Source organism: Parvularcula marina (genome assembly GCF_003399445.1).
Classification (GTDB): domain Bacteria; phylum Pseudomonadota; class Alphaproteobacteria; order Caulobacterales; family Parvularculaceae; genus Parvularcula; species Parvularcula marina.
Genome location: NZ_QUQO01000002.1, coordinates 342,249 through 399,919 on the forward strand (window position 1 = coordinate 342,249; position 57,671 = coordinate 399,919).

General features: G+C 59.4%; 49 protein-coding genes and 2 tRNA genes (2 of these 51 cut by a window edge). 26 read left to right on the plus strand and 25 right to left on the minus strand.

Annotated elements, in window-relative coordinates; genetic code table 11:
• Together DX908_RS15465 and DX908_RS15470 are read right to left on the minus strand one after the other, a co-directional pair.
• A protein-coding gene (locus tag DX908_RS15465) for an SRPBCC family protein (RefSeq protein WP_116393386.1) crosses the window boundary here: on the minus strand, window positions 1-389 show its 5' portion. The gene continues 169 nt to the left of window position 1, outside the view; 389 of the gene's 558 nt are visible here — the first part of the coding sequence; the start codon lies at window positions 387-389; its stop codon lies beyond the left edge, outside the window.
• On the minus strand, window positions 386-712 hold the full coding sequence (locus DX908_RS15470) for an ArsR/SmtB family transcription factor (RefSeq protein WP_116393387.1): 327 nt from the start codon (window positions 710-712) through the stop codon (window positions 386-388). Before DX908_RS15470 ends, DX908_RS15465 begins: the two co-directional genes overlap by 4 nt.
• Before the next feature lie 160 nt (window positions 713-872).
• Here DX908_RS15470 and DX908_RS16905 point away from each other — a divergent pair, with 160 nt between their 5' ends.
• From DX908_RS16905 to DX908_RS15505, 5 genes are all read left to right on the plus strand, one after another.
• Window positions 873-1,352 (plus strand): phage tail protein, encoded by a 480-nt coding sequence (locus DX908_RS16905; RefSeq protein WP_199564778.1) that lies wholly within the window; start codon window positions 873-875, stop codon window positions 1,350-1,352.
• 95 nt (window positions 1,353-1,447) lie between these two features.
• Window positions 1,448-1,870, plus strand: a complete 423-nt coding sequence (ndk, locus tag DX908_RS15480) for a nucleoside-diphosphate kinase (protein ID WP_116393388.1) — start codon at window positions 1,448-1,450, stop codon at window positions 1,868-1,870.
• Between the two features lie 247 nt (window positions 1,871-2,117).
• Entirely contained in the window at window positions 2,118-2,645 is a 528-nt protein-coding gene (locus DX908_RS15485) for a penta-EF hand family protein (protein WP_116393389.1), read from the plus strand.
• 145 nt (window positions 2,646-2,790) lie between these two features.
• A complete protein-coding gene (locus tag DX908_RS15490; protein WP_116393390.1) occupies window positions 2,791-4,650 on the plus strand; it encodes a calcium-binding protein in 1,860 nt (619 codons plus the stop codon).
• Between the two features lie 811 nt (window positions 4,651-5,461).
• Window positions 5,462-6,622, plus strand: coding sequence for a slipin family protein (locus DX908_RS15505; protein WP_116393391.1), 1,161 nt, complete (start codon window positions 5,462-5,464; stop codon window positions 6,620-6,622).
• Between the two features lie 90 nt (window positions 6,623-6,712).
• Here the strand turns inward: DX908_RS15505 and DX908_RS15510 are convergent, their stop codons facing one another.
• From DX908_RS15510 to rlmB, 3 genes are all read right to left on the minus strand, one after another.
• The gene (locus tag DX908_RS15510; protein ID WP_116393392.1) at window positions 6,713-7,210 is read right to left on the minus strand and encodes a hypothetical protein; all 498 of its coding nucleotides are present in this window, start codon (window positions 7,208-7,210) and stop codon (window positions 6,713-6,715) included.
• 32 nt (window positions 7,211-7,242) lie between these two features.
• Window positions 7,243-8,370: a hypothetical protein gene (locus DX908_RS15515; protein ID WP_116393393.1), complete on the minus strand. Its 1,128-nt coding sequence runs from the start codon at window positions 8,368-8,370 to the stop codon at window positions 7,243-7,245.
• A gap of 78 nt (window positions 8,371-8,448) precedes the next feature.
• The gene (gene rlmB, locus DX908_RS15520; RefSeq protein WP_116393394.1) at window positions 8,449-9,198 is read right to left on the minus strand and encodes a 23S rRNA (guanosine(2251)-2'-O)-methyltransferase RlmB; all 750 of its coding nucleotides are present in this window, start codon (window positions 9,196-9,198) and stop codon (window positions 8,449-8,451) included.
• 122 nt (window positions 9,199-9,320) lie between these two features.
• Here rlmB and DX908_RS15525 point away from each other — a divergent pair, with 122 nt between their 5' ends.
• The 3 genes from DX908_RS15525 (at window position 9,321) to DX908_RS16840 (ending at window position 10,198) form a co-directional block, all read left to right on the plus strand.
• The gene (locus tag DX908_RS15525; RefSeq protein ID WP_116393395.1) at window positions 9,321-9,638 is read left to right on the plus strand and encodes a TraR/DksA family transcriptional regulator; all 318 of its coding nucleotides are present in this window, start codon (window positions 9,321-9,323) and stop codon (window positions 9,636-9,638) included.
• A gap of 82 nt (window positions 9,639-9,720) precedes the next feature.
• Window positions 9,721-9,806, plus strand: a tRNA-Tyr gene (locus DX908_RS15530).
• A gap of 152 nt (window positions 9,807-9,958) precedes the next feature.
• Window positions 9,959-10,198, plus strand: a complete 240-nt coding sequence (locus tag DX908_RS16840; protein WP_116393396.1) for a GIY-YIG nuclease family protein — start codon at window positions 9,959-9,961, stop codon at window positions 10,196-10,198.
• Between the two features lie 195 nt (window positions 10,199-10,393).
• Here the strand turns inward: DX908_RS16840 and amaB are convergent, their stop codons facing one another.
• Both amaB and DX908_RS15545 read right to left on the minus strand, forming a co-directional pair.
• A complete protein-coding gene (gene amaB / locus DX908_RS15540; RefSeq protein WP_116393397.1) occupies window positions 10,394-11,899 on the minus strand; it encodes an L-piperidine-6-carboxylate dehydrogenase in 1,506 nt (501 codons plus the stop codon).
• Between the two features lie 55 nt (window positions 11,900-11,954).
• Window positions 11,955-12,725 carry an amino acid kinase family protein gene (locus DX908_RS15545; RefSeq protein ID WP_116393398.1) on the minus strand — a complete coding sequence of 257 codons (771 nt, stop codon included), beginning with the start codon at window positions 12,723-12,725 and terminating at the stop codon, window positions 11,955-11,957.
• Window positions 12,726-13,000: 275 nt separating this feature from the next.
• Between DX908_RS15545 and DX908_RS15550 the strand changes: the two genes are divergently transcribed.
• Window positions 13,001-13,074, plus strand: a tRNA-Gly gene (locus DX908_RS15550).
• A gap of 67 nt (window positions 13,075-13,141) precedes the next feature.
• On the plus strand, window positions 13,142-14,290 hold the full coding sequence (locus DX908_RS15555) for a fumarylacetoacetate hydrolase family protein (RefSeq protein ID WP_116393399.1): 1,149 nt from the start codon (window positions 13,142-13,144) through the stop codon (window positions 14,288-14,290).
• Between the two features lie 15 nt (window positions 14,291-14,305).
• On the opposite strand, the gene DX908_RS15560 is transcribed toward DX908_RS15555, so the two are convergent.
• Window positions 14,306-19,234, minus strand: coding sequence for a calcium-binding protein (locus DX908_RS15560; protein WP_116393400.1), 4,929 nt, complete (start codon window positions 19,232-19,234; stop codon window positions 14,306-14,308).
• Between the two features lie 304 nt (window positions 19,235-19,538).
• Between DX908_RS15560 and DX908_RS15565 the strand changes: the two genes are divergently transcribed.
• Window positions 19,539-20,723 carry a glycosyltransferase family 4 protein gene (locus tag DX908_RS15565; protein ID WP_233508734.1) on the plus strand — a complete coding sequence of 395 codons (1,185 nt, stop codon included), beginning with the start codon at window positions 19,539-19,541 and terminating at the stop codon, window positions 20,721-20,723.
• Window positions 20,724-20,729: 6 nt separating this feature from the next.
• Here the strand turns inward: DX908_RS15565 and DX908_RS15570 are convergent, their stop codons facing one another.
• Complete coding sequence (locus DX908_RS15570) at window positions 20,730-21,710, minus strand: NAD-dependent epimerase/dehydratase family protein (RefSeq protein WP_116393402.1); 981 nt, start codon at window positions 21,708-21,710, stop codon at window positions 20,730-20,732.
• A gap of 176 nt (window positions 21,711-21,886) precedes the next feature.
• Between DX908_RS15570 and DX908_RS15575 the strand changes: the two genes are divergently transcribed.
• The 3 genes from DX908_RS15575 (at window position 21,887) to DX908_RS15585 (ending at window position 26,616) form a co-directional block, all read left to right on the plus strand.
• Window positions 21,887-23,683, plus strand: coding sequence for a M2 family metallopeptidase (locus tag DX908_RS15575; protein WP_116393403.1), 1,797 nt, complete (start codon window positions 21,887-21,889; stop codon window positions 23,681-23,683).
• An 80-nt stretch (window positions 23,684-23,763) separates the two neighbouring features.
• On the plus strand, window positions 23,764-25,212 hold the full coding sequence (locus DX908_RS15580; RefSeq protein WP_158548873.1) for an ArnT family glycosyltransferase: 1,449 nt from the start codon (window positions 23,764-23,766) through the stop codon (window positions 25,210-25,212).
• 72 nt (window positions 25,213-25,284) lie between these two features.
• A complete protein-coding gene (locus tag DX908_RS15585) occupies window positions 25,285-26,616 on the plus strand; it encodes a malic enzyme-like NAD(P)-binding protein (protein ID WP_199564779.1) in 1,332 nt (443 codons plus the stop codon).
• Window positions 26,617-26,634: 18 nt separating this feature from the next.
• Here DX908_RS15585 and DX908_RS15590 read toward each other — a convergent pair whose 3' ends face one another.
• The 7 genes from DX908_RS15590 to DX908_RS15620 form a co-directional block, all read right to left on the minus strand.
• Entirely contained in the window at window positions 26,635-27,654 is a 1,020-nt protein-coding gene (locus DX908_RS15590) for a hypothetical protein (RefSeq protein ID WP_116393405.1), read from the minus strand.
• 6 nt (window positions 27,655-27,660) lie between these two features.
• Entirely contained in the window at window positions 27,661-28,650 is a 990-nt protein-coding gene (cobS, locus tag DX908_RS15595) for a cobaltochelatase subunit CobS (protein ID WP_116393406.1), read from the minus strand.
• Window positions 28,651-28,757: 107 nt separating this feature from the next.
• Entirely contained in the window at window positions 28,758-30,524 is a 1,767-nt protein-coding gene (locus DX908_RS15600; protein WP_116393407.1) for a M28 family metallopeptidase, read from the minus strand.
• 63 nt (window positions 30,525-30,587) lie between these two features.
• Complete coding sequence (locus DX908_RS15605) at window positions 30,588-30,968, minus strand: 6-pyruvoyl trahydropterin synthase family protein (protein WP_116393408.1); 381 nt, start codon at window positions 30,966-30,968, stop codon at window positions 30,588-30,590.
• 85 nt (window positions 30,969-31,053) lie between these two features.
• Window positions 31,054-31,440 (minus strand): dihydroneopterin aldolase, encoded by a 387-nt coding sequence (locus DX908_RS15610; RefSeq protein ID WP_116393409.1) that lies wholly within the window; start codon window positions 31,438-31,440, stop codon window positions 31,054-31,056.
• The gene (locus DX908_RS15615; protein WP_116393410.1) at window positions 31,437-32,186 is read right to left on the minus strand and encodes an SDR family oxidoreductase; all 750 of its coding nucleotides are present in this window, start codon (window positions 32,184-32,186) and stop codon (window positions 31,437-31,439) included. Before DX908_RS15615 ends, DX908_RS15610 begins: the two co-directional genes overlap by 4 nt.
• Entirely contained in the window at window positions 32,183-33,196 is a 1,014-nt protein-coding gene (locus tag DX908_RS15620; protein WP_116393411.1) for a calcium/sodium antiporter, read from the minus strand. The genes DX908_RS15615 and DX908_RS15620 overlap by 4 nt, the downstream gene beginning before the upstream one ends.
• A gap of 354 nt (window positions 33,197-33,550) precedes the next feature.
• Between DX908_RS15620 and DX908_RS15625 the strand changes: the two genes are divergently transcribed.
• The 5 genes from DX908_RS15625 to DX908_RS15645 are packed head-to-tail and all read left to right on the plus strand — an operon-like array spanning window position 33,551 to window position 38,805.
• A complete protein-coding gene (locus DX908_RS15625; protein ID WP_233508743.1) occupies window positions 33,551-34,327 on the plus strand; it encodes an enoyl-CoA hydratase in 777 nt (258 codons plus the stop codon).
• A gap of 23 nt (window positions 34,328-34,350) precedes the next feature.
• Window positions 34,351-36,258 (plus strand): cation:proton antiporter, encoded by a 1,908-nt coding sequence (locus DX908_RS15630; RefSeq protein WP_116393413.1) that lies wholly within the window; start codon window positions 34,351-34,353, stop codon window positions 36,256-36,258.
• Window positions 36,259-36,317: 59 nt separating this feature from the next.
• Entirely contained in the window at window positions 36,318-37,193 is an 876-nt protein-coding gene (locus DX908_RS15635) for a sensor histidine kinase (RefSeq protein WP_116393414.1), read from the plus strand.
• Window positions 37,190-38,485 carry an ATP-binding protein gene (locus DX908_RS15640; RefSeq protein WP_116393415.1) on the plus strand — a complete coding sequence of 432 codons (1,296 nt, stop codon included), beginning with the start codon at window positions 37,190-37,192 and terminating at the stop codon, window positions 38,483-38,485. The genes DX908_RS15635 and DX908_RS15640 overlap by 4 nt, the downstream gene beginning before the upstream one ends.
• Window positions 38,479-38,805, plus strand: a complete 327-nt coding sequence (locus tag DX908_RS15645) for a hypothetical protein (protein ID WP_147303835.1) — start codon at window positions 38,479-38,481, stop codon at window positions 38,803-38,805. Before DX908_RS15640 ends, DX908_RS15645 begins: the two co-directional genes overlap by 7 nt.
• Here the strand turns inward: DX908_RS15645 and DX908_RS15650 are convergent.
• Together DX908_RS15650 and DX908_RS15655 are read right to left on the minus strand one after the other, a co-directional pair.
• Window positions 38,802-39,254, minus strand: coding sequence for a MaoC family dehydratase (locus tag DX908_RS15650; protein WP_116393417.1), 453 nt, complete (start codon window positions 39,252-39,254; stop codon window positions 38,802-38,804). The genes DX908_RS15645 and DX908_RS15650 overlap by 4 nt on opposite strands.
• Window positions 39,255-39,315: 61 nt before the next feature.
• On the minus strand, window positions 39,316-39,744 hold the full coding sequence (locus DX908_RS15655; protein WP_116393418.1) for a helix-turn-helix domain-containing protein: 429 nt from the start codon (window positions 39,742-39,744) through the stop codon (window positions 39,316-39,318).
• A gap of 130 nt (window positions 39,745-39,874) precedes the next feature.
• Here DX908_RS15655 and DX908_RS16195 point away from each other — a divergent pair, with 130 nt between their 5' ends.
• A complete protein-coding gene (locus tag DX908_RS16195; protein WP_147303836.1) occupies window positions 39,875-40,102 on the plus strand; it encodes a hypothetical protein in 228 nt (75 codons plus the stop codon).
• Here DX908_RS16195 and DX908_RS15660 read toward each other — a convergent pair.
• On the minus strand, window positions 40,099-40,596 hold the full coding sequence (locus tag DX908_RS15660) for a DUF302 domain-containing protein (RefSeq protein ID WP_199564780.1): 498 nt from the start codon (window positions 40,594-40,596) through the stop codon (window positions 40,099-40,101). The genes DX908_RS16195 and DX908_RS15660 overlap by 4 nt on opposite strands.
• 27 nt (window positions 40,597-40,623) lie before the next feature.
• Window positions 40,624-41,667, minus strand: coding sequence for a patatin-like phospholipase family protein (locus DX908_RS15665; RefSeq protein WP_116393419.1), 1,044 nt, complete (start codon window positions 41,665-41,667; stop codon window positions 40,624-40,626).
• Between the two features lie 201 nt (window positions 41,668-41,868).
• On the opposite strand from DX908_RS15665, the gene DX908_RS15670 reads away from it, so the two are divergent.
• On the plus strand, window positions 41,869-44,871 hold the full coding sequence (locus tag DX908_RS15670; RefSeq protein ID WP_158548875.1) for a hybrid sensor histidine kinase/response regulator: 3,003 nt from the start codon (window positions 41,869-41,871) through the stop codon (window positions 44,869-44,871).
• Between the two features lie 44 nt (window positions 44,872-44,915).
• Window positions 44,916-45,293: a YbaN family protein gene (locus DX908_RS15675; RefSeq protein ID WP_116393421.1), complete on the plus strand. Its 378-nt coding sequence runs from the start codon at window positions 44,916-44,918 to the stop codon at window positions 45,291-45,293.
• Here DX908_RS15675 and DX908_RS15680 read toward each other — a convergent pair.
• Window positions 45,280-45,735 (minus strand): hypothetical protein, encoded by a 456-nt coding sequence (locus DX908_RS15680; RefSeq protein WP_116393422.1) that lies wholly within the window; start codon window positions 45,733-45,735, stop codon window positions 45,280-45,282. The two genes, DX908_RS15675 and DX908_RS15680, sit on opposite strands and share 14 nt — an antisense overlap.
• 184 nt (window positions 45,736-45,919) lie before the next feature.
• Here DX908_RS15680 and DX908_RS15685 point away from each other — a divergent pair, with 184 nt between their 5' ends.
• Window positions 45,920-47,089 (plus strand): endo-1,4-beta-xylanase, encoded by a 1,170-nt coding sequence (locus DX908_RS15685; RefSeq protein WP_158548876.1) that lies wholly within the window; start codon window positions 45,920-45,922, stop codon window positions 47,087-47,089.
• Here DX908_RS15685 and DX908_RS15690 read toward each other — a convergent pair whose 3' ends face one another.
• Window positions 47,090-49,306, minus strand: a complete 2,217-nt coding sequence (locus DX908_RS15690) for a S9 family peptidase (RefSeq protein ID WP_116393424.1) — start codon at window positions 49,304-49,306, stop codon at window positions 47,090-47,092.
• Window positions 49,307-49,442: 136 nt separating this feature from the next.
• On the opposite strand from DX908_RS15690, the gene DX908_RS15695 reads away from it, so the two are divergent.
• Window positions 49,443-50,450: a sulfotransferase gene (locus tag DX908_RS15695; RefSeq protein WP_116393425.1), complete on the plus strand. Its 1,008-nt coding sequence runs from the start codon at window positions 49,443-49,445 to the stop codon at window positions 50,448-50,450.
• Window positions 50,451-50,483: 33 nt separating this feature from the next.
• On the plus strand, window positions 50,484-50,813 hold the full coding sequence (locus DX908_RS15700; RefSeq protein WP_116393426.1) for a zinc ribbon domain-containing protein YjdM: 330 nt from the start codon (window positions 50,484-50,486) through the stop codon (window positions 50,811-50,813).
• A gap of 176 nt (window positions 50,814-50,989) precedes the next feature.
• On the opposite strand, the gene DX908_RS15705 is transcribed toward DX908_RS15700, so the two are convergent.
• The 3 genes from DX908_RS15705 to DX908_RS15715 all read right to left on the minus strand — a co-directional run bounded on the left by DX908_RS15705 (window position 50,990) and on the right by DX908_RS15715 (window position 57,109).
• On the minus strand, window positions 50,990-53,998 hold the full coding sequence (locus DX908_RS15705) for a helicase-related protein (protein ID WP_116393427.1): 3,009 nt from the start codon (window positions 53,996-53,998) through the stop codon (window positions 50,990-50,992).
• A gap of 218 nt (window positions 53,999-54,216) precedes the next feature.
• Complete coding sequence (locus DX908_RS15710) at window positions 54,217-56,748, minus strand: M56 family metallopeptidase (protein ID WP_116393428.1); 2,532 nt, start codon at window positions 56,746-56,748, stop codon at window positions 54,217-54,219.
• On the minus strand, window positions 56,738-57,109 hold the full coding sequence (locus DX908_RS15715) for a BlaI/MecI/CopY family transcriptional regulator (protein ID WP_116393429.1): 372 nt from the start codon (window positions 57,107-57,109) through the stop codon (window positions 56,738-56,740). Before DX908_RS15715 ends, DX908_RS15710 begins: the two co-directional genes overlap by 11 nt.
• A 430-nt stretch (window positions 57,110-57,539) precedes the next feature.
• Between DX908_RS15715 and DX908_RS15720 the strand changes: the two genes are divergently transcribed.
• On the plus strand, window positions 57,540-57,671 hold the 5' end (the start) of the coding sequence (locus tag DX908_RS15720) for an alpha/beta fold hydrolase (RefSeq protein ID WP_158548877.1). 735 nt of this gene lie beyond the right edge of the window; 132 of the gene's 867 nt are visible here — the first part of the coding sequence; its start codon is at window positions 57,540-57,542; its stop codon lies beyond the right edge, outside the window.

A 57,671-nucleotide genomic window follows, 5' to 3' on the forward strand; every position in this document is an offset into this window, starting at 1 on the left:
AGAATACCGCTGTGTTTAAGGTCGAGCTGTACCCGGCCGTCCTCCATTTCGCTCAGGCGGATGTCGACATATGTCTCACCGCCATTTCGTTCTGGCCAGGTGAAGGCAAGATGATGGGGCGGGTCAAAGGCTTTGACTTTCCCGTCAAAGGCAGTGCCTTCGTCGCCGCAAGAGCCCTCTGGCGCTTCTTCCTTATGCGGTGTGAGATCGTCGTGATTGAAGCGAAACTCGATTGTGTCGCCCGCCGCTGTGCCGGTTTTGCCCGCAGCCAGCCATTTTGCACGTTTGTCTTCTTCGGTGATGAAGGCCCATACCCGCTCAATGGGCCCCGGCAGAATGCGGGTAAAGCAGAGAGCTTTGTCGTCATTGATATGTCCGTAGCCGGTCATTTTCTCTTCTCCTCATCATCTTCGAACAGGGCTTTTTCAAGATCGTTGAGCCGTGCATTCCAGAACACTGCCTGTTCTGCGAACCAGTCAGCGGCTTCTTCCATGGGATCGGGATTCGCGGAGATGAAATGCGCGCGGCCTTCTTTCCGCCTGCGGATCAGGCCGGCACTCTCCAGCACTTTCACGTGTTTCGAGATTGCATTGAAAGAGACGTCGAAGGGAGAGGCGAGTTCGGTGATCCGGCGCTCGCCGCCTTTGAGGTCTTCGAGCATCGCCCGCCGTGTCGGATCGGCGAGGGCGGCAAGGGTTTTGTCGAGGGACATCAGTAATTCTTTCAACTTGGTGGTTGAGTAACATGAGCGACAAATAAACTCAACCAATAAGTTGAGTAATGGCGGCAGGCCTTGGTGACCACGCCCGACACATGGCAATTTCTATGCTCAGCCGGCATTTCGCCGGGCTTCTCATCCACGGGGATAGATCATGAAGAAACTCAAGAGATCCGTAGGCGTTGCACTCGGCCTTCTGGCAGGTGGGGCGGCCATGGCCGGAACCAGCGCCTCCGCACAGGAATGCTACCTTGGCGAGATCGGCATGTTTGCAGGGAATTTCACGCCCCGGAACTGGCTGCCGGCGGATGGCCGCATGATGGATATTTCCCAGAACACCGCGCTCTTCTCGCTTCTGGGTACGATTTATGGCGGCGATGGCCGCACGACATTCGCGCTGCCGGATCTGCGCGGGCGCAGCCCCGTCGGTTATGGGCAGGGGCCGGGCCTGTCAGATCGCCGGGTGGGCAGCAAGGCAGGGGCCGAAGTGGTCACGCCGCCAAGCGCTTCAATTGAGACAGCTCCCGGCAATGATCCGGTCGTTGTCGGCGGCGCGCCGATCATGACGGCGCCCCCAACGCTTGCAATCGGCTATCAGATATGTGTGGCCGGATATTATCCGAGCCGCAATTAGCCCAAGGGAAAAGCGCGGCCTGCCTTGCTCTTGGGGCAGGCCGTTGTTATGCGCCGCGGAAATTTTTGCTCCCTCCAATAAGGAAAGACCGAACCATGGCGCTGCAACGCACCTTCTCCATCATCAAACCCGACGCCACCCGCCGCAATCTGACCGGCAAGATCATTGAAAAGTTCGAAGAGGGCGGCCTGCGCGTCGTAGCTTCCAAGCGCATTCACATGACCGAAGAGCAGGCCAAGCAGTTCTACGCTGTCCATGCCGAGCGTCCTTTCTATATGGACCTCGTCAACTTCATGATTTCCGGCCCGGTCGTCGTTCAGGTTCTCGAAGGCGAAGACGCCATCGCGAAGAACCGTGAGATCATGGGCGCGACCAACCCGGCCGATGCTGCACCGGGCACGATCCGCAAGGAATTCGCTGAGTCGATCGAAGCCAACTCGGTTCATGGCTCTGACGGCCCGGACACAGCCAAGGAAGAGATCGCGTTCTTCTTCTCTGACGACGAAATCGTCGGCTAAGCGCTCTCCGACACATTTTTCATGAATGCGGAAAAGGCGTCTCTTTTGAGGCGCCTTTTTTCGTTCGTTCAAAAATAAATTAGCAGAAACAGTAAGTTAAAATAGGCACAGAACAAAATACATACGGAATCGGGGCTAAGCTGAGGCGCAGATTCCACGAGAAAACCTTAATGCATGTGATCCCTGTCACATTGATGTCCCGGGAAGCGAACTATCTTTTGATCATCGAAGGGAAGGAGCCCTGACCATGAAAAAGTTTGTTCCTGCCGGCCTCGCCGCCACCGCGCTGCTGATTGGTGCCGCAACGACCGCCAGCCCGATGAAAGGCGCGTTCAACCACGCATTCGGTGTGGCCGCGACTTCTGTGACGGCGACCGACATTGAAACTGACGCCAAGGCGCTCTTCGCCAAGGTCGATATTGACCGCTCGGGCACGCTAGACGCCGATGAGTTCGCCGGCCACGCGCTGGTCCTGGCAGAGCTTGCCCGCTTCAACCGCACGGTGACCATCGAAGGCGAGAGCGAGATGCAGATCCGCCTGCCGGACGGCACACCGGAGGAAGTCAGCCACACAGAGCGCGGCTCGATCGATGCCGTTGCCCGCCGGGCTTTCCATCAGTTCGCCGATAATGGCGAGATGAGTGAAGAGGGCTTCACCGCCTATCGTCTCTCGATGATGGACAAGGCCGATACCAATCGTGACGGCACGCTGAAAAGTCACGAGCTTGAACGCTTTGCCTCCGCCATGGCGCGCCCGGCCCAGCCGCGGGGGTAATTCGTCCGTTCCCTTCAAGGGGATGTGATTGAGCAAGGCGTATCGTTGCCCCACGATGCGCCTTTTTCTTGTGCCTATCCGCCTGGACAACTTTTGCTATAGTGTGATCGTTCGCCCGGGACACGGAAGATGAGGTTGGCTCGGCATGTTTACTGGCACTTACGAGGAATTCTTCGAAGCGCTGCGGCAACGTGAGTCGAGCGGCGATTACAGCGTTATCAGTACAGGCGGTTATCTGGGCGCCTATCAGTTCGGAGAGGCAGCTCTTGTTGATCTGGGCTTTGTCTACAATGACGGCTCGCCTTTCGATAATGACTTCAACGGAACATTCACCGGGAAATATGATGTCTTCAGTGTCGAGGATTTCCTCGACAGCCCATCCGCACAGGACCTGGCGGCCGAGGAATGGTTCTCACTCCTCTGGGCACGGATCCGTTTCAACGACCTCGAATTTTATGATCAGCAAACGCTCAATGGCGTGACCCTGACCAAGTCAGGCATGATCGCGGGCGCTCATCTTCTTGGTGTTGGGGGATTGCGGGATTTTATCCTGTCGGGCGGAACCGATGCAGGAGCCGACGGGAACGGTACCAGCATTACAGAATACCTGACCCTGCTTGGTAATTATGAGACGCCGTCATCCTTCCTCAATAATCTTGATAAGGATAATGAGATAGCGGGCGGTACCGGCGAGGATAACCTCAACGGGTTTGCGGGTAATGATGAGCTGAGCGGTGACGCCGGTGATGACATTCTCGATGGCGGGAGCGGTGACGACATACTTCTCCCCGGTGATGGCGATGATCTGGTCCGTGGCGGCGACGGCAATGACGAAATCATGCTCTTCACCATCGGTGCGGATACGATCGAAGGCGGTGACGGTGCAGACAGTGTCACCACGGATGAATTCTTCCTGCCACAGATCTTTATCTCAAACGAAGCCGACCCATCCGAAGAGGTCATTCTGACCTATACGACGCAAGGTGGAAAGATTGAGGCAACTTTCCGTTCGATTGAAAAATTCCTGTTTCGGCATGAGCCCGGTTTTGCAACCGTGCCGACAAGCGCCTTGCTCCTTGGTGGTGACGAGGCAGATATCTGGGATGCGCGCGAATTCGCCGAGCGGAGAATTCTTCTCTATGGCGGCGATGGGGATGATGAAGTCACTGTCAGCCCAAATCAGCTGGGGACGTTCAATGGCGGGGGCGGCCATGATTTCCTTCACATTATTTCCAGCCAGCTTTTTGGCGGGTTACGCGACAACACCAATGATCCTGCGTCCGTCCTCTTTGAGACGTCACTTGGCGGCTTTCTTCAGATTAATGAATTCGAGCGGATACTGATCGATTATACCGGTGCGGCGGCGATGCAATCTCCCGACTATCTTTTGCTGCGCGGCACATCTGGTGATGATGTGATTGATGGATCGTCCGAAATTCTCGGCTTTTCAATGGTGCTCGGTGATGGCGATGATGTGGGGACTGGTGCTGACGGGGATGAAAGTTTCGATGGGGGATTTGGCAACGACACCATTCTGGCCGGCGGCGGCGATGATGTCATCTATGAGCGTGTTGGCGATGTGAATGTCCTCAATGGCGGGGAAGGACAGGATCACCTCGTTCTGGAAGGACAGTATACGGATCTCGGTTTAGATATCACGATAAGCGATGGGTTGGTCATCTGGAGCGATGAATTGCCGCCCATCGCCTTCGAAAACATCGAGACCCTGTCGATCAGCGCAAGTGGTGATACAGGCAGTCATGATGTCCTTAGTGCCATCGGCAGCAGCTTGCGAATTCTCGCAGAGCTTGGCGAGGGCGACGACACTCTCTTGGGCGGGCAAGGAGAAGACCGCTTTTTTGGCGATGATGGGGATGACGTCCTTCACGGCAATGAAGGGGATGATCTGCTCGTTGGCGATGACGGCAATGACGTGATCATTGGCGGCGAGGGGAATGACTATATTATCGGCAGTGACGGGAATGATTATCTCGTCGGTGATTAGGCTCGATTGCGTGCCGATGCATGTCAAAGGTCAGTACAAATAGCATCACGAGATTGTTGCGGATCGGCAACAGCACGAAGTAAAGCCAGATTTTCTTTGTCCGAATTCTGGACAACGGCAGAAAGAGTATCCATCTGCTCTCGCGTTCACTTGTCGTATGGTTGGGGCTCCTGAGACCCCGCCGGTGCAGCCCGTCTCGGACCCTGCGTTCCACGGCAATGAATGCCAAGACCATAGCCAAATCGGAAAAGGCACTCGTCCTGAGGGCGAGAGATTGGGGGTTCGAGTCCTCCTGGTTTTACATGGATAGCTCAAGGGTAGAGCACTAGACTCATAATCTAGGTGTTGCGGGTTCGATCCCCGCTCCAAAATTGGCCTGTCACGCCAACTTCCTGATGGGGAGGCGGGGGCCGTTCCGCCGAAGAGGGCGGCAAAGCGGGAAGACGGCCTTTAGGGCCTGAAATCTGCGGCGCCATTCTCTGAAGCACCTTTCTGCCCGCCCTGTATGGGTGCGGCGGCCATGGCGATGCGCCACAGGCATTCGTCTTCCAGAGATTGGTCATGCGGCCTTTCTGTCTGTGGACGAATAAATGAGGCGAGAAGCGATCGGCCTATGCGCTCATCCGCGCGGCAGACAGGCAAACGGTCCCCGCCAAACCTGTCTCTCTTCTCTCAAGCGGTAAAAATGACACAGTCTCTCCGTGTCGTGAAACTTTCATATGAAATTAGATTGCAATGTAGAAATCATCCGACTACGTGCCCTGTCCCGCCGGGGCATAGGGCTCTGGTTTATTGAGAGGAGGGCTTCACGATGTTGTTTAAAAGCGTTGTGGTTGCCGAAAACCAGCGCGGCCTCCTCATCCGGGATGGCCGCCTTCTGAATGTTCTTGAACCGGGCAGATATCGCTTCTGGGATATCGCCGGACGAATGACATGCGAGCTTTTTGACGCGCGCGGACAATTCACAAGTCCGTGGGCTGATCTGATGGAAAAGCGCCACCCGGAACTGGCAGGCCGGGTGCTCGAGACCGTGCGCGTTCGCGAAGGCGAGGTGGCTGTCGTCAAACTTGACGGCCGTCCGTCGATGGTCGTTCATCCGGGCCAGACAGTTCATTTCTGGAAAGGTCTTGATACGGTCGAGGTGACTCGTATCGACGTCGAGGCCAATCCGATGCTGACAAAGGCGGAACTGACGGCATACGAAAAAGCGGTCATGCCGACCCGGGTTTCCGGCAAAGCGATCGCGACCGTGTCCGTCGGGGCGTCCGAAGTCGGGCTCGTCTTCTTTGACGGCGAGCTGGCCGAGACGCTCGGTCCGGGCCGTTACGGTTTCTGGCAGGTTGGCCGGCATGTCTCGGCACGGACTGTCGATACCCGCTCGGTCCCGCTCGAAGTCACGGCGCAGGAGATCCTGACGAAAGACAGGGTTTCCCTGCGTGTCACCCTCACGGCGTTCGTTCGTGTACGGGAAGCAGCGAAAGCTGTTCTTTCCGTGCCGGACTATAACGCACACGTCTACAAGCTCGTCCAGTTCGCCGTGCGCGAAGCTGTTGGCGGGCGGACCCTCGACGAGGTGCTGAACGACCGTGAGAAAGTTGACGCCGAGATCGGGGCCCATGTGACCCGCGAGCTTGGCGACATCGGGGTCGATATCGCTGAACTCGGCATCAAGGACGTGATCCTGCCGGGGGAAATGCGGGCCCTGATCAACAAAGTGGTCGAAGCGGAAAAAACCGCTCAGGCCAATGTCATCCGGCGCCGAGAAGAAGTGGCGGCCACGCGGTCGCTTCTGAACACGGCAAGGCTGATGGAGGACAACCCGACGCTTCTGCGGCTCAAAGAGCTCGAAGCGCTGGAACGTGTGACCGAGAAAATCGGCCGCATGGATGTTCATACGGGCGGTGATGGCCTTAACGCCATTGTCGACCGGCTGGTCTCGCTTTCCCCGCGGGGAGAGGCGGAGGCCCGCTGACTTCAAAGGCTGTCACCAATCCGCGCGATGCGGGGCGGTGGCAGCCTTTTTTTGTTGGAAGCAATGAAAACCCGCCGCGTGAAAGTCAGCCTAGAGCGACGTGTCGGTCTCGGTATCCTCGACCTCGTCAAGATCATCCATGTCGGCTTCATCCGTTTCCGGAAGGATATCTTCGTGCTCTTCGACGGTGTCGCTGGCGTCGGTCATGCGGGTGAGAGCGCTTTCATCCCCGTCACAATTGAGAAGGCCATTCAGCACATAGCTGCCGACGCGGGAGCCGAGCCCGTCACTGCCGGCAGCGCCATAGGTGTGGAAGATCCGCATGGTATATTCATCATGCCCGCAAAGCTCCTCGGCCCGGCGTTCCCACAGCTCCATCGGCTCAGAGACCGCAACCGACCGTGAGCGGACGGCCGCAACCACGCTCAGCTCATAGGTGCCGTCCGGCCGCTGGGTTTCGAAATAGCCGGTCTTTGGCTGATCGGCGGATTCTCTAGGCCGGTACTGGCTTTCCATGGAGTAACAGCCAGAGAGTAGGACGAAGGTTGAGAGCGCGATGGTCCCTCTGGTGAAAGTCATGTGACGCATACTCAGCCCCCTATCGTTTCAGCGCGCGGCGCTTAGTTCTTTTTCTTCTTGGCTTTGCGAGCCTCTTTATGAAGCTCGTAGAGCCTATCCTCGGCTTCTTCCGTGACGGCCTGTGCATTCCCGAATGTCACCGTGCCGACGTAATTGCCGGGAGTTGAGACGTAGGAACCGGCATTAACAACGCCGCCTGCACGCGTGATGGTGCGGAAATCTTCCAGCTCTTCGACAATGACGTCTTCGTCTTCGATGCTCGGGATCGATGTGTCGTTCATGTCGATGATGATATAGCGGGCGATGAAATCATGTGCCTTGGCAAGCTCCCGGTACAGAAATTCGCCGTCATTCTCGGTCCATTTCTTGGCCGTGAAGATCGAAGCTTCGCCGTTCGACAGTTTGTCGTCCTTGGCGTTCTCAAGATCCCGCGTCAGTTTCTTGAAGGCAACGCCGTCAGTCGGGAGCTGGCCATCTTCATCGCGGTAGGAAGCCTTCACAATCTCGACAAGTTCCGCCTTCATTTCATCCGTCAGAGGAGGAATTTCCTGCTGATCGGAGATGTAGGCGAAGATGTTCTTGTAGAGAGGGCCTTCCTCTTCGCTTTTCGGCACAGAGCCTTCGAATGTGAACGGCGTGACGTATGGGATCTCCTTGTTCTCATAGGAGACATTGGCAATGACTTTCAGCGTCGTTGCATCCTCGGAGAGGATATAATCCGTCGTGACGCTGATGCTGTCATCGATTGGGTCGCTGTGCAGCACTTTCTGGATTGAGCTGACCTCACCGTAATTGACGGTGGTGGTCATTTCATCAGTTTCCTTCGCCTTGACGATAGCGGCGGTCAGCATACGGTCGAGTACTTCGGGTTCGATGACGGTTGCGATTTCATCGGAGATCGCTCTTGCGCGTGAGGCGGGACCTGCATTGGCAATGCCGTCCATGGTCGCACTGACGAGCGCGCCGATGAGCCCGTATTGTGCGCTGGTGGCGGAACTGTCCTGCTGGAACCATCCGGCTTTCACGCCCTGGACGTTCTCGCTGGTGACGACATTCGTCGTTGCAAGCTGTTGAAGATGGTCTTCTGACAGCGGCCGTTTTGCCGGCAGCGGTGTCGTCGAGCATGCAGCCACGAGCAATGCGCCGCTAAGCGCAAGATATTTGGTCATAGGAGAGTCCCCAGTTTAGTGCCCACATTACTTATAGCCGCAAATAGTGCGACCGGCAACTTTCAATTGAGCGGGAAATTAGCCCCGCGTCAGGGCATAAAGACTGATAGAGGCGGCGCTGGCGACATTGAGGCTTTCGACATCAGGCGCGATCGGGATCGACACCAGTGTCTCGCACGTCTCGCGGACGAGTTCGCGCAGGCCCTTACCCTCCGCCCCCAGAACAAGAGCGACCGGATGGTCGCTTTTAAAGTCAGGCAGGGAAGTCGCGCCTTCGCCTGCCAGCCCTGCGGTGTGAAAGCCGAGCTCCTGAAGACGGCTCAGGCTGCGAGCAATGTTCACGACACTGACGAAGGGAACGGTTTCGACTGCGCCGACCGCGGCCTTGGCCAGCGCGCCCGAGAGCGGCGGGGTCCTCCGGTCCTGCGCAATGATGGCTTGTGCGCCAAAGGCGGCGGCGGCACGGAAGATGGCGCCGATATTCTGGGGGTCGGTGACCTGGTCGAGAATGACGACGGGGCCGGGCTTGGCCGGATCGCAAACGTCATCGAGCTTGTAATCGGGCAGGGGAGCAACCTTGACGGCGAGCCCCTGATGAACGGCCCCTGCGGGCAGCGAATCATCGAGCAGTTTCGGGGTCACAGGCTCGATCCCGATCTCAAGCCCGTGATCCTTCAGCCAGTCGAGCGCATTCTTTGTTGCGAGCAGCTTGTGCTGATGACGAGTCCGGTTCGTCAGGACTGCCGCCACGGCATGACGGCCATAGATCCAGACGGGACCATCCCGGTCGGGCTTTGAAGGGGGGCGTTTGGCAGGGGGACGCGGCATCGGGCGCCTTTAGTCGAGAGGCGGGGCGCCTGTCATCCTCGAAACGCGATTTGATTTTGCGCAATCATATCGCTCGCAAGAGTTCCTATATCTGGAAGAGGCCACAGAAACTGGAGCGTCACATGACCGATCTCTCTGCCAGGAAAGCGCAACTCGAAGCCCGTCTCGCTGAGCTTGAGAGCCGGCTCCACAAGATCGATTCCGATCTCGACGCGCCGGTCAGCAAGAACTGGGACGAGGCCGCGATCGAGCGGGAAAATGACGAAGTGCGTGAGGAAATCGGCCATGAGGGGCTGAAAGAGGTGCGCGCGATCCGGGCGGCGCTGACACGCATTGAGGACGGCACTTACGGCGAATGCATTGATTGCGGCGAGGAAATTTCGCCTGAGCGGCTCGAGGCGGTGCCCTATGCCGCGCTCTGCCGGAAATGCGCCGCCTGAACGCTGGGCAAATTCTCTCTTAAAAGCGGTTGCAGCTCTCCCGCCCTTTGATTATACGCGCGGTTCGCTCACTGAGCCCGATGGAGGGGTGGGAGAGTGGTTAAATCCAGCAGACTGTAAATCTGCCCGCTTCGGCGTACGCTGGTTCGAATCCAGCCCCCTCCACCAGCCTTCGCCCTCATCGGGCTACGGCTTGGCAGGCCAGCCAGGAAATGAGTTCCGGCTCGAAGCGTATTATCCATTAGTGTGGGCGAAGGCTGCCACGTCGAAGTCGCTCTGCGACGAAGACGGGCTGGATGAGAAGCGCTAGCTTCTTGCTCATGAAATATGTCTACATCTTGGAAAGCCTGTCTGACCCTGATCGCCATTATGTCGGTCTGACCGACGACCTTCGTGACAGGCTTGAAAAGCATAACAATGGCGTTGTGTCTTCGACCGCTCGGCACAGGCCTTGGCGTATACAAACTTATCTTGCTTTTTCGGATACACAGCGAGCTATCGAGTTTGAGAAATATCTCAAGAGCGGTTCCGGGCGAGCATTCGCGAAGAAACGACTTTAGATTTTTCAATCGCCCTCATCGGGCTTCGGCTTGGCAGACCAGCCCAAAACCGATTTTCAAGCTTTAAGACGAATGTGCCATTGGCGCGGGCGAAGGCTGCCACGTCGAAGTCGCCCCAGCGACGAAGACGGGCTGGATGAACCTTTCCGACTCACAACTCCAGCCTGCCCTGCGGAGATGTACCTTCGCGAAGTCTCAGACCTCAAACGTCACGCCCTGCGCGAGGGGCAGGTCGGCCGAGTAATTGATGGTGTTGGTCGCGCGGCGCATATAGGCCTTCCACGCATCCGAGCCTGACTCGCGGCCACCGCCGGTTTCCTTCTCTCCACCAAAGGCACCGCCAATCTCCGCGCCGGACGTGCCGATGTTCACATTGGCGATTCCGCAATCTGAACCTGCCGCGGAGAGGAACTGCTCCGCCTCCCGCATATTCATGGTAAAGATGGAAGAGGAGAGCCCGGCGCCGACATCGTTCTGCAGCGCGATCGCCTCATCAAGATCGCTATAGCGCATGACATAAAGGATCGGTGCGAAGGTTTCCTCCCGGACGATTCCCTCATGCGCGGGCATTTCGGCAAGGGCGGGCCGGGCATAATAGGCGCCGGATGCGCCCGTCTCGAACCGCTCCCCGCCATGGACCTTGCCGCCCTGGCTGCGCGCGCGTTCAAGCGCATATTGCATATTCTCGAATGAGCCTGCGTCGATCAGCGGGCCGATCAGGGTTTTCTCCTCACGCGGATCTCCGATGGGTACGCTGCTGTAAGCGGCAATCAGCTTCGGCATGAAATCATCATAGAGGCTGTCATGCAGGAAGAGCCGCCGCATCGTCGTGCAACGCTGGCCCGCCGTGCCGGTTGCGGAGAAAAGAACCCCCCGCAAAGTAAGGTCGAGATCGGCTGTCGGGCAGACGATCGCCGCATTGTTCCCTCCAAGCTCCAAAATCGGGCGGGCAAAACGCGCGGCAAGGCGCGGGCCGACTTCACGGCCCATACGGGTCGAGCCGGTCGCAGAAAGGACGGGTACGTCCTTGTGGTCGACGAGCTTCTCGCCAATTTCACGGGCCCCGATGAGAACGGCATGAAGCCCGTCCGGCACGTCACCGAATTTCTTCGCCGCGCGTTCGAAGATCGCATTGCAGGCAAGTGCCGTCAGTGGCGTTTTCTCGGAAGGCTTCCAGACAACCGCATTGCCGCAGACAAGGGCGAGGGCCGCGTTCCAGCTCCACACCGCAACGGGAAAGTTGAAAGCGGAGATGATGCCGACGACACCGGCCGGGTGCCAGCTTTCCATCATTCTGTGCCCGGCGCGTTCGGACGCAATCGTCAGACCGTAAAGCTGGCGCGAGAGGCCAACCGCGAAGTCGCAGATATCGATCATCTCCTGGACTTCACCGAGGCCCTCGGAGGTCACCTTACCGGCTTCCAGGGTCACCAGGCGGCCAAGCTCTGCCTTGCTGGCGCGCAGCTCTTCACCGAGCAGGCGGACGAATTCGCCGCGCCGGGGGGCGGGCACGCTGCGCCATTTCAGGAACGCGTCGCGGGCGCGGGCGACGGCGGCATCCACATCGCCTTGCGTATGAACTTCGGCAATCACTTCGCCCGTAATCGGAGAGGTGACGGAGAGATCGCCGCTGTTGAACTGCGCGGCGGGCACGCCGATTTTCTCAAGCAGTTCTGTTGTTTCGTCCCTGACATCGCGCATTATCTGTTCTCCGTTCCTGGCGGTGCACGGGTTTTACAGATGTGCGCCGCGCCGCCTAGCCCGCTTCGCGGTTCAGCTCCCTCCCGAGGTGAAACCGGTCCGGCGCATTGGCATAAATCCGCGTGCCGGCATGGGCACCCATCGCGGTCACATGGATCGTCAGCGTGCGGGTATCGGCAAAGGAGATCGCCTTGGGTTGGACCAGCACGCCGCCGACTTTATAGGCGGTCAGGGTCGACACTGTCTCATATCGCTGGGCGTCGGCGTGATGATTTGGGTCCTTGTCATATAGACCGTCTACGTCCTTGATGAGATGGCATTCAGGCGCGCCAAGCTCCGAGGCGATAAAGAGCGCCGAGAGGTCACTCCCGCCCCGGCCCAGAAGGACCGGCTCATCAAGTTGGTCGATGCCTGAATATCCCGGAATGATCAGCAGGGGGCATTCCTCGAGCGTTGCCTCAAGGAACCGCCGGTCAAGCGAAAGCGGTGCGGCATCCATCCGGTTGCCCGCCGCCCGCAAGCGGATCTCAGCAGGTGAGAGCGCACGGGCGGTCTCGCTCCGGCCTTCAAGCTCCCGAGCAAGGGCATCGGCGCTGGCAAATTCCCCGGCAGCAATCAGGCCCGCTCGAGCCGGGGATTCTGCTTCCAGACCCTTCTCATTGGCCTCGAAGATCCGCCGGTCGGTTTCTCCGGCAAAGGCCGAGACGACCGCGATGACCGGCGCGCCCGTCATCCGCCAGCGCAGCATTTCCGTTGCGACCGCCGGGAGGTCAGCTTCAGAACGCAGGACAGAACTGCCGAATTTCAGGACATGGATACGGGCCATCGAATACACCTTCCGTAGACATACAAATGCCGAAGACGGCCTGCCTGCGGAAGAAATATGGAGCACAAAGGGAGAAACGGGCGCGAGGGGACTCGCTCAATCTGGCCCGACCCCGCTTTAGCTGTATTTCTTAAAGCGCCCGCAAGCTGAGATCGTCAAATCGGCGCTGAGGCGGCTCAATGGCATGATCATGGGGCATTGTCCAGACGGGATCACGAAGAGGGGTTTTCATCGGCATGAAAGCGGTGCTATTGCCCCGCTTCTGGCCCAGAAGGGCGGGTATAGTTCAACGGTAGAACGGCAGCCTTCCAAGCTGCATATGCCGGTTCGATTCCGGCTACCCGCTCCATCTGCCGGCATTTCTTGTCTCCCCATCACCGCCGTAGCAGAACGGGTTTTTCGCGTGAGGGGATGTCATGAGCGGATTTCAGTTCAGCCCGGCAGTCGATCTGCCCGCCGACTGGCGGCAAGGACTGTTTGCGGGGCGCATTGATCGGGGCGAAGGGCCGACGCCGGTTATCATCAGGGGCGGGCATCTATTCGATGTGGCGGCCATCGCGCCGACAGTTTCTGAGCTGATGGAAATGGATGTATCATCCATCGAGGGCATCGATCTAGGGGAGCTTGAGGGGTTCAGCCTGTCCGCAGAGGAAGGCGCGCCAGTTCGGCTACTCTCTCCCATCGATCTGCAATGCGTGAAGGCAGCAGGGGTGACCTTTGCTGTCTCAACCCTTGAACGGGTGATCGAGGAGCGGGCGAGGGGTGATGCGTCCGGCGCGCTGGCGATCCGGCAGCAGCTTGAAAAGGAGGTTGGGTCTGGGCTTCAGACCGTCGTACCGGGGACTGAAGAAGCCGCCGCCCTCAAATCCGTCCTGATTGAGGCGGGGCTTTGGTCACAATATCTAGAAGTCGCGATCGGTCCTGATGCGGAGATTTTCACCAAGGCACCGGTGCTCTCATCTGTCGGCTGGGGGCAACAGATCGGTGTGCGGTCGGATTCCCATTGGAACAATCCCGAGCCTGAAGTCGTGTTGGCTGCGCGCGCAGACGGCACGCCGGTGGGCGCGATGCTCGGCAATGATGTCAATCTGCGGGATTTTGAAGGGCGCTCGGCGCTGCTCCTCAGCAAGGCCAAGGACAATAACGCATCCTGTTCGCTGGGGCCGTTCATTCGGCTCTTCGATGAGGGCTTCACGCTTGATGATGTGCGGGCGATGGATATCACTTCGCGGATTGAGGGCCCGGAGGGCTTCACTCTCGAAGGCGTCAATTCGATGAGCCAGATCAGTCGAGATCCGACGGACCTCCTCAAACAATGCCTCAGCCAGCATCAGTATCCGGATGGATTTGTGCTGTTCCTCGGGACCATGTTCGCACCGACCGAAGATCGGGGCGCCGCAGGCGAAGGCTTCACCCACAAAATGGGTGACAAAGTCTCGATCTCATCTGCACGGCTTGGCCGACTGATCAATCAGGTGACGACCTCGAAAGAGGCTGCCCCATGGCGTTTCGGGATCAGGGAGCTGATGGCCAATCTGGCGGCCCGCGGGCTTCTGACCCGCTGAGCCGCCGGATCAGGATCAGGCGATATCGACTTCGATGTAAGTCGTATTCTCCGTCGCCGGATTTTCATCGAAACCTTCAAGATCGAAGGGCGGCGAGTCATTCGGGATCGGGAAGATCGTTGCGAAGGGCTCATTGTCGATGAAGGTGAAGGTTTCGTCGAAGGCGAAATCATCATCCGTGGTCGAGGTGGAGTTCGGGAACAGGCTGAAGCTCGGTCCATTGAAGAAGTCCGAGGTGATCCCGGCAGTGAACCGCAACAGCCCGATGAACAATTCGAGGCTGAACCCAAGCTGGGTGAGGTTCGAGAACACCGCGTCCATATCAACGTCGATCGTGAAGTCGATGAGACCGTCCGCATCCCCCATTGTGTCAACGTCAAAGCCTGTCGGGGCCGTGACGGTGATGTCATCACCGACATTATAGCCGGTGATCGTGCTGCCATCCTCAAGCGTGAGGAGAAGCGGCAGATCTTCGATCGTCAGCTCGAAGTCCTGGATCGCGGCCAGTGTCGCGATCAGGTCGATGGCAATCAGGTCAAAGCCATATTCAACCGAGATGAGGTTGAGGTTGACACCGGCCACAGACGTGGTCAGCCCGAAGCTGCCAGACTCGCCGAAGGTGACTGGCGCACCGCCCAGTGCTGCGGAAATGCCTTCCGCGATGATGGCGTCAATATCGATCGACAGGCTGGCAATATCGTCCGTCTTCTGATCCGGATCGAGGTTCCGCAGCGTATCCGGATCAACTGGGACACCAGTCGTGTTGATGACCGGCGCGTTGAAGGACAGCGTTCCGAAACCGGCGAGATCGAATTCGAGTTCGTTCTCGCTGGGGTCGGGGAAGTTGAAGATATTGAAGCCGGGCTCGCCTTGATTGCCCTTGAAGCCATCAATGTCGCCTGTATCGAAATCGAAGATATCGATCTTGGTGCTGCCGACATAGAGGTCGAGCGAGGTATCGAGATCGAAGACGAAGTCGAGGCCGAAGCTGACCTGCGGGCTCATGGTAGAGAAGGTCGCGCCGCCATCAAGCGTATAGGCCGATCCGATGGTGAAAGTGTCACCTGCTTCGACCTGACGCGGCACGGTGAAGACCACCTCGACCGGCAGATTGGCATCGACGCTGCCGGAGTTGAGATAGAAATAAGGCTGAAGGCCCGCTTTCACATCAAGCCCGCCAACGGTCCGGACGCTCGGTACAGAGATCGATGTCGGAACATCGTCGTCCTCACAATCCCCTCCGAAGAAATCGACCACGGCACAGCCAAGATCTTCGAGCGCATCAACAACAGAGCCGATCCCTTCGAGGATCGATTGCAGGACGCCGCCGGCAAATGTCTGACCGCCCAGAATGGTCGTGCTGAGTGAGGTGTACTCATCAATGCCGAGGAAGGGCAGGTCGGGATCGAGGATGATCGCATCCCCTGTGCCGAACTGGCTCTGCCCTTCGGTGACGAAGACGAGATCGTCGGTGAAGTCTATATCGGCATCGTCAGCACCAACCACCGTGACCGTAATGGTCTTGGCTTCGCTGGTATCAGTCGGCGTGCCGCTATCGTCGATGGCGACATACTGGAAGGTCATGTCGCGGGTCTCACCGGCTTCGAGGAACTGGAACTGGTTGTTCCCGGACGGATCGGTGATCAGGTTAAAGGTGAATGTGCCGTCGCCATTATTGACGACCTCACCATATTGATGCCCGAACTCATCCATCGGCAGGCCGAGGATCTGATAGCTGAGGATATCGGTGGCATCGACGTCGCTGGCATTGAACATGCCGGTGACATTGAGCGCATCCTCGCTGACGGAGACCATGACATCTTGTGCGATCGGTTCGTCATTCGTCCCGAAGATGGTGATCGAGACATCGGTCGTGGCGGCGCCGCCATTCCCATCATCAATGGTGACCGTATAAACCTCGGTGATGGTCTCACCATCGGCGAGGAACTGCACCAGATCGTCATCGAGGGCATAATCCCAACGGACCCAGCCGCCGTCACCCAGACCCGTCGTATCCATGACGAGCGACGAGACTAGCCCGCCTAGTTGGCCGCCAGGATTGGTCGTCGATTTGAAGACGGCCGAGGTCGTGTGCGTATCGGAAAGGTCAACATCACCGAAACCGATATTGCCGGTATCTGTGAGTGTGACCCCGCCATCTTCTTCGATGACAGAGCCATCATCCGTGCTCTCAATGGTCACGAGATCATTGACGCCATTGATGACAATCTTGAGCGTCTTCTCGACGCTCGAGACAAGACCATCCGTAGACGTATAGACAAAGGTGATCATGTCCATCTCGCCGACGGCGAGGAAGTCGAACGCATCCTTCTGATCGAAGCTCCAGGTGCCGTCCGGATTAACGGTCAGCATCGCGTCTTCATTGGGAAGGACCGAAGCGCCATCATAAAGATAGACGCCCGGATTCTCGACCGTCAGGGTCTCGCCAAAGACGGAGATATCATTGTCGAAGAGATCCCCAGTGACGATGATATTCTCGTCAGTGGTCGCATCATCGTCTTCAGGACGGATCTTGAAGCTGTTGGGTACCTCAAAGTCCGGCTCGGGAGCCACAAAGCTGCCCGGATCCATGGTCGGCCGCACAAACTGGAGGAAGACTTTCTCAAGATCATCAACCGTGAGGTCTTCATATTTGTCGACGCCGAAGGTGATGAGCTCCTCATCAGTCTGCCAGAAGCCCTGGAAGCTGAAGGGCGAGCCGGTATTCGGGTTGAGGGTCTGTACCTCACCCAGCTCAAAGACTGTGTTCTGACTGACATCGCGGATCCAGACAAAACTGCCATTGGCGAACTGGATGGCTAGGTCATTATCCGTGAAGGTCAACCCGCCTTCTTCGTAGAGCTCCACTGGTGTGTAATCCAGGACATCAACGGAGAAGTAGTTGATATAATCATCCAGCACCGCAAACAGCTTGTTGGTGATATTGCCGGTCAGCGCATCACTGCCATCCGTGTACGTGACGTTGAAGCAGATCTGGTCGGACTGGTTGCCGTCAAAATCCATGATGAAGGTCTGGAAGAGACCATTCGCGTCGATGGAATCGACTGTGACATTCCCCATGCCGTCCGTGGACGTGGTCACGACGATGTCGATGATGAAATCATCGGCCCCTTCTTCGCCATAGAGGTAGTTCTGCCCCTGACGTCCGGCGAGCGTATCGTCATGCTCACCGCCGAAGAGCAGGTCGAAGCCCGTGGTGACGGTATTCCCGCCAAGGATGAAGTCGTCATCCTCTTCGCCATCGAGGGTGTAATCCCCGGTGCCAGAGCCAATCAGCGTGTCATTGCCTGTACCGCCAAGCACGGTGTCGCCGCCGATGGCGATGTCATCTTCCGTCCCGAACACGCCATCCATGCCGACGTCATAGACATAGTCCGTGCCCGCATTGCCAGCGTCGATGATGTCATCTCCCGCGCCGCCATCAACGACGTCGTCACCATTGCCGGCCTGGATCACATCATCACCGTCACCGCCCGAGATCGTGTCGTTCCCGGCGTCGCCGTCGATCGTGTCATGGCCGAGGCCACCTGCAATATTGTCCGCGCCGGCCTCACCATCGAGGCAGTCATCATCTGCGCCGCCATCGATCGTGTCATCGCCCGCGCCGCCAAGAATGGTGTCATCACCTTCATTACCAGCGAGGAGGTCGACTGCATTACCCCCATCAATGGCGTCGGCCCCGAGGCCGCCCGCGACCGTGTCCGCGCCTTCTCCGCCGAACAGCGTGTCATTGCCATCACCGCCGGTGATGTCGTCATTGTCATCGCCGCCATCGATATAGTCGTCGCCATTGACGCCTTCGAGAACGTCCGCGCCGCCTTCGCCGAAGATGACGTCATTGCCGTCATCACCGAAGAAGCCGCTTTCGACATCAAAGGCATCCGAGCCGGAGATCGAGTCATCGCCAGCGCCGCCGAGCATGGTGTCATTGCCCTGACCGCCGCGAATGTCGTCATCGCCGCCTTCGCCCTCGATGAAATCATCATCATCATTACCCGACAGGCTGTCATTGCCCGCGCCACCGAAGATCTTGTCGTCACCGGCGCTGCCATCGACATCGTCATCGCCTTCATTGCCGAAAAGGACATCCTCGTCCTTGCCGCCGTCGATGTCGTCATCGTCAAGACCGCCAAGGATCGTGTCCTGACCATCGCCACCTTGAAGATTGTCTTCACCGGCCTGACCGAAGATCAGGTCATCGCCTTCATTCCCGGTGATGTCGTCGCCCTGACCGATCTCATCGCCGCCGACGAGGGTGTCGTCGTCCTTTTGTCCCTTAATCGTATCAACGCCTGCACCGCCAAAGACGAGGTCATTGGCATTGCCGCCATAGATCGTGTCCGAGCCATCCTGACCGAGGAGCGTGTCATCTGCATTGTTGCCCGAAAGAATATCTGCGCCGGACCCGCCAAACAGCAGGTCGATCCCGCCGCCGCCTTTCAGCGTGTCGTCACCATCCGCGCCATCGATCGTGTCGCGGTTAAAGCCGCCGTCGATATTGTCGTCACCGCCCGCACCCAGCAACAGGTCATGGTGATCGCCGCCGAAGATGACGTCATCGCCGCTGTCGCCGCAGATCGTGTCATTGCCGCCCTGACCATCGATCGTGTCGTCATTGCCCTGACCACGGATGATGTCATTGCCGCCGCCGCCATAGATGAGGTCGGCGCCTTCCACGCTTGATTCATCGAGAGGGCCGTCATCACCGGAGAGAATATCATCGCCTCCCTGGCCCTTGATCGTATCGGCGCCGCCGCCCCCGAAAATGGTGTCCTTGCCTTTGCCGCCTTGGCCGAAATCCTGTCCTTCAAGAAGGTAGATCAGATCGTGCCCGCCGCGACCGTCCACATTATCGTCACCGCTGAGGTCTTCCCCAAGACCCGGAAATGTTTCGGACGTGTCGTCGCCAATAATATTCGCCATGATATGTACCTCTCCCTTGGTTAACGCAGGTTAAGGTGAGCGGCATTGAGCGTACCCCCACGAATGGGGGGGATATCATCCGAGTTTACCATTTCCGGGGCCGAAAGCGCCTTCATATCGCTGCCACTGGCAGGGATTTGGCTGTATCTCATCGAATACTGTGTGGATAACCGTCGACCTTCATTAGAAGAATAAGGCACTCTGTTTCCATTGAGCGTCAAAATAGCTGCGCGCTGCCTGCATTGACGGTCCACAGAAGCGCTGTATGTGCGCTCAAGACCTCAAAGGCCTGATCTCACAACCCATGCGCATCATCGCTGCGAATCGCTTCTACCGGCCCGACCATTCTGCAACGAGCCAGATCCTGACTGATCTGGCCGAGGCGCTGGTCCGGGACGGCCATGAGGTCACGGTCATCACCAGCCGGCTAGGCTATGAGGATGCCGCGGCTGATCTGCCCAAACGCGAGACGCTCGACGGGGTCGAGGTGATCCGGGTCTGGAGTACAAAGCTCGGCCGGGCAGGGGTCTTTGGCCGGATGCTCGATTACCTGACCTATTACCTCTCGGCCTTCCTTGCCCTGATCAATGTCGTGAGGCGAGGCGATGTCCTGATCGCCAAGACTGACCCACCGATGATTTCCGTTGCGGCGGGCCTTGTCTCGAAGATGAAAGGCGCGCGGCTCGTCAATTGGTGTCAGGACCTTTTTCCGGAAGTCGCAGGCGCGCTCGGCATGTCATGGGCCAATGGCCCGCTCGGAAAATCGATGGTCTGGCTGCGCAACCGGTCACTCAAGGGTGCGGCGCTGAATGTCGTTCTCAATGAGAATATGAAAGAGCATCTGATCGCCGAAGGCATGCCAGAGACGAATATCTCGGTCCTATCCAACTGGTGCGATGCGCGAATCCGTCCCGTTCCCGAGACGGAGAATGAGCTGCGCCGCGAATGGGGGCTCGAGGATAAGACGGTCATTGCTTATTCGGGCAATCTTGGCCGCGCACATCTGCCGCCACAGATCGCAGAGTTGATACAGCGCACACGGCATATTGAGGGATTGGCGTGGCTGTTCATCGGTGGCGGCAAGGGTGCCGATGAGGTCCGACGGGCGGCGGCCTCAGAAGAAGGCGGCACGGTCCTTTTCAAACCCTATCAGCCGCTGGAGCGGTTATCGGAAAGCCTGTCTGTTGCTGATATTCATCTGATCAGCCTTGCGCCTGAATGCGAGGGGCTGATCATGCCGTCAAAATATTATGGCGTCCTCGCCGTGGACCGGCCGGTCCTGTTCCTTGGCAGCCCGGATGGCGCAATTGCCCGGGACTTACGCGAACATGGGCATGGTGTGGCGATCGATCATGAGGCGCCCGAAAGCTGGCGCCCGGCGGTCGAAGAGCTGCTGGCCAGCCATAAAGACCGCCGGGGGCTGATTGATCCTGCCTGGGGTCATGCGGGGCTGGGCGAATGGCGCGCGGCGCTGAAGGAACTTGGCTGACCCTGCCTATTCGACAGGGTAGGGACCATCCTCGAAGGTTTCTTCGTGATAACCTTTCACGCCGACTTCTGCTGCCAGTTGGCTTAGCGGAGAGCCGCCTTTCGCAACGCGGGCGAGCACGGCGGCAAAATCATGTTTCGGCGTCCAGCCCAGCTCTTTTTGTGCAAGCGAGCTGTCATAGACCCGGTCGATCCCGGCGGGCGCGGTCCAGCCAAGGGCGTCATAGACGGGCCGGTAATCCGCATATCTGCCGATCACCGCCGGGGCATTCTCCCGCAGCTCGCTCGTATCCTGCGGGCTGAACGGCGTCGGGGCACTGATGATATAGCGTCCGAATCCGATCTGCGGCGCTTTTTCCGCTGCCAAAAGATGCGCGCTGACGACATCCTCAATATCGACACGGCGATGGAGGAACTCATTCGCCTGCGCATTCGGTGTGCTGAACAGCGCGCGGGCGGCGGGGTCATCCTGCTCTTCCGGGAAGAACCTCGATGTCCTCAGGATGAGGCAATCGAGCCCGTCCTTCTTGTGAGCAAGCCAGCAGAGATCTTCGGCAGCAAGTTTGGTTGCGCCATATATGTTCTTTGTCACCGGGCGGACCTCTTCGGTAATCCACGCGGCGGGCGCACCGGGAGGCGGTGTGAGGGCCGCGCCGAAAGCGCTGGTCGTGCTGGTGAAGACAAAGGCGCCGACTCCTTCGCTAATCGCCGCCTCAAGCAGATTATTCGTGCCCGTCACATTCGTGTCGATGAAATCCTGACGACTGTGGGTCGCAACATGCGGCTTGTGCAGGGTCGCGGTGTGAAGGACGGCATTGATGCCCCGCATCAGTTCGCGGACTAGGCCGGGGTCCGTGATGCTGCCGACATGGTCGGTGAAGGGACCGGGCTTGATGTCGATGGAGACCGCCTCGGCCCCATTCCCGCGAAGACTGCGCATCAGGGCCTCGCCCAGATGTCCCGAACTGCCCGTGACCAGATATCGCATGATGGCGCTCCCGCTTTGCGCCGGCGGCTCGCCAGCCGACCCGGATAGGGAATTAGGGCCCTCCGGGAAACCCCTTTCATACAGTTTGCGCTCTCATTTCGGGGGTGCGTCTGCGGCCTTCTCAGAGAGGGCCGGGCGCGCTAGGCTTTACCGAGAAACAACAAAAAGGGAACACCATGACACGCACCCTTGCGGCGACACTCCTTCTCTCGACTGCGCTCTGCCTGCCAGCAGCGGCAGCCGCCAAGCCTTCCGCGCGGGAGGCAAAGGCCTTCATCGCCGAGGTTGAAGAAAATTATGAGCAGCTCTGGGAAGAGGCGGCGCGCATCGCCTGGCTCAAGGCGACCTATATCAATTTCGATTCCAACTGGCTTGAAGCGAAAATCAATGCCGAGCTGACCGAGATCGCGGTCGAATATGCAAACCGGGCGAAAGATTTCGATGATACCCGAGTTTCCGATGATGTGCGGCGTAAGCTGAATATCCTGAAGCAGAGCATTACGCTGCCGGCACCGACACGTGATGGCGCGGCCTCTGAACTCGCTGCTATCACCTCGCGCCTCGACAGTGCCTACTCAACCGGCAAGATCGATTTTGAGGATGAAGTCGTTCCCCAGAACCAGACTGAAATCCTGATGCGCCAGCTTCGTGACCCAGCCAAGCTCGAAGAGGTCTGGACGAAATGGCGCGGCAACTCGGTTCAGATGAAACAGGACTATGTCGACATGGTCGAAATCGCCAATGCCGGAGCGAAAGAGCTTGGCTATGACGATCTGGGCCAGATGTGGCGGTCCAATTACGACATGGATCCCGACGCCTTCGCCGAAGAAACCGACCGGCTGTGGGGACAGGTTGAGCCGCTCTACACAAATCTTCAGTGTCATGTGAAATACAGGCTGAACGAGGAATATGGCGACGAGGTCGTTCCTCTCGACCAGCCGATCCGCGCGGATCTTCTCGGCAATATGTGGGCACAGAGCTGGGGATCTATCTATGATCTCGTCGCACCGCCAACGGGGGACAGCGAGAGCATCAATCTCGACGAGATCCTCGTGGCCGCGGATTACACCCCGCTGAAAATCACGCAGACAGCCGAGTCCTTCTTCACTTCGCTTGGTTTCGATCCGCTGCCGGATACGTTCTATGAGCGTTCGCAGATCACCAAGCCGGAAGGCCGGGAAGTTGTCTGTCACGCCTCGGCCTGGAACCTCGACAATGTCGATGATATCCGGATCAAGATGTGTACGGAGGTCAATGCAGATGACTTCCGCACCATGCACCACGAGCTGGGGCACAATTTCTACCAGCGTGCCTATAACAAGCAGCCTATGCTGTTCCGGGGAGACCCCAATGATGGTTTCCATGAAGCGATTGGTGACATGATCACGCTGTCGATTACGCCGGAATATCTCCAGCAGATCGGTCTCGTCGACGAGGTTCCGTCCGCGGATGGCGATCTTGCGCTCCTAATGAATGAAGCGCTCGAGGGGGTGGCATTCCTGCCCTTTGGTCTTCTCGTTGATAAATGGCGCTGGCAGGTCTTCTCCGGCGAGCTGACGCCTGAGACCTATAATGATGGCTGGTGGGCCCTGCGCGAGCAGTACCAAGGCATCCGTCCGCCTAATGAGCGTCCGGCTGACGCGTTCGATCCGGGTGCGAAATACCATATCCCGGGCAACACGCCCTATATGCGCTACTTCCTTGCCCGCGTCCTGCAGTACCAGTTCTACAAGGCCGCTTGTGACCAGATCGGCTGGGAAGGGCCGCTTCACCGCTGCTCCTTCTATGGTGCTGAAGAGGTTGGCGAGAAATTCAACGCCATGCTCGAAAAAGGAAATTCGCAGCCATGGCAGGACAGCCTGGAACTCTTCACCGGCACGCGGGAAATGGATGCGTCCGCGCTCGTCGAGTATTACCGTCCGCTGATGGAATGGCTGGAAGCGGAGAATGAAGGCCGTCAGTGCGGCTGGTAACCAACGCCTGATTGACACATGACGAGAGCCCGGTATCCGGACAGGATGCCGGGCCTTTTTCTATCCCGCCGGAGCCGATGATGAACGCTGCTGCCCCGAAATCCCGCCCCTCACGGGCTGCGATCCTGATCGGTGTGACGCTCGGGATCGTCATTCTGGTCAACTTGATCTCCCGGCAATGGCTGGGCGTTATCGTCAATGATCAGGCCGAGCAGGTCGTCTACTCACAGGACTGGCGGCTCGTTTATGATGAGCAGATGCCGGTCTATCAGTGGATGACCAATATCCTCCTGCGGCTGACAGATTACTGGGTGCTGACACAGGATCTCGTCAAATATATCTGGCTGATCCTGACGGCGGTCTGCCTCTACCGGCTCGGCCAGCGCATGTCGGGCGCGGCGACGGGTGGGGCGCTGGCGGTGCTTTTCGCCTTCCTCCTGCCGACCGTGAATGAAGATCTGCTGCGGGAGTATTCGCACTCCGCCGCCCTCATCGCCTTTACCGTCATGAGCATGCTCTATTTCGTCAAAGAGGGGCGAGAGCGGCCCCGGTTTGAGACGTGGGCGCCGGGCCTTGCGCTCATCTGGGCACTCGGCATCTACGCCAAGCACTCGATGATGATCTTCATTGCAGCGGAGATTGCCGCCTTTGCCTGGCTCTTCCGGCCACGCTGGCCAGAACTCCGCTCACTGATCACCACGGCGGGCGCGGCCCTACTTGCGGCATTGCCAATCTATCTCATCATCGCCTTTCACCAGACGGTCGTGGCCGAAGGGGTTGAGGAGTTTATGGGGGAGGGGTCTCCCATGGCCCGGTTCCGCGGGCTCACCGATTTTGCCGGATCCTTGCCAGCCGAAGGCGCGCTTCTCTTCCTCGCCTGCGGCATCGGCTATCTTTTCGCACGGGGTAAAGCGGGAACCACGGTCGATCAGAATACGCGGCTGATTTTTTGGATGAATGTCGCGACGGTTCTGCTCTTCGTGCTCGGAGTCGTCATCTCCAACGCGTCGGTGTTCCGTGACCGCTGGTTGTCTCCGGCGCTGATCCTCTTTGCGCCGGTTGCTGCCCGCTGGTTCATTTTCGGGTTGAAGGCCCGCACCGCGCGGATCCTCGCGGTTTCTCTGTCTGTCGTCCTCCTCATCATCGGGTTCGAGCGGGCAGCCGAACCCCTGCTCAATCGGGGGTCGGGTAAGATTGATACAGAGAATCTGCCCCTCCGGGCGATTGCACGCGCGGTCGGAGAGGTGCGGGACCCGGGCGAGATCGTCGTTGCGGCTAACCAGTCGGTCGCCGGCACGATCAAGATGATGCGTCCCGACCTCATCGTCTATTCGCCCTGGACCATCGAGAACCTTGCCGAAGACGCCGATGACATCCTTCTGGTGACGACACAGAAACCCTCGATCAAGCCGTTGAATTTCCCTGATGAAAGCTGGTCATGTGAGACGCCGCATGAATTCTATTTGCCATATCATCTGGTGACCGAGGGGACGTTCCGGTTCGAGCTCTCTCATTGCCGAAAGGGATAATTCGCCCGTTTCCAAATTCCTCGTCCCGTTCTAGGCTGAGCGTCTGGGGATTGGTGCTTGAGGGGTATGGGCATGTTTTCGAAATGGTTTGGCGGCAAGGGCCGGCAAAGGCGCGAAGAAGAAGACTATTTCGCGCGGTTCACGGCGGAACTCGCCAAGCGTGGGCCGGATGTACCCAAGACAAGCGGCCCTGACATTTACGAGCAGTCGCGGATCTATCACCGGGCCGAACCGGCCGGGAAGATGGCCGCCGTCACGACCAAGCCGCTCGCAACCCAGCATGACCTTTCGCTTGCCTACAGCCCCGGCGTGGCGGGTCCCTGCCTCGACATCCAGAAAAATCCGGCTGCGGCCTATGAGATGACCAACAAGTCGAACACGGTCGCGGTCATCTCCAACGGTACGGCGGTTCTGGGCTTGGGCAATATCGGCGCCATGGCGTCAAAGCCGGTGATGGAAGGCAAGGCCGCGCTCTTCAAGGCCTTCGCAGGCGTCGATGCCGTCGACATCTGCATTGATGAGAAAGACCCCAAAAAGCTCGCCGACATTATCTCGACGCTGGGGCCGAGCTTTGGCGGCATCAATCTCGAAGATATCAAGGCACCGGACTGTTTCATCGTTGAAGAAATCTGCCGTGAGCGGATGGATATTCCTGTCTTCCATGATGACCAGCACGGTACAGCAACCGTGATCTATGCAGGGCTGATCAATGCGCTGGAGTTGACCGGACGGACGCTTGAAAGCCTCAAGCTCGTCGTCAATGGCGCAGGCGCAGCGGCGATTGCGACGCTCGATCTTCTGACCTCACAAGGTCTGCCCAAGGACAATATCACCCTGTTTGACAGTCAGGGATGTGTGACCACTTCCCGCAAGGGGCTGGAGGCACGGCGCGCTGTCTATGCAAAGGAAGGCAAGGGGCCAAAATCTCTCGCCAAAGCGCTTGAAGGCGCGGACATGTTCCTCGGCGTCTCGAAAGCTGCCGCGCTCAATCCGCTTTGGATTGCGCATATGAACAAGGCGCCGATCATCTTTGCGCTGGCCAATCCTGAGCCCGAAGTCTGGCCCGCCCATGCGCTGGAAGTGGCCTCCGATGCCATCGTTGCAACGGGGCGCTCAGATTTTGCCAATCAGGTGAACAACGTCCTTTGTTTCCCATTCCTCTTCCGCGGGGCGCTTGATGCGCGGGCGCATTCGATCACCCCAGCGATGCAGCGGGCGGCCGCGCTCGCCATTGCCGAGCTTGCGCGCTCAAAGCCGGGCAAGGAAACGACCGATGCCTATCCGAATGACGATTTCGTCTTTGGACAGAATTATATCCTGCCCAAGCCCTTCGATGCCCGTCTGGGCGAGGTCGTGCCTGCTGCCGTGGCGCAGGGCGCAAAAGAGGACGGTGTTGCGGGGTAGGGAAAACCCTGACGCGGCTCAGAGGATCGAGAAAATCTCGGACAGCGGCGTGCCGGAGAAATCGACCGTCCAGCGCTGTTCGCCTTTCGTCAGATCAATACAGGCGATCCGGGTCGGTAGCGGCGTGAGGTCTGCGGGGCCGGCAAGCCCGAGACCCTGTTTGACCTGATCTTTCACCCAGCGGACATTCTCTTCAATCCGTGTGCGTCGTAGGCGGGAGAAGCCGACGACGATTTCGGTGGCAGAGATAAAATAGAGCCCCCGGCACCAGCCGAGCGGGCGGCCTGCGCCGATAATGGCATTCAGATCGTAAACCTCGGGCGCTTCCGGAAGTGACCGTTTAATGATGGCGAGTTGGCCATTCGTTGTCGTGAACCAGTGACGGCCAAGCGGGCCGATCTCCCCGTCATGAGGATTGCCGACCGGAATGGTCATGCGCCGCGACGGATCACCCAGATTGATGGCGTCGCGCTGGTGAAAGCGGGTGAGCCAAAGCTCTCCCTCGACCTCGCAGATATAGTTCGGGTGCGATTTATGCGGCTTGGTCGTCGGCACCTGCCGGTAATCCGTGCCTTTCTCGAAATACTCCCAGGGCGAGCTTTCGGGCAGGGCAGACCATTCCTCCAGGATCTCACCGTCCCAGTTCATCCGGACGGCCATGTCGAGACCGGTAATCACGACCAGCAGTGTATCATCAGCCGATGCGCTGACATGGTGGACGTCATTAAACCATGGATGGGTGACCCGCCGCAGGACCTCTTTCGTCTGCGGATCGAAATCGAGGATTTCCGTCACTGTACAGAGGAGGAAGCGATCGCCGATCCGGCTGCTCGATTTAAAGACGACCGGTGTTGTTGTGCCGGTATAGGGCGCGGCATCTTCAATCTCGTATCGCCAGAATTCGCGAGAGGTTGTTTCCCCCTCCGGGCTGACAGTCACTTCATAGATCAGGCCCGCCACGCCGGTTTCCCATTCGGGAACGCCGATGGAAGGGCGTCTTTCTCCGCCCACGACATAGAGGGTGCGTGGGCTGGTCATAACCGATCAAGCCACCTCGATCAGGGAGGCGGCTTCGGGCAGGTCCTCGCCGAAGGCGCGCTGGTAGAACTCGGCGACCAGTGGCCGTTCGAGCTCATCGCACTTATTGAGGAAGGTCACGCGGAAGGCGTAGCCGACATCCTGGAAGATCTCGGCATTCTGTCCCCAGTTGATCACCGTCCGCGGAGACATAACGGTCGAGATATCGCCATTCATCAGCGCGTTGCGCGTCATGTCGGCGACTCGCACCATGGCATCGACAGTCTTCTTGCCTTCATCGTTCTGATAAGAGGGCAGCTTGCCGAGCACGATCTCGGTTTCCTCATCGTGTTCGAGATAGTTCAGGGTCGTGACGATGGACCAGCGGTCCATCTGGCCCTGGTTGATCTGCTGGGTGCCGTGATAGAGCCCGGTCGTATCCCCAAGGCCAATCGTGTTGGTCGTCGCAAACAGGCGGAACCATGGGTTCGGTGTCAGCACACGGTTCTGGTCGAGCAGGGTCAGGCGCCCCTCGGCCTCCAGAATCCGCTGGATCACGAACATCACATCCGGACGACCCGCATCATACTCATCAAAGACCAGCGCGACCGGGTTCTGGAACGCCCATGGCAGGATGCCTTCCTTGAATTCGGTCACCTGCATCCCGTCTTTGAGGACGATGGCGTCCTTGCCGATCAGGTCAATCCGGCTGACATGGCTGTCGAGATTGATCCGTACACAAGGCCAGTTCAGGCGGGCCGCGACCTGTTCGATATGGGTCGACTTGCCGGTGCCGTGATAGCCCTGAATCATGACGCGGCGATTATGCATGAAGCCCGCGAGGATCGAAAGCGTCGTCTGCGGATCAAACCGGTAAGTTTCATCGACCGGCGGGACGTACGGATTGGGCTTGGAGAAGGCAGGCACCTTCATGTCGACGGGCACGCCGAACACTTTTTTTGCGTCAACCGTCGTGTCGGGTGCGGCAGGCATTTGCGTGTCGGGCAGTTCGGTCATGACCCCAGGTCCTTAGATAGTCCAGACAGAACGGGCCGGGGCCTGTAAACGGCCACCAGCCCGGTGGTTATAAGATGGGGCGAGCGATCAGGCGCGCCCGGCAGGGATTACTCCCCGGCCATCATTTCGTCGCGCAGGGCTTTGAATTCATCGCCCTCATACCAGTTCGGCCAGGCCTCGCCATAGGCCAGCTCCGCCCCGACATCGCGCATGATGGAGAAGGTCTCGGCAAGGCCGTCCATCCGCCAGCTTTCGTCATATTCGTCCGCAGGCTTATGATACCGGACTTCGGTATATTCCTCATCGAAAGCCTTACCGGCTTCGACACCGCCATCGACAAGGTCCTGACCTTTGTCAGCATACAGCATCGGTACGCCTTTTTTGGACAGGCTGAAATGGTCGGAGCGGTAGAAATAGCCAGCCGACGGGTTTTGGTCAGGGACCAGCACCTTGCCATAGCCTTCGGCAACCGATGAAAGCACATCTTCGAGTTCGGATTTGCCGAGGCCCACCACAATCAGGTCATTGGCGGGACCGGTCGGCATGACAGCATCCATGTTGATGCCGCCGACAATCTTGTTGAGCGGCACAAACGGGTTCTCGCCGAAATAGGCGGAGCCGAGGAGCCCTGATTCCTCTGCCGTGACGGCAAGGAACAGGATCGAACGCTCGGGCTGGACTTCGGCATTCACAAAGCTCTCGGCGATAGCGAGGAGGCCTGCCGTACCCGTTGCATTGTCAACGGCGCCATTGTTGATGGTGTCTGCACCACCGCCGCCACCGATCGCGGCAAAGGTCTTGCCCAGGTGATCCCAGTGAGCGGTGTAGATGATATATTCGTCAGGATTTTCCGTACCCGGCAGGACACCGGCGATATTTGCCGATTCGTTCCGGTTAATGACGTTCTTGATCTTGCCTGAGGCGGTGATGCCTTCAAGCGCGGTCGGCGTAAAGTTCCCCGACAGGGCAGACTGCTTGGCATCGGCATAGGTCGTACCAGCGGCTTCGAAGAGTTCCTCGGCCACTTCATGCGTGATCCAGCCTTCGAGCTTCACGCGGCTCGCGCCATTGTCCGAGCGCTCGATGTCGAGCTGCGGGCCGGACCAGGAGCCTTCGACCACGCCCCAGCCATAAGCGGCAGGCGCGGTTTCATGCACAACGATCGCGGCAGCGGCGCCCTGACGGGCGGCTTCTTCGTATTTGTAGGTCCAGCGGCCGTAATAGGTCATCGCCTTGCCGTTGAACTCTTCGCCTTCAAGATAGAAGCCGGGGTCATTGACGAGGATGATCACCGTCTTGCCGGTCACATCGAGGCCTTCGTAATCGTTCCAGCCATATTCGGGCGCGTTCACGCCGAAGCCGACAAAGACGACATCCGAGCCTTCAAAGGAGATGTCTTCCTGGACCTGCTTGGACCAGAAAACGACTTCGTCACCAAAATCGAGCGTCTCGGTTTCACCACCCAGCGCGAAAGAGAAGGATGATTGGTCCGGGATCGCCGTCATCTCAACAAGGCCGACGGCCTGTTCGTAAGAGCCCTTGTTGCCCGGCTCGAGCCCGAGGCCCTGCATCTGGTCGATGAGATATTCGCGCGTCATGCGGCCGCCTTTGGAGGCCGGCGCACGGCCCTCGAACTCGTCAGAGGCGAGGGTCGAGATCCAGCCGCGCAGGCTGTCCTCGGAGATCGGCGGGAATTCAGGCAGCGGCGTGCCAGTCAGCTCGTAATCGGGCGTTTTTGCTGGGATATCCACCAACACCGTTTCTTCAGCGGCAGGCGTCTCTGTCTCGACGGCGGCGGTGTCTTCGGCCTTGTCATTGCCGCCACAGGCAGCAAGAGCGAGGGCGCCAATGCCCATCATCAGCATCTGTTTCATCTCGTCTCTCCTTGGAAAGTCTTAATTCTTCGCGGCCCGGTCTATCCGAAGCCGGGTAGGGGCTCAACGCCCCGGGACGGGGCAAAATTTCACACGTTCCTTAAGGGACGGGCGCGCGACCTCGACAGCGTAGAGGTCGGTGATGCTCTGGGACAGCACGGCGTGGATATAGCGCGCGATATTCTCGAGCGTCGGGCGCTCAAGCCCTTCAATTGTATTGAGAAAACGGTGATCGAGCCTGGCGTGGACCCGCGCGCATTCTTCTTTTAGCGCCGCAAAGTCCATGACCCAGCCCGTCTCACCGACATCTTCGGCGGCCAAGGTGACGGTCACCTCAAAGCTGTGGCCATGGATATGGCCGTAAGGGTGGTCAGGCTTGTCTTCGACATTGGCGCCCAGCTCATGGGCAGCCTCAAAGTGAAAAGTGTAGGATTGTTCGAACATCGCGGCGCTCTAGCGCGTTTTTTGTAAATGTGTAGGCGGTTTCGCGGCCCAAACAGGGTGAATGCGCATTTTGCGGCTCTGATGCTTACCCTTTCAGGGCTTCAGGCTCGATATCTGTCATGTGACAGCCGATCCCGGCGCAATCGGCAAAGGCGCTTAGCTTGCGGGTCTCAACGATGACCCCGGCAATGGTGTCCCGCGCGCGCAGCCGCTCGATCAGCGCCTCGCAATAGGATTCCTGCAGGCCGAAATGGCGTTCCTCGCACAGCTCCAGCGCGTCATCGCGAAGGTGGTTATAGTCGACCACATCCTCGATGCCGTCGCCCTCGCCAAGGCGACTGACGATGGCGATGATATCGATACGGACGGGTTGCGGGCTGACTTCATCGGGATTGACCCCGAGGCGCATGTCGATGCGCAGATTGTCCGCGAAGATCGCGTAATAGCCTTTTGCGAGAAGCGGCACTCTCATTTGCCTTCTCCCTTGAATGAAATGTCCCGGTGCGTCGGGATCAGATGCTCGCCATTATCGGCCAGGATCGTCTGGCCGGTGATCGCCCGGCAGGAAAGACAGAAGGCGACTGTGCGGGCGATATCTTCCGGGTCGAGACGGCGGCCCAGCGGATTGGCGCTGGCGGCCTTCTTCTCGAATGCGGCCTCGCTCTCTCCGGGTGAGGGCAGGGTATAGCCGGGGGCAACACCGCAGACGCGGATATGGGGCGCAAAATCCTGCGCCATCAGATGGGTGGCGGTCTGGAGCGCAGATTTCGACAGCGTGTAGCTGTAATGGTCCGGGTAAAGATTGGAGAGCTTCTGGTCGAGGATATTGACGATGACCGGATCGCCCGCTCTGTCCACCTGTTCGGCAAAAGCGCGGGCAAGGAGCACCGGCGCAAGCGTATTGGTCCGCAAATGCGCCATCAGCGAGGCTTCGCTGACATCGCCTGCGCGGTCATGCTCGAAGATCGAGGCATTATTGATGAGCGCCGAGAGGGGGCCACCGGCAGCTTTTACGGCCTTGCCGATCAGCCCACTGACCGCCTCCGCATCGGCAAGGTCGGCGCCGACAGCGACTGTGCCCAGCTCATCAGCCAGCGCGCGGGCTTCATCGCCTGAATGGTTATAATGGATGACCGGCTGCCAGCCTTGCGCCTTCAGATGGCGTGCGATCACCGCGCCGAGGCGCTTCGCGCTGCCGGTGACAAGGACGCGCTTCAAGCGGGCAGCACGGGTTCGGCCTTCGCCCCGATCAGGACGATATAGGCAAGATAAGCGATGACGAAGATCGCGCCGACCGGCCGGCTGATCCGGCCCTTGCTGAAGATCAGGGCCGAGACGATGATCGCCGCGGCGATCATCATTGGCAAATCATAGAGCTTGAGGGCTTCTGACTGGGCAAAGCCTGTCGTGCCGGTCACGCCCATGGCGCCGCCGACAAACAGGATGTTGAAGATGTTCGAGCCGACAATATTGCCGCAGGCGACATCCGCCTCATTCTTGCGGGCAGCGGCCCAGACAGTCGCAAGCTCGGGCAGGGAGGTGCCGAAGGCCACGATGGTGAGGCCGATCAGCTCGTCCCGGACACCAAGTGCTGAGGCAAGGTCCGCCCCTGAATTGACGAGCAGCGTGGCGCCGACCGGCAGCAGGACGAGGCCCGTAATCAGGAAGAACAAAGTCTTGGGGATCGGCATGCCCGAGGCATCATCCTCGGCGCCAAGGTCGCCCATGACTTCTGATTCGATCAGCTCTTTTTCGGGGCTGCCGGGCCGCATCGCGGCATAGGCGACATATCCGACATAAATGAGAATGCCGCCGAGCAGGACGAGACCCATCTGCGTGTCGAGGCTTTCATGGACATAGACGATATACGCAAAGAGCGCGGTTGCCACGAGCATCACGGCGGTGTGACGCTTGAGCCCCGGGAAATGGAACGCAATCGGCGCGATCATCGCCGGCAGGCCGAGGACGAGCAGGATATTGGCGATGTTGGAGCCGACAATATTGCCAACAGCGATGCCGTTATTGCCAGCAAGGACAGCCTGGATCGAGACGACGAGCTCTGGCGCCGAGGTGCCGAAGGCAACGATCGTCAGGCCGATCAGGAGGCTGGGGATACCGAGATGAGCCGCGAGGCTGACGGCGCCGCGCACCAGCCAGTCACCGCCGACAAGCAGCAGAACGATGCCAACGATAACCAGCCCAATATCCAGTCCAACATCAGCAAGCATCAATTCGGCCCCTTAATTACGCACATTCAGGCCAGCCCGGCCCATCACTCTCCCTCTGGCAGGGAGATAAAGCCTTGAGGGTCAGTCCCAGCGGCCTTTTTCGATGATGTTGAGTGCGACGAAGGAGAGCACGAAAGCAAAAATCATGATGAGGGCGGGGCTAAGAAGGAACATATGGGGTCGGTCCTCATTTCCGTAAATGACGTGAATTGGTGTCTTCTCGATGCCCTCTAGCGGGCACCGTATGGTTTCGCCAGTGGGCACCGTCAGGAGACTCACTCCTGACCTTGTACGCGAAGATAGGTCAGCGTATGCGCCGCGGCCAGTGCAAAGGCCCGAGTGGCAGGAGCTTTTATCATGTTTGAGACCATTGAGACGCGCAATGAAGGCAATGTGACGCTGATTACGCTCTCCCGTCCGGACGCCCTGAATGCGCTCAATGCCCAGCTGATGGGCGAACTGACGCAGGCCGTGAAGCAGGCGGAAGAAGACACCGCCATCGGCGCGATCGTCATCACCGGTTCGGAGAAAGCCTTCGCCGCTGGCGCCGACATCAAGGAAATGGCCGATCTCGAATTCTCGCAAGTCTTCAATGAGGACAAAGTCAGCGCGGCGATGGATGAGATCACCCGCTGCCGCAAGCCGATCATCGCGGCTGTTGCTGGCTATGCGCTCGGTGGCGGCTGTGAGCTTGCCATGATGTGTGACTTCATCATTGCGGCGGACACGGCAAAATTCGGCCAGCCGGAAATCACTATCGGCGTCATCCCCGGCATTGGCGGTACCCAGCGCCTGACCCGCTTCATTGGCAAATCAAAGGCAATGGAGATGTGCCTGACCGGCCGGATGATGGGCGCTGAAGAAGCCGAACGCGCAGGGCTCGTCTCACGCATCGTTCCGGCAGCGGAGCTTGTGAGCAATGCCCTCGAAGTGGCGCAGCGAATCGCCGAGTTCTCTCGCCCGGTTGTGATGATGGCCAAGGAATGCGTGAACCGCGCCTATGAGACGACACTCACCGAAGGTGTCCTCTTTGAGCGCCGGGTCTTTAACTCGGTCTTCGCGCTTGAAGATCAGAAGGAAGGCATGACGGCCTTCGTCGAAAAGCGTAAAGCCGCCTTCAAAAACCGCTAACCCAGTTAGGCCGGATACCGCCCATGCATGATACGGTCCTCGTCGTTACCCTGATCGGGATTCTCGGAATCGGGGCCCAATGGATCGCGTGGCGCACAAATATGCCCGCCATCGTATTGATGGCGATTGCCGGGCTGATCGTCGGGCCGTTCCTTGGCATCCTCAAGCCGGAGGAGACCTTCGGCGAATTCTACCGGCCGATCATTTCTCTCGCCGTCGCCGTGATCCTCTTTGAGGGCGGACTACAGCTCAAGTTCAGTGAACTGAGAGGATTGAGCCGGGGGATCGGTCAGCTCTTGCTGATCGGTGGGCCGCTCGTCTGGATCTTTGGTTCGATCGCTGGGTATTACGTCGCGGGGCTCGATTGGCCGACCGCGATCCTCTTTGCCGGGATCATGATCGTGACCGGACCGACGGTGATCATTCCGCTCCTGCGGCAGGCCAAGCTCTCGACCCGTCCTTCGGCCATCCTCAAATGGGAGGGGATCGTCAATGATCCCGTCGGCGCACTCGCGGCCGTCATCACCTTTGAATATGTCATCACCCGGAATATGGCCTCGCTCACGAGCTTTGAGGTCTTTGGCAGCCTGATCTTCGGCTCGATCCTGTGCGTTGCATGGGGGATTATCGTCGGGCGCGGGCTCGCCGAGGCGTTTCGCCGCGGCTGGGTACCAGAATATCTTAAGGCGCCGATCCTGCTGACCGCCGTTCTCCTCGCCTTTTCGGTTTCCAACCTGCTGCAGGAAGAGGGCGGCCTGATCGCCGTCACGGTCATGGGCATTACCATGGCCAACTCAAAGCTCCCCTCGATCAACCAGATCCGGCATTTCAAGGAGACGATTGCGATCCTCTTCGTCGCCGGGGTTTTTGTTCTGCTCACTGCCAATCTGACGCTTGAGACGCTAGCGATGATCGATTTGCGGATCATGGGCTTTGTGGCTGTCATGCTCTTCGTTGTGCGCCCTGCCGCCGTCATGCTTTCAACCATGAGGACCGAACTTTCCTTGCAGGAGCGGCTGCTTGTCAGCTGGATCGCGCCGCGCGGGATCGTGGCGGTTGCGGTTTCTGGTCTCTTCGCAGCGTCAATGACGCCAGAGAACGGGTTCGAGAATGGTCACCTGATGGTGCCGCTCGCCTTTGCGATGGTGTTCGCGACCGTCATCCTGCACGGCTTCACGATCACGCCCTTGGGCAAGTTTCTTGGCCTTGCCTCTGATGCCCCGCCGGGCGTCCTGATCGTCGGCGCTTCACCCTGGGCCGTGGCGCTTGCCAAAAGAATCAAGGAGCTTGGCTGTCCGGTTCTGATCACCGACCCCAGCTTCCGGCGCCTGCGCGAAGCTCGGCAGAAAGGGATCGACACCTTCTATGGCGAGATCCTCTCTGAGGTGACCGAGCACCACATCGAATTTGTCCGCTATGGCTATCTGCTCGCACTGTCGGGGAATGAGGCGCACAACGCGCTGGTCTGTACCGATCTTGCGCCGGAGATGTCGCGTAATTCGACCTATCAGCTCTCCGCCAAGGGCCGCGATGACAGCCGCCAGTCAGTGTCTTACGCGCTGCAAGGCCGGTCGTTCCTGTCGGAGAAGACGGGTCTCGAGGACCTCTTGCGCCGTCACTGGGCTGGCTGGGCATTCCAGTTCACGCGGCTGTCGGAGGAGTTCACTCCGGCCAAATACCGCGAGCGCCTGCCTGAAGAAGCGATGATCGTCATGGTCGAGCGCAAGGGCGGTCTTGTCTTCCAGACCAGCGAAGCCCCCATCGAGCTTCAGGTCGGGGACCGCGTCCTCGCTTATGTCCCGCCCGAAACTGGCCCGCTGCAAAAGCCTTCCAAAAAGAAGGACGAAAAGGCCGCCGGAGAGGGCACGTCTGAAGACGTCAAGGAAATCGAGCGCCGCAAGAGCGAAGCGATCGACAAACTCAAGTCTTAACTCCTGATTAATCAACCTCGCCGATAGATTAATGGCGTATGTGATTAGGGGTGGCAGCCATGACGGCGGTTCGGGCGGCACGTTCTCGCCGCCATAAGAACGATTTGCTGAACGTTTATGCGGAGCGTCTTGGTGACGCCATCCGGCGCCATCACTCGGGCGTGGCTTTGCGTGCAGCCAAGGTTGAGACAGAGCTCGCCTATCGGGCGCGCGGCGCATTCCTCGCTTCGATGAACCACGAGCTTCGGACACCGCTCAATGCGATCACCGGATTCGCCGGGATTTTGCGGCAGGCGGAGGAAATGCAGATCACACCTGAGCAGAAGAACGAATATATCGACTATATTCTGCAGTCGGCCGACTTGCTGCTCTCGCATATCAACACGATCCTCGAAATTGCCGATGCCGAAAGCGGCGGCACCAAGCTCTCCCGCCGGGCTGTCGACATCCTCGATGTTCTGACCCAGACGATGGAAGCGCTGGAGGAAGATGACGCGATCGACGTCACCTTCACCCGTGATTTCGGTGGCGAGCTGCCCCCCGTCGATGTTGATCCGGACAAAGTCGCCATCGCCTTCCGCCATCTGGTTGAATTCCTGAACTCGGATGAACCGGTCTCGATCAAGGTCAGCACACGGCGCGGGCTTGCGGGTGAGAGCGCCAATTATGTCTATATCGCCTTTGATGCGACCGGTACGGAAGTTGACGCCAAGATGATCGATGAGTCCTTGCGCGTATTCGAGCAGGTTCATGAGGGGCTTTACCGCCAGTTCGATCCGCGGCGGCTCGGCCTGCCGATTGCGAAAAGCTATATCGAACTAAACAAGGGTAAGTTCAGCATCAAGACCAAACCGGATGACGGCGTTCTGATCCGCTTCTCCCTGCCGGTCGCGAGCGAAGAGCATAAGCGCGCGTTTGAAAGGCTGGCTTCATGAGTGCGGTCAGCCGTCATGCCACCGTCAGGCTCGGACGGGTCGTTGCCAATACGGGGCGCGACGTCCTTGTCCTCATCGATTCCCATGCGGAAGAACGCCCCACCTTGCGGATGGGCGATGTCGTTCTTGCCGCAGGGCGGAATGAGCCGGCGGTCGGTGTAATATCAGGGATCAACGCGCCAGCTCCGGGCCTTGAGGGCGATGGCGAGGATCTCTGGGTCATTCAGGTCGAACTGACCGGTAGTCTCAAATCCGACGGCGATGTGCCGGTCTATAGCCGCGGCGTGCCCGCATCCCCTGCGCTTGGCTCCGTCGTGCATCTGGCGACCACCCCTGACCTCAAACTGCTTCATCGCAATGCGGATGAAACAGCGCTGCCCATCGGGGATGTACAGGGGATCAATGGCGTCAAGGCTACGGTCGATCCGGATATGCTGCTGGATGGCGGCTTTGCGATCATGGGGGCGTCTGGCACTGGCAAGAGTGCGTCGCTTGCCTGTATCGTCCGGGCGCTTCTGCGTGCGCGATTCCCGATCCATGCGCTCCTGATCGATCCTTACAATGAATTCGGCACATCCTTTGGCAAAGCTGCCAGTGTCATTGAGCCGCGACCGGGCCTCTTTCCGCACTGGCTCCTGACTTATGATGAGCTGGTCTGGGTCCTCTCGATGAGCGGGGATGATCTGGACCGGGATGAACGGGCATTGCTTGATCAGGCCATCCCGTCAGCTCGCCGAAATTTTCTCCAGCGGCATGGTCAGATCATGGGCTCCGAAGGGGTCTCTATTGATGCGCCGATCCCTTACCGCGTGACGGATCTTCTGACCTTTATCGAGAAGGCGGCTGAGGATCTGGGGCATTCGCTCGCAGTTAGAAGCCGCCTGCGCGGGCGCCTGATGACGGCGATCGCCGACCCGCGCCTGTCGATCATTTTCGGGACCGCGGCGACCACGGACAATCTTTCGACACTGTTGTGTGATCTCTTCCGTCTCGACCGTTCGCCGCCGCTGGCCGTGCTCCAGCTTGGTCGACTGACCGCAGGGCTTGATAAGCTCATCGTCTCTGTCGTCTGCCGGCTAGCGGCAGCGCTCGCCGAATGGTCGGGCATTTCGCGGCACACGCTCGTTCTCATGGACAATGCCGAGCGCTATGCGCCCGCGGAGGTACAGGACGAGGCGTCGAGATTTGCGCGCGATGCGATCCGTGTGCTGGGCGGACGGCCAAGGAAGCTGGGCACGGCACTGGGCCTGACGGCGTCTAGTCCGCGCAAAATATTGACAGGGACGTGTTGATCCGTTGTGGGACGATGTTCCTGCACCGTATGCCGTCAACGCTCGATGGCGATGCAGTGGAGGAAATTCTCTCTGAACCTGCGCCTGCCTGCATCGACTCGCTGGGCGCCCTGCAACAGCGCGAAGCCATGACGGTCGGGCGTGGGATTTCCTTTGCGGGCCGCGTGATGATGAGCGAGCTGCCGGCGGTTGCGATACCCGGATCCCGGCCGATGCCGACGCTCGGCGAGGATATCGAAACGGAAATCGCCGAGACCATTAATCGCTGGCGCCGGTTCGGGGCAGGGGAAGCGCCGCCGTCTGCGGATAACGCCGCTTAGGCAGGCTTGGCCTTCATCAGGGCGGCGCGTTCACAGCTCGCAACCAGCGTGCCGTCCTGTTTGAACATCTCATGCAGGAAAGTGACGATCCCCTGACCGGGGCGTGATTTTGAGGCGCGCGTGCCGATGACGGTCGTCCGGGCCCGGACAGTGTCCCCCTGAAACAGTGGCGCGGGGAATTTTACCGCTTCCATCCCGAGATTGGCGACAGTTGTGTTGAGCGTCGTGTCATTGACGCTCATCCCGATCATCAGCCCCAGTGTGAAAAGGCTATTCATCAGCGGCTGGCCGAATTCGGTTGCTGCGGCGGCATGACGATCAATATGGAGCGGCTGGGGGTTCATGGTCATGAGCGAGAACTGCATGTTGTCGCTTTCGGTGACCGTGCGGGTCCATTCATGGTCAAAGACCTGACCGTCGCTAAATTCCTCAAACCAGAGCCCCGGCATGGCATCCTCGCCTTATTGTTCTTGAAACTGGCGGCAGAGGTGCCCGGTCTGGGCTGCTTTTTCAAGCGCCTGTTTCAGGCGACTTGTCAGCGATCTGCTCGGCAAGGGTCACAAGGGCGGCGAGCCCTTCACCGCTCAGCCCGCTCATGACTTCGTAGAGCCGCTTGCGGAGCACCTCATCATGCGCTTGCTGCTCGGCGACGGCGATACGGGTCAGAAGATCCGTGGGCGTAGTGTTAAGGGCATTGGCGAGGGTGAACAGCCGGGAGGCGGGGATTCTGTTCGTTCCCGCCTCATATTTCTGGATCTGCTGGAAACTCAAGCCACAGCGTCCGGCGAGCGTCTGCTGCGAAAGCCCGAGGCTTCTGCGCCGCGCTCTCAGCGAATTGCCGATCATGACATCGAGCGCATGGGGTCGTCGGGCCTCGTGTGGGTCCTTGAACTCCAACGGATCGGACGCTCCTGGTACTCCCGAAGCGGATGCTGTCATGATTTTTCTCCCGAACTGATGCATCTTATGCGTGATATTAGTTGAAATGACAACTTATGTTTGCGTCTTTGGGGGAGATTTAGGAGAAAGGGCCAGCTGAGTATCTGAGTTGAGAACGAGTCCTGAAGGAATGACCTCCACAACACCGATAAGACGAGCGATCCTCCAGACACTGGAAGAACTTGGCATGGATGATGTCGTTCTCGGTCTTCTGTTGATGATGCGTGAGCGGAGGGTCGCCAAGGCTATGGAGCGATTTGCCAATACGCATCCTTCCATCCAGATACTGCTTCTGGCGTGTCAGCCAGATCCAGCAGACATCATGAAGGCTGCGGCCAATACAAACATTCCCGACTAGGGCGCGGTTGCTTCGTTCGCAATCGTTTCGAGTGTCTGCTCCATCCGCTTGAAGATGCTTTCCTTTGAGGTGAGGTCATATTCCCGCTCAAGGAAATCCGTACCCGTCAGTGCCAGCATGACCTTGCCGTCTTGTTCATATACCAGCGCCCTCATTGGTAATTCGATTCCCATCAAGGGTTCTGCCTGCATCAGGGGTGTGCCCCCTTTCGGGTTGCCGAAGATCACAAGCGTCGAGGGCGGCAGTTCCTGATCAATGCTTTGGGCGCCGGCCCGGTGATCGATCAGTGAAAAGACAGTCAGATCACGCCGGTCGAGTGACTGCAGAAGGCGCTCAAGCGTCACCGAATGGGACTGGGCGCTTTCGTAAACCCGAAAGCGGTCCTGAATCAGCACCGGTGCAGAGACTGTTTCACTGGCTTCCGCTTCGGCAACCGGTGCTTTGCCGCACCCCGCCAGCACAAGCGCGCTGAGCGCGCAAATCATGAGCCGCATTTTAACTCTCCCTTGTCAGGGGCAATATCATTCATCGTCAGATTTGGAAATGTCGGGAGCCAAACCGGCAACTGCAAGGATTTCCTGCTTTTGGGCTTGCGCGGTCTCATAGCCGATGCGCTCGAATTCCTCGTGATGGTCGAACGCCGCCGCTGACGCGCAGCTCAGATCCGGGGTTAGGCGGACATCTGCGACATCGATATAGGCGCGGGCCTGCGCCAGCTGCCCTTGGATGATGTCGATAGTCGCGGCCGCTGTCTCGAAGAGCTGCGGCTGTGCCTGAGACTTCGCGCGGGCCAGCGCCATGCGGCGGACAAGGTCGCGCTTGGCGCCGCCGAATGCTTTGGCGAGTGGCGCGAAGGGGCCTGTCAGACCTTCATCGGGGTCAGGGGCGGGGATAACAGCGGTCGTGTTGGGGCGGTTAAATCGGCTGAGTGCCAGTGTCACGGTGTTGAGGTCGACAGAGATCACGCGCTCTGCACCAAGCGCACGAGCAAGGTTCACGGGCACGGGGTTCGACGCGCCGCCATCGATCAGCCAGTGCTCGGTATAGCCGACCTGATAGCGGGCGGCCTGCAGGATCATCGGCACAGAAGAGGAGGCCCGGCAGGCATTGAGCGCCGAGCCGCGGTCGAGCCAAACCTCATGCCCGGTCGCGAGGTCAGTGGCTACAGCGGCAAAGGGTTTGGGCAGCTCCTCAATCGGCTTGTCGTGTTCGGCAAAGCGGGTGAACGCCTTGTCGGGATTCACCACCCCGCCGCGGCTGAGGCTGATCCCGAATGTTGCCATGGCATCAATGGCGCTCAACGACCGGGCCCAGTCGAGGAAGGGATCCCAGATATCAAGAAGCCGTGCTGCGCCGATCAGCGCCCCGACCGAACAGCCGGCATAAACATCGACCTCGACCCCCCATTCATCGAGGGCGCGAAGCACTCCAACATGAGCCCAACCGCGGGCTGCGCCGGAGCCCAGCGCCAGCCCCAGACGGGGGCGCTCGCTTGTTTTTGGGGACGAATCAGGACGATGCATAAGAGTTTGGTCCATTGCGGGTGTGAAAAACGCATTAACCATTTCAGGTAAGAATTCGGATACGATTTCACAGTGACCGGATCCGCCGGTCAAAGTTGCGGGAAGGTGGTCCCGTTAAGCGTTACGATCGGTTCGGTCGAAAGGGTGTTCATGGCTCTCACACTGTTTCGCAAAAAAACTCCAACGACACCTGAAGTCCTTGATGTGTCGCGGGTTTTGAAGACACCGGCAAGTCGGTCAGAGATGAAAGACGCAGAGAACAGCGACGAGGTCAACGTGCCTGACACGGAAAATGCCCAGCGTGCGGAGCGGGCAATGGCGGCCGCTGCGCGGGTGGCTGAAGAGCTGAGCCTCAAAGATGATTCGCTCGGCACCTCGCTCGATCCGGAAACCATGGACGAAGAAACGCTTCGCCCACGCCCGACAGGGCCCCGTCAGGTGCCGTGGCAAAAAAGAGTTGAAGCGGCGCTGCTCGAAGATGGTCCCGCTGAGCCTGTGGTTGAAAAAGAAATTCCGGCTGAACCTGTCGCAGCTGCTGAGCCCGATGACTTGCTGGTTGTCGAGCATGATACCGTCCCCGTGATGGACGCGATGGAAGAGCCCAGAGCAGAAAAACAGGTCGCTGAGGAACTGGCGAAGGAACTCGCCGACGTCTCGGCTGCGGCCCCGATAGTCGCAGCGCCAGCCGCGGTTTCAGAGCCGAAGCCGGAAAAACTGCCGCGCGTGAACGCGCCGCTGCTTGAACGGATGACGCCGTTTGCGCTCTGGGTTTCGGTCAGCCTGTTCCTCTCCAGCATCATCTATGCGGTCTTTGTCGGCGGGGTCAGCCTTGGCGTCGTCGGACTCTTTGCCGGCGGGATTTTCATCTTCGCGACGATCCTCCTGATTGCCTCTCTGACCGGCGCTTACTCACCGCTATTGCTTGCTGGGCTGCTCCTGCGCCGCCCAACCGCGCCCAAGGCCGAGGCCCAGTCGCTTGCCGGCCGCGATGTGCTGGCGGCGCTCGGGCTTGCCGAAAACCTTCTGGATGCGGATGTTGATGCGCGCCTTGTGACCAGTCGTGACGGCGTCGTTGTCTACGCCAATGAGCAATATATGAAGATTGCCCGGCTGGCAGGTGTCGTCGGCGTCACCGGCCTGCCGCCGAGGATCGACCGGCTCTTCAGCCAGTCTTCAGGTGAAAGCTCCAAGATGTTCCGTCTCGCCCGCGCCGCGCGCTCCGGGCTCGAGGCGGATGAGATCATTACCCAGACAATGGGCCTTCAGGACGACGGCTCTCCGCAGAAGCGGCGCTACGAGATTTCCGTGCGGCCTATGGCCGACAAGGGCAAGCATGTCGCCTGGCGCTTGCGCGAAATGCCGGTCGAGACGGCAAAAGACACCTTCCGCAAGGCCTATGAGGCCTATCCTCGTCCGGTTCTGGCGCTGGAGCGATCGGGCAATATCGCCTGGCTGAACGAGGCCGCAAAGGAACTGCTCGGTGTCGGGACCATTCGTGACGTCTCTTTCTCAGATATCATTCTTGGCGAGTCCAAGGACGTGGTCGAAGGCCTTTGGGAAGACGCGCCTGAGGAATTCGAAGGCCGCGTCCGCGCCAAATCCTCTGACACCGGCAATGTCAGTGTCATCTTTACTGCCTTTACCCGCGCCGGGGTTGGCGAGGGCTTTGTCTGTGTCGAGATGATGCCGAAGACGGCCCTGACCGCTGACAAGCAAGGCGTTGATGCGGCTGCCGACCTGACCGATGCGCCGATCGGGGTGGCGATTGTCGAGGGCGATGTGACCAGCGATGCGCGGCTCGGCACGGTCAACCGTCTGATCGCTGACAGCCTAGGCGCAAACCCCGGCATGCGCCTTGCTGATGTCCTGCCGCCTGATTCCATGCGTGATCTGCTCGCCGCGATGCGGGCGAAAAGCGCGACCAAGGCCCTGACCCGGCCCGTCGATGTGTTGGTGGGTGAGGGCGCTGACGGCCAGCATCTGCGGCTTCTCGCCCGGCCGATCAAACGCCGCCGCGGCGCCTATGGCCCGCGCCAGATGGTGCTTTATGCGATCGACGTCTCCTTCCAGAAGCGGATGGAAGAAGACTATGCGCATGACAAACGCCTCAAAGCGATCGGCAAGATTGCGGGCAGCGTTGCGCATGACTTCAACAACTTCCTGCAGGCGATGATGGGCGCGACGGAATTCCTGATGCGCCGTCACCCGGCCGGCGATCCTTCGTACCCGGACCTTGTCTCGATCCGCGAGAATGCCCAACGCGCGCGGAATCTGACTTCGAACCTGCTCGCCTTCTCACGCAAGCAGACGCTCCAGCCCGAAGTCGTCTCGGTGACTGAGCTGCTGTCCGACTTCACGCCATTCGTGCAGCGTTATGTGACTGAAAAGGTGAAGGTCGAGGTCGACCATGGCCGTCAGGTTGGCTGTGTGAAGGCCGACCGCTCGCAGCTTGAGCTGGCGATCATGAACCTTGCGGTCAATGCGCGCGACGCGATGGACAAGGGCGGCACGCTGACGGTGCGTTCACGCCGCGTCCCGGCCGCGGAAATCGAGAGCTATGGCTATCAGGTGCTTGAGAATATTGATCACGTCCTGATCGAGATGGAAGATACAGGGCCCGGTGTTCCGGCGGATATCGCCGACAAGATCTTCGAGCCGTTCTTCACGACCAAGGGCGAAGGCAAGGGGACGGGGCTTGGCCTCTCCACCGTGCACGGCATTGTCGGCCAGCTTGGCGGGCGTATCTTCCTGCATAACCGGCCAGGCGAGGGCGCAACCTTCCGTATCTTCATGCCGGCGCTCTCAGAAGAAGAAGCGACTGCCGCCAAGCCGAAGGCCCGCAAGGATGACGGTGCAGTTCAGGTCGATGATCTGACCGGTAAGGGCCGCATCCTGATCGTCGAGGACGAGGACAGTGTAAGGAACATTGTCGTTCGCGCGCTCGGCATGTGCGGCTATGAGATTGTCGAAGCCTGTGACGGGGATGAGGCGCTGGAGATCATCGAGGACACCGATGAACCCTTCGATGTCGTCCTCTCAGACATCATGATGCCTGAGATGGACGGGCCGACCCTGATCCAGGAAGCGGGCGACAAGCTCGGCAAGGCCAAGGTCATTTTCATGTCCGGCTATGCCGAGACCGCGATGCGCGACAAGCTCGAAGAGATTCAGGACGCAGGCTATCTGCAAAAGCCATTCACGCTTAAAAAGGTCGCTGCAGTCGTCAAGGAAGCGATGGCTGAGTAGGGCAGGAATGCAGGTGCTTCTGCTGTCTACGGAGTGATCAGCAGATGACACCGAAACGTGCCCTGTGGTTGCTTCTGGGTATGGTCGCAGTCGGGCTCGGTGCAGTGGGCGTGGTCCTGCCGCTCTTACCGACAACGCCGTTTCTGTTATTTGCAGCGTTCGCCTTTGCCCGTTCATCTGAGCGCTGGCATCAATGGCTGGTGCACCATCAGATTTTTGGCTCGCTGATTGAGGACTGGAACCGCTACGGGGCGATCAGCCGAAGCGCGAAAACAGTCTCTGTGCTCTCCATGTTGGCTGTTGTGTTGATATCAGTGGCCCTGAAAGTCCCGGCACTTGTTCTCGCTGTTCAGGCAATGGTGCTGATGATGGTCGCGATTTTTGTGCTCTCGCGACCATCACCGCCTTCTATGGATGACTGATTTGTGGTGTGCTGAAGGTCCGGTTAAAGAGGAGCTTCAGGGTCAGGCTCGCGGCTATGCCAGTTACGCCGAGTGTCAGTGCAAAGCCCGGGTCTTTGCTGCCCATCGATGCCAGGATCAGATAGGTGATGGCGCCCACCACAGCCGGAGCAAGAAGTGCTGTCCACCAGCCGACTCGGCCATCCCCAAATGCTGCGACGAATCCGGCGATTAGGCCGGTCGCAATGGCCTGCAGGCCACCTGTGAAATAGGTGAACAGCAGGCTGAAGAAGACCATCCCCAAGTAAAGGCCTAAGGCTTCAATTGGATTTTGCGCTGATATCATTTCAGGGATCAGCAGGATAGTGAGCAACAGCCATGCGCCGACGGGCGGTCCCAGCCCGGCATAAATGGCGAATGCCCTCCAATGGAACGATACGTGACGGTCCAGAGTGCCAGCCATTTTCCTTCTCCCACACTGACTACTCTCAACAAATGGTCATGTTCGGGTCCGCAACAATCCCGCCATATCGCGGCATATTGACATGATAGCGCTAACAGATTTCCTGTGTTAGCGTGCCTGACGGAGAGGCGCCGCGCCCGGTGACGGGATGACAGGTGCCCCCATGCGTACAGGGAGGAATATCATGCCCCAATGGTCTCGGCGGGAAATGCTGGCGCTGTCGTCCGGCGCGTTGCTGACGGCGTGTAGTGGCGGAGGCGGTTCGTCCTCTTCCGTCAGTGTGCCGCCACCACCGCCTCCACCCCCGCCACCAGCGGGGTCCCCGAGCCTTGCGGAATTGTCGGCCGGGAAGGGGATGCGGTTCGGCACGGCGATCAATACCGGCACCGGTTCGACCTTCAACGATAACAATTATCTCAATCTCGTCCGTGAGGAATGCAATGTCGCGGTCGCGGAGAACGATCTCAAATGGCAGGCCATCCGTCCGTCACCAGACATGTTTACTTTCACGGGCGGTGATGCGCTGGTCAATTTCGCGCAAACAGAAAATATCGGTTTCCGTGGCCACACGCTGCTGTGGGAAGATGAAACACGCTATCCCTCATGGTTCGACACTTATGATTTCGGCGCCGACCCCGCCATGGAAGCAGAACGTCTCTTAACGGAGCACATCAGCACGGTCGGGGCCCGCTATCAGGGGCAGATCGACAGCTGGGATGTCGTCAATGAGGCGGTCAATCCAGGCAATGGCGCCTACAGATCATCGCCGTTCTCTCGCAATCTGGGGAGCATGGAGGCTGTGCTCGACATCGCGTTCCAGACGGCGCGGGACACGCTGCCCAATACCCAGCTGGTCTATAATGATTTCATGAGCTGGGGGACGGGGAATGCCCATCGCGATGGGGTGCTGACCCTGCTTGAGGGCATGATTACCCGAGGGGCGCCGATCGATGCGCTCGGTGTGCAGAGCCATATCTTCGCGGGCACTGGTAATTTCGGTGGGATAGACGAGGCTGCCTGGCGGTCATTTCTCAATGACGTGACCTCGCTGGGGCTCGATCTTGTGATCACTGAATTCGACATCAATGACCAGAACCTGCCGGCGGATATCGCGACGCGCGATGGTCTGATTGCGGATTATACGACCGCTTATCTGGGCCTGATGCTCGAATACTCCCAGCTTCGCGATGTGCTTTGCTGGGGGCTCGTCCACCGCTATTCATGGATGCAGAATTTCCAACCGCGCAGTGACGGGCTGCAGAAGCGCTCGACACCGTTTGATGACAGCTACCAGCCGACGCCAATGTATGACGCCATCGCCGCCGCTTTTGAGGCGACGACGGCGCGCAGTTGATTACTCGCCTGGTTTCAGGCGGGCATCAAGGAAATCAAGGGTCGTCCGGTCACGGTGGATCTTGTTTTCTTTGTCCCGGAAGCCATGCTTCTCGCCCGGATAGGTCATGAGTTTGAAATCCGTGTCCTGCTGTTGCAGGGCAGCCATGACGTCAATCGCGTTCTGGAAGATGACATTGTCATCGGCCATGCCGTGAATGAGGAGGAGGGCATCATCCTTGATCCCTTCCGCATAGGTTATGACGGAGGACGCGTCATAGGCCTCTGCCACTTCGCGAGGATCACCCATATAGCGCTCCGTATAGGCCGTGTCATAGGTGCGCCAGTCACTGACCGGGGCGCCGGATGCGCCAGCCTTGTAAAGGTCTGGGCGCTGGCCAAGCATCATCAGGGTCATATAGCCGCCATAGGACCAGCCCTGAACGCCGATCCGGCTGCCATCGACAAAATCTTGCGAGGTCAGCCATGCGGTGCCCGCTGCCTGATCGATGACCTCTGGCTGGCCCATCTTGTGATAGATGACATCCTCGAACGCTTTGCCGCGGTTAAACGCGCCGCGATTGTCGAGCATGAAAACAACATAGCCCTTGTCAGCAAGAAGCTGGGCATAGGCGTTGCCCCAGACATTCCGTACCCGCTGAACCCCCGGTCCGCCATAGACGAGCTGCATGGCAGGAGCAGGGTGGGCGGCGGTCGCCGTGGCGGGTTTCAGGATCTGATAATCCATCATCTGGCCATCTTCGGCTTCGATCTGCCCGAATTCCCATTGGAGATGGCTATCAAGATAAGGCGTATAGGGATGGCTGTTATTGAGCGCATTCTCGAGAAGCCAGTAACGACGGGTGCCGTCCGCGCCCATGACGGCGGCCTGGGGCGGCTGGTTCTGTGACGAGAAGCGGTGGATATAGGCCTCGCAGCCCTCGCCAAAGCTCGCTGAATGCCAGCCAAGCTCAGTCGTCACCTGTTCGATCTCGCTGCCATCGAGCGTCGTGCGATAGATATGGCGCACGGCTGCGGTCTCCATCCAGCCAGAGAAATAGATCTCGCCATCTTCCTCGTCGAGGCAGGAGAGGCCGGTCACTGGCCACTCGCCTTTGGTCAGCTGGACAGGGTTCTTTCCGTCTGCGTCATAACGATAGATATGGTTGAACCCGTCCCGCTCGGAGAGCCACAGGAAACCACCATCATCAAGGCTGCGGAAAGTGCTCGCGCGCAAATTCACCCATGTGTCGGAGGTCTCGGAGAAAACAAGCTCGGTCTTGCCGGTCTTCGGATCGGCTTTGAGGACGTCGAGTGTCTTCTGGTCGCGGCTAAGCCGGAAGACATAAGGGCTGCCTTCATGCCAGCGGACGGTTGCGACATAGATGTCTTCATTCTCGCCAAGGTCGATCCATTTGGGCTTCTTGCCTTTGGGCGTCGTGATGCCGAGCTTGATCTTGACGTTGTCGGTCCCGGCAAAGGGATAGCGCTGGGAGATGGTCTTTGACCCCTCCGGCGTGAAATCGAGGCGCTCGACGATATCGACCGGTGACTCATCGATCTGGGCAAAGACGATCATCTCATCATCGCCCGACCACCAATAGCCGGTATTCCGTCCTAGCTCTTCCTGTGCGACGAACTCGGAGACGCCATTGCGGATCGTCCCGCCTGCGCCTTTGGTGACCTGACGTTCCCTGCCACTTGCCAGCTCATAGACGAAGACTTCATCATTGCGGACATAGGAGACGAAATTGCCGTCAGGGGAGACCTTGGGGTCGGTTTCGAAATCATCCGGCGTGTCGGTCACGCGGATCGCCGCGCCCTCGGCAAGGTCATAGAGGAACACATCGCCGCCCAGCGGGAAGAGGATGCGTTTGCCGTCATCATCCCACTGATAGGAGACGATGCCGCTGTCATAGATCCGCTGGCGCTCGCGACGGTTCTTCTCCTCTTCGGAGAGCTCGACATCAGCTGGCACAAGGTCATCGGAGCGGACCAGCACGCGCGATTCGCCGGTTTCCACGTCATAGGCCCAGAGATCGAGGGTCCGCGCATCGTCCTCGCGGCCCCGCAGCATCGTGATCATCCTGCCGTCCGGTGAGAAATTCACCCCCCGCAAGGATGGCCCCGACAGCCCAGCTTCATCATGCAGGGCCTCAATGGTGAGGTCCTTGGCAGAGGCGCCTGCTGTGAGGGCAGCGGCAGAGACGGCAAGGCCGAGGGCAATCAATCGGGTCATTCTTAGTCCTCCTGAGGGGATTTTTGCGCTGTTCTAGCGGTTTTCCGCCCTCTGGCCATGCCGCTGTTAACCAGGCCTTCTTTTGGTCAAGCTAGTGTGCTTGTTCATTCAGTGGCTTGAAGAGCGTTAACGCGACATGTTGATGATCATTGGCAGTGGCCGGTCGGGAACGACCTGGCTCGGGAAGCTGTTCGACAGCCACCCTGATACTGTTTACCTACATGAGCCCGATGCGGTGAAGCGTCGGCACGACCTGCCGAAATTCCCCTGCGAGGGGGAGGTCGAATATTACGCCGAGGCCGCCGCTGACTATCTCGAAGAGCTGAAATTCACCCGCACCCCGGGCGTCATCGGCGTGCCGCCTTTCTTCCCGAAGAATTATCGCGGACTGCTGGGTGGGGCCCTGCACAAGACCGCGCGGGTAACGAGCAAGGCGCTCCGCAAGGCGGCGGGCAGGAACTGGGCGGGCCTGCCGGTGCCGATCGCGCCGCGTCGCGGGGCAAAGGGGCTATACGTTCTTAAATCGGTCAGCGCGGTCTGCCGCGCGCCGCTCTGGGCGGCGGCCGATCCCAATCTCAAGATCATCCACCTGATCCGCCATGTCGGCGGGCGCATCGCCTCGCTGGAGCGCGGCATGTCGGCGGGGCTGATGAACCCTGATCCGCAGATCGATGAGCTCTTTGAGCTGCCCGAATCCGAACTTTATCCCTTCACCAAGAAGGATATCCTGTCGCGGCGCTTCATGGACCGGATTGCCTATTCATGGATGGTGCAGAACGACAAGGCCGCCGCCGATATGGCGGGTAATGACCGTTACGTGCCGCTGCTCTACGAGGATCTATGCCGGGCGCCGGCCGACAAGATGGCGCGGCTCTTTGCCTATACGGGGCTGGAGACCAGCGTGCAGACCATGCTGTTCCTCAAACAGCTCCAGCGCCAGTCAGCGCAGGACAATGCTCGCTATCACAGCGTCCTCAAATCGCCACTGGGCTCGATTGACCGCTGGCGGCGTGAGCTGTCGCTCGATGAGCAGGACACGATCATGGATATCGTCCGCCATGCCCGCACCGAACCTGTCCGCAAGGCGCTGGGGCTTGAGCCGCCAAAGGCCGAGGCGGGTGCATTCCAGAGCCAGCTGCGCTAGCGGCGGGGGTCAGCGCCCGGAGCGATGTGACGCATGCCTCAAATCCCTGCCTGCCCTGAATGCGGCTCGACCTATGCCTATGAGGATGGCGAGCTCTTCATCTGCCCCGAATGCGCCCATGAATGGTCAGCCAGCGGGGAAAGCGACGGGCCGGTCTTCAAGGATGCGAATGGCAATTCGCTGGAAGACGGCGATACCGTCACCGTGATCAAGGATCTCAAGATCAAGGGCACGTCTCAGGTCGTGAAAGTCGGTACACGGGTGAAAAACATCCGCCTCGTCGAGGGTGATCACGACATTGATTGCAAGATCGACGGCATCGGCGCGATGAAGCTGAAATCGGAATTTGTGAAAAAGGGCTGAGGGGTCAGGCCCTCGCTGATCTTTGCCATTATCGTCCCCTCGCCACGGAAACGGGGGAGGGACAGGGTGAGGGTTTTTATGGTCAGTACACTGCCTGAAAAAACTCTCACCCGGTATCGCCTGCGGCGATGCCGACCTCTCCCTTATCCAAGGGAGAGGTGAGCCCGGGAGGGGTCTTAGTTCTTGTCTTTGAGTGCTGCCAGCACCGCGAAGGGAGAGTCGGGATCCGCCTCTTTCTTCTTGCGGTTGGGGCCAGCAGTGAAGGTGCGGGGGCCACGGTCCTGCGGCTTGCCGCGTTTGGGGCCGCCCTTGCCTTTGCGCGGGCCTTTTTCTCCGCCTTCGGCCTTTTTGCCCTGCGGCTTGCCCCGGCGGCGCTCCTGTTTCGGCCGCGGTGGGGTCCAGCGCCAGACAGTGACCTCGACGGTTTCCATCTCAACGGGCTCGGCGGGAGTCGCTTCCGCTTCCGGTGCCGCCACTTCAGCAGGCACTTCCGCATCCGTCACGGCGGTCGCGACAGCAGGCGTCTCGGCGATCTCTTCGGCTGGTTTATCCTGTTCATCCGTTGACGGAGCAGGCGCATCCGTCGCAGCGGGCTCTTCGCTCACAGCTTCAGCAACAGCCGGTGCTTCGGCGATAGACCCCTCGTCGCCCTCAGTTGGTGTTTCCGCCGCTTGAGGAGCTTCAGCGGGCACCTCCGCCGCAGGCTTCTCTTCGCTGCGCGGTTTGAGGCCAGCCGTGACCTTCGGCACGTCTTTTGTGATCGTGGCTTTCTTGAAGCCGAGCGATTGCAGAATGCTTTCGAAATCCTCGCCGGAACAGCCGACAAGGCTCATCATTTTCGCATTGGCTTCAAAGCCTTCACGGCCAGCCGCTTCGCGTGCCGTGCGGACCTCACCGGCGAGCCGCTCGAGCATGTCGATACGGACCGCGCGGGTGCCCGAGGGGCGATAGCCACTGGCAAAATAGAACGCAGCCGGAATATCCTTGTCATTGATGACAGAGGTCGAACCCGCAGGTGGCACCTGGAAGGCATCCGGGTCCTTGCCTTCCCACAGTGCCCAGAGAAGGGCGAGGAAATGGGCGGGCGCGGGCTTCAGCAGCCCCGGCATGTGGATCGTATATTCACCGAACCGCACACCGAGTTTTCTCAGCTTGCCGCGCTCGGGTTGTTCCAGTGCCTTGATCTCGTCCGAAATCTGATTGCGCGAGATCGCGCCGAAATTCTCGATCAGGCGGAAGGCAACGCCACGCGCGGTCGGCGCCAGCGCCTCGGGGTTTTCGGAAACCTCATTGACGGCCTTCTGCAGAGAGACAAGCGGGCTGATCAGATTCTCGACACGGTCGGCGATGAATTCGCGCACACGCTCTTCGATCGCCGGCAGGGATTGCGGTGGGAGATGCTCGGTCGCGACCAGCTTGAATTCAGGACGTAAGGGCTGCGGCCCCTTGGTGAGCTGCGCGACAGCCGATTGCCGCCACCAGATCGTCCCGCCTTCGCGCAAGGAGAATTCATGGAACCCGGCAGAGGCGAGCGCTGCGGCACGTGCCGCCAGCTCAGGCCGCAGGGCTTTGAGCGCCGCAAACCGCACGGCTTTCGCGTGCGGGCCCTTGGCGCGCGGGTCGAGGATGAATTGGAAGCCGAGCAACCGTCCGACAAATTCGCCTTCCACGATGACTTCTCCGTCCTGAGTGACGCCCGCAAGGAGTGGGGCGTCATCTTTCAATTTCTTCAACAGGACCGACGTGCGCCGGTCAATGAATCGCTGCGTGAGTTTTTCATGCAGCTTGTCCGAAAGCGCGTCTTCCAGCTGGCGCGCTTCCGCTTGCCACCGCCTTGCATTTTCCAGCCATCCCTGACGGTGAGAGAGATAGGTCCAGGTCCGCACATGCGCGATCCGGTTGGAGAGGGTGTCGACGTCCCCATCGAGCCGGTCAAGCCGTTCCAGCTGCGTCATGGTAAAGGCGGAGGGGATTTCCCCGCTTTCGAGTAGCTTGTGGTAGATTTCGCCCAGCATCTGCGCGTGCTGGTCGGGGGTGACTTTTCGGAAATCCGGCACCTGACAGACTTCCCAGAGGAGTTTAAGGGCCGCCCCGCCCTTGGCCATGTCCCGAATGTCGTGCCGTTTGGTCAGGCGGCGAAGTGCCTCCTCGTCATCATCCATCCGCGCCCGGACAAGCTCTCGCCGGGGCGGTTTTTGCTCAAGCGAGCGGAGGAGGGAGGGTAGAGAGCGGAAATCAAGATGCGGGCTGCGCCATTGCAGTGCCTCGACGGCATCAAACCGGTGCATGTCAACCTGATTGACGAGTTCCTCGCTGAAACCGGGGCAGTCGGCAGTCGTCCCCCAGCTGCCGTCCCTGACATGCCGGCCCGCCCGCCCTGCGATCTGGGCAACTTCCGCCGGGTACAGAAGGCGTGAATTCCGACCATCGAATTTCGCGCCGGCGGCAAAGGCGACATGGTCGATATCCATGTTCAGCCCCATGCCGATGGCGTCGGTCGCCACTAGATAATCGACTTCCCCTTCATTATAGAGGGCGGCCTGCGCATTGCGGGTCCTCGGAGAAAGGGCGCCCATGACGATGGCGGCCCCGCCGCGCTGGCGGCGGATCAGCTCGGCAATGGAATAGACATTCTCTGCACTGAAGGCGACGATGGCTGTCCGTCGCGGCAGGCGGGTCGCCTTTTTGTGCCCGATAAAGTCGAGCTGGGAGAACCGCTCACGGCTGACGAAATCGATATCATCGATCAGGCGGGTGAGGATCGGCCGCATCGTGTCCGAGCCGAGAAACAGCGTCTCATGTAGCCCGCGCGCATGAAGGAGGCGCTCGGTGAAGATCCGGCCGCGCTCAGGGTCAGCAGCAAGCTGGATCTCGTCAATCGCAAGGAAGCTGACCTGCCGCTCGAGCGGCATCGCTTCGACCGTGCAGATCCAGTAGCGGGCATTGTTCGGGATGATCTTCTCTTCGCCCGTGACCAGCGCGACGGCCTGCTCGCCCTTGCGCTCGACCATCTTCTCATAGACCTCACGCGCCAAGAGACGCAGCGGCAGGCCGATCATACCGCTCGCATGCGCGCTCATGCGGTCGAGCGCATAATGGGTCTTGCCGGTATTGGTCGGGCCGAGCACCGCCGTGATCGGTTTCTGGATCACGAGATTGCTGGGCAGTGGCGGGGTGGGGGGCATTTTTTCCCTAACTGAGGGGCGCGGCGCTCACATGTAGGCGGCAGCGTGCCTTCACGCAAATCGGAGGCCGGATCCATCGCGGAGAAGCGATGACTTCTCAGGCTGAGAGGAGATCGGCTTCAACGCAAAAAAGGGCAGTGCGTGTTGGCGCGCACTGCCCTGGGGATGGAAGGGGTGGGGTTCACACCCTTTCCGTTGGGATGGAAGTCTTGGGGGGCTTACCCATCCCAATCGAAACTGAAGGCGAAGGATGAGCCCTTGCGAGCTTCCTTGAATCGCTTCTTCTCGTCCGTGCTCAGATCATTCCGCTTGTCGATGAAGCTTGCGAGCTCTTTCGACTTAAGCGCGGTCGACGACGGGTTGAAGCAGAGCAGCTTATGCGTGACGCCATTCTTCGAGCTGCTCATGATCATCGGCTTTTCGGACTTTTTCTGGTGGCCTTCGCACTGATCAGCAAGCTTGCGGATCTGAAGCGTATTGGCACGGACTTTCTCATCAAAGTCTTCGCCAAGGGCTGCCTGAACCTGACCGTCGATATCCGCATCAGCGATGATCTTTTCGACGCGCCGAGAATAGGCTTCCATATCCTTCTCGAAGGTCGGCAGGACGATGGTCGTTGATTCTGGCAGCTTGATGACCTTGCCGTCAGCTGTCTTGACCTCGACCACGACGACTTCCGGCGGCGTCGGAGGTTCCGGGAGTTCGGGAATTTCCGGGGCGAAATTCTGAATAGCGGCCATGCGGTCTTCAAGGCCGACCATCGGGTCGGTCAGAAGAACAAAGCCTTCACCCGAATTGATGCTGACATCGATATCGCCGTCGGTCATCGTGAAAACGCTGTGCCCGTCATTATTATCGGCGATGATGGTCGTGTGACCGCTATTGCCGATATGGATTTCATGACGGACTTCCTCGGCGATGTTGCGGGCTTCCTCTGCCAGCTCGTTGCGTAGCTCCGACATTTCGATGCGCAGCTCGGCGGCCCATTCACGGGCATCTGCTGCCCGCTCGCGCTCATTTTCGGCAAGTTCGCGAGCCATCTCGCGGGCCTCATTGCGCAGCTCGCGGGCACGTTCCTCGGTCTCCCGGCGGCGTTCATCAAGCTCGCGGCGGCGTTCGTCATTGCGCATCTGCGCTTCACGTTGGCGCTCACGGGCTTCGGCGAGGCGCTCGCGCTCAGCTTCTGCCTGCTCGTGGGCACGTTCACGCTGCTCTGCTGCGCGTTCGCGCTGTTCTTCTGCGGCGCGGCGCTGTTCTTCGATGGCACGCTGACGATTATCATCCCGCGCGCGGCTGAGTTCCGCGAAGCGGAGTTCAGTATCCCCCCCTGAGCGGGCAGCGATCAGGCGAGCCTGAACGGAGGCCACACGGTCACGGACGATTTCGGCGCGTTCGGCATTCTCACCAGTCCGGCGGTTGGTGCGAGATGTATCTTCCTCATCGTCATTCCCGTCGAGCACGCTGTCGAGTTCTTCAGGATCAGGCGCTTCTTCCTGCACAGCATAGCTTGCCGTGCTGACCAGGCCGAGAATGGCAATCCCTGTGACCACGACGGCACCGCCGCGCAGGGTTTTGCGTATATTCATCAGCTTGAGGCGTTCTTTGAGGCCATGATCGAGCGTCAGGGCCGGCACCGGTCCGCAATCGGAGGGTTTGCGCACGGCTTTCAGAAGGGTCTGGGCATAGTCATGCCGGTGACCATCAAGCGAGCGCAGCACGGTCGCATCGCAGGCCGCTTCCTGATCGGAACGGAAGGCGGCAACCGCGCGGGCCGCGAACGGGTTGAACCATTGCGTTGAGCGCACTGCCGTCATGGCAAGGATCGCAAAGAGGTCACCACGGCGGACATGAAGAAGCTCATGAGCCAACGCATAGCGGCGTTCCTGCGGGCCAAAGCGGAAGGCAAAGTCTTCAGGCACGACAACGATCGGGCGGAACAGGCCGCAGACGAGCGGGCCATTATGCTCCGGGCAAAGACGGACGCTGATCGGCTGCTTGACGCCAAGCTCACGGGCAAGGGCCTTTGTCTCAGCGGCGGTTTGCGGATCGGCCGGGATCGTGTGCTGCCAGATGCGGTCAGCAAACACGAATTGGCGGACTACCATGCGCAGCGCGAGGCCCAGCGTGATGAGCACCCAGATCACCGCGAGGGATTGCCAGAACGGACCGGCAAAACCTGAGAAGTCGAGCTTTGGCATGGCAAAGCGCGATTGCGGCACGTCGCTGGTGAACATCGGCCCGGTATTCGAGCGAACCGACGGCTTCTCATTGAACTGGATATATTGGGGCGCTGGTTCATGGACCGGCGCGGGGACCGCATCGATCGGCTTGAGAACCGGATTGGGGCTCGCGCTCGGCCCGGCAGAGATGCTCCGCATGGCAACCGAAGTGGTCGCAGTCCGGATCGCGGTCGGCGTGCTTGTGAGTACAGGTGAGACAGAAGCAGTCGTGGTCGGCTTGGACGTAACGGAGACCGGCTCAGACACGATGCTCGGCTCGAAAGTCGGCAGTGGCGCAGTGAACGCAACAAAGGCGGTTTCCGCCGTGCGGATGATTTCCGGCGTTGGCGCAATCGGGATCGGCGGCATGGCAAGCCGGACGAGCGGCAGAAGCCAGAGGGCATAAGCCGCGCGCGGGCCAAACCGGCGCGCAACGGTGCCTCGAACTGCAAGGATGAACAGGATCAGCAGGCCGACCGCTAGGCTGGCCTCGAACATCTGTGTGACGGCAGAGGCAAGATCAACGATCATCTTTCAGCTCCCCGATCAACGCTTCGAGTTCTGCGATGTCATCAGCCGTCAGACCCTCTTTCTCGGCGAGATGCGCGACCAGTGGCGCAGCGCGGCCGCCGAACAGCTTGTCGACGAACTGGCGCGCGGCCTTGGTACGGTAATCCCCCTGCTCCAGGAGAGGCGTATATAGGTAGCGGCGGCCCTCGCTTTCAGTGGCGAGCGCGCCTTTTTCCACAAGCCGGGACAAAAGGGTTTTAACGGTGCGGTCGCTCCAGCCCGTATCGGGGGCGAGCTGTTCGGCCACATCGGCCGCCGTCTGGGGCGCATGGGCCCACAGCACCTTCATCACTTCAAGTTCGGAAGGGGAAATTTGGATCATGTGAGGGACTCCACCCGGTTCATTGTCCCTCCTGTCATGGACTACGGTTGTAGTCAACTCGGGCAGATGCCCGTTAAACATGAAAAAATGGGCAGATAGACGTGAAAAGGGAAAAAGTGGCTCCCGCCCGCCTGATGAGGGGCAGGCGGACGGGAGCCGGGGGCACCTGGACCACCCCGAATTTGTCAGCCTCTCCCACTGACGTTTTCGGGTACGAACGCCGGTCCGGCGCGCGCGGTGCTTCGGAAGAGCCCGGATGAGGATGGCGAGAACGCCGCCATCCATCGTCCCTGAAGAGCCCCCCAGACAATTCCGAGAGCCCCTCCTGAGTAGACGACGGGCGGGGAGGCAGATGTGTCGCGCGTCACAGGTGCTGACGCTTTTCTTATCCCGCTTGCCGAAAGACGTGAGGGAGGAGAGGATCGTCCCCATGCAAGTCCTGACCCCGCCACCCGAAGCCCTCGAGATCGCCCCCGATCGCCATGTCATGGTGCAGAGCTGCGAGGCCGGAAACCGTCCGCCTGCGGCGCTTTATGATGCGGGTGCCTTTGGTATTTATGCG

Bases quoted from the DNA above. Each gene is read 5' to 3' on its own strand.
- DX908_RS15470 (WP_116393387.1), bottom strand. From the start codon at position 712: ATGTCCCTCGACAAAACCCTTGCCGCCCTCGCCGATCCGACACGGCGG.
- DX908_RS16905 (WP_199564778.1), top strand. From the start codon at position 873: ATGAAGAAACTCAAGAGATCCGTAGGCGTTGCACTCGGCCTTCTGGCA.
- ndk (WP_116393388.1), top strand. From the start codon at position 1,448: ATGGCGCTGCAACGCACCTTCTCCATCATCAAACCCGACGCCACCCGC.
- DX908_RS15485 (WP_116393389.1), top strand. From the start codon at position 2,118: ATGAAAAAGTTTGTTCCTGCCGGCCTCGCCGCCACCGCGCTGCTGATT.
- DX908_RS15490 (WP_116393390.1), top strand. From the start codon at position 2,791: ATGTTTACTGGCACTTACGAGGAATTCTTCGAAGCGCTGCGGCAACGT.
- DX908_RS15505 (WP_116393391.1), top strand. From the start codon at position 5,462: ATGTTGTTTAAAAGCGTTGTGGTTGCCGAAAACCAGCGCGGCCTCCTC.
- DX908_RS15510 (WP_116393392.1), bottom strand. From the start codon at position 7,210: ATGCGTCACATGACTTTCACCAGAGGGACCATCGCGCTCTCAACCTTC.
- DX908_RS15515 (WP_116393393.1), bottom strand. From the start codon at position 8,370: ATGACCAAATATCTTGCGCTTAGCGGCGCATTGCTCGTGGCTGCATGC.
- rlmB (WP_116393394.1), bottom strand. From the start codon at position 9,198: ATGCCGCGTCCCCCTGCCAAACGCCCCCCTTCAAAGCCCGACCGGGAT.
- DX908_RS15525 (WP_116393395.1), top strand. From the start codon at position 9,321: ATGACCGATCTCTCTGCCAGGAAAGCGCAACTCGAAGCCCGTCTCGCT.
- DX908_RS16840 (WP_116393396.1), top strand. From the start codon at position 9,959: ATGAAATATGTCTACATCTTGGAAAGCCTGTCTGACCCTGATCGCCAT.
- amaB (WP_116393397.1), bottom strand. From the start codon at position 11,899: ATGCGCGATGTCAGGGACGAAACAACAGAACTGCTTGAGAAAATCGGC.
- DX908_RS15545 (WP_116393398.1), bottom strand. From the start codon at position 12,725: ATGGCCCGTATCCATGTCCTGAAATTCGGCAGTTCTGTCCTGCGTTCT.
- DX908_RS15555 (WP_116393399.1), top strand. From the start codon at position 13,142: ATGAGCGGATTTCAGTTCAGCCCGGCAGTCGATCTGCCCGCCGACTGG.
- DX908_RS15560 (WP_116393400.1), bottom strand. From the start codon at position 19,234: ATGGCGAATATTATTGGCGACGACACGTCCGAAACATTTCCGGGTCTT.
- DX908_RS15565 (WP_233508734.1), top strand. From the start codon at position 19,539: ATGCGCATCATCGCTGCGAATCGCTTCTACCGGCCCGACCATTCTGCA.
- DX908_RS15570 (WP_116393402.1), bottom strand. From the start codon at position 21,710: ATGCGATATCTGGTCACGGGCAGTTCGGGACATCTGGGCGAGGCCCTG.
- DX908_RS15575 (WP_116393403.1), top strand. From the start codon at position 21,887: ATGACACGCACCCTTGCGGCGACACTCCTTCTCTCGACTGCGCTCTGC.
- DX908_RS15580 (WP_158548873.1), top strand. From the start codon at position 23,764: ATGAACGCTGCTGCCCCGAAATCCCGCCCCTCACGGGCTGCGATCCTG.
- DX908_RS15585 (WP_199564779.1), top strand. From the start codon at position 25,285: ATGTTTTCGAAATGGTTTGGCGGCAAGGGCCGGCAAAGGCGCGAAGAA.
- DX908_RS15590 (WP_116393405.1), bottom strand. From the start codon at position 27,654: ATGACCAGCCCACGCACCCTCTATGTCGTGGGCGGAGAAAGACGCCCT.
- cobS (WP_116393406.1), bottom strand. From the start codon at position 28,650: ATGACCGAACTGCCCGACACGCAAATGCCTGCCGCACCCGACACGACG.
- DX908_RS15600 (WP_116393407.1), bottom strand. From the start codon at position 30,524: ATGAAACAGATGCTGATGATGGGCATTGGCGCCCTCGCTCTTGCTGCC.
- DX908_RS15605 (WP_116393408.1), bottom strand. From the start codon at position 30,968: ATGTTCGAACAATCCTACACTTTTCACTTTGAGGCTGCCCATGAGCTG.
- DX908_RS15610 (WP_116393409.1), bottom strand. From the start codon at position 31,440: ATGAGAGTGCCGCTTCTCGCAAAAGGCTATTACGCGATCTTCGCGGAC.
- DX908_RS15620 (WP_116393411.1), bottom strand. From the start codon at position 33,196: ATGCTTGCTGATGTTGGACTGGATATTGGGCTGGTTATCGTTGGCATC.
- DX908_RS15630 (WP_116393413.1), top strand. From the start codon at position 34,351: ATGCATGATACGGTCCTCGTCGTTACCCTGATCGGGATTCTCGGAATC.
- DX908_RS15635 (WP_116393414.1), top strand. From the start codon at position 36,318: ATGACGGCGGTTCGGGCGGCACGTTCTCGCCGCCATAAGAACGATTTG.
- DX908_RS15640 (WP_116393415.1), top strand. From the start codon at position 37,190: ATGAGTGCGGTCAGCCGTCATGCCACCGTCAGGCTCGGACGGGTCGTT.
- DX908_RS15650 (WP_116393417.1), bottom strand. From the start codon at position 39,254: ATGCCGGGGCTCTGGTTTGAGGAATTTAGCGACGGTCAGGTCTTTGAC.
- DX908_RS15655 (WP_116393418.1), bottom strand. From the start codon at position 39,744: ATGACAGCATCCGCTTCGGGAGTACCAGGAGCGTCCGATCCGTTGGAG.
- DX908_RS16195 (WP_147303836.1), top strand. From the start codon at position 39,875: ATGACCTCCACAACACCGATAAGACGAGCGATCCTCCAGACACTGGAA.
- DX908_RS15660 (WP_199564780.1), bottom strand. From the start codon at position 40,596: ATGCGGCTCATGATTTGCGCGCTCAGCGCGCTTGTGCTGGCGGGGTGC.
- DX908_RS15665 (WP_116393419.1), bottom strand. From the start codon at position 41,667: ATGGTTAATGCGTTTTTCACACCCGCAATGGACCAAACTCTTATGCAT.
- DX908_RS15670 (WP_158548875.1), top strand. From the start codon at position 41,869: ATGAAAGACGCAGAGAACAGCGACGAGGTCAACGTGCCTGACACGGAA.
- DX908_RS15675 (WP_116393421.1), top strand. From the start codon at position 44,916: ATGACACCGAAACGTGCCCTGTGGTTGCTTCTGGGTATGGTCGCAGTC.
- DX908_RS15680 (WP_116393422.1), bottom strand. From the start codon at position 45,735: ATGGCTGGCACTCTGGACCGTCACGTATCGTTCCATTGGAGGGCATTC.
- DX908_RS15685 (WP_158548876.1), top strand. From the start codon at position 45,920: ATGCCCCAATGGTCTCGGCGGGAAATGCTGGCGCTGTCGTCCGGCGCG.
- DX908_RS15690 (WP_116393424.1), bottom strand. From the start codon at position 49,306: ATGACCCGATTGATTGCCCTCGGCCTTGCCGTCTCTGCCGCTGCCCTC.
- DX908_RS15695 (WP_116393425.1), top strand. From the start codon at position 49,443: ATGTTGATGATCATTGGCAGTGGCCGGTCGGGAACGACCTGGCTCGGG.
- DX908_RS15700 (WP_116393426.1), top strand. From the start codon at position 50,484: ATGCCTCAAATCCCTGCCTGCCCTGAATGCGGCTCGACCTATGCCTAT.
- DX908_RS15705 (WP_116393427.1), bottom strand. From the start codon at position 53,998: ATGCCCCCCACCCCGCCACTGCCCAGCAATCTCGTGATCCAGAAACCG.
- DX908_RS15710 (WP_116393428.1), bottom strand. From the start codon at position 56,748: ATGATCGTTGATCTTGCCTCTGCCGTCACACAGATGTTCGAGGCCAGC.
- DX908_RS15715 (WP_116393429.1), bottom strand. From the start codon at position 57,109: ATGATCCAAATTTCCCCTTCCGAACTTGAAGTGATGAAGGTGCTGTGG.